The sequence below is a fragment of the Sandarakinorhabdus limnophila DSM 17366 genome (assembly GCF_000420765.1).
Classification (GTDB): domain Bacteria; phylum Pseudomonadota; class Alphaproteobacteria; order Sphingomonadales; family Sphingomonadaceae; genus Sandarakinorhabdus; species Sandarakinorhabdus limnophila.
The window spans coordinates 173,015-226,512 of the sequence record NZ_ATVO01000007.1 but is presented as its reverse complement, the minus strand read 5'-3'; the positions used below and the strand labels follow the sequence as shown (position 1 = coordinate 226,512).

The following is a 53,498-nucleotide window of genomic DNA, read 5'->3' as shown; positions in this document are numbered from 1 at the left end:
CAGCAATAGTGGTAAAGATGCCCGAGTTTGCAACCGTAACCGCGCCGCCCGCCGTCACCGCAGCATTGACCGTCAAGCCTGTGCCCGTGAACGCAAGGGCACCCGTCAGCGAGGTCGCGCCATTAATGGTCGTGAGGCCAGTACCCGCGCTTTGCGCCAGGCTAGCAGCCTTAAAGGCTGCGCCAATGGTGACATCCTTCGCCGAAACCAGCGTCACAGCGCCCAAGGCGCCCGTGTCAGAACCGGTGTAAGCTGCACCACCAACAATGCCAGCAAAGCTCACATCGCCCGTGCCCGCCGTAATCGTCAAGGTCGCAGGGGTCGCTACAAGAGCTGCAGCCGAGTTCAACGTCGAACCAAAGCTGACGGCCCCGTTGCTAGTTGTCAGAACAGTTGCAGCGCCTAGGGTCAGAGCATCAACGTAGCTCTGAGCGCCACTGGTGATCACAGTCCCGCCGTTAAACAGCGCCGTGCCACCGCCATCAACCTTAAGCGAAGCAAGCGCTACTGTGCTTCCGATGGCGCCCGTAAAAGTCTTCGCGCCACTGCCGGTGACCGTCAGTGCGCCAGCGGTAACGCCGCCATCGATTGTCTGACCGAAGGAAATGTCCGTGCCGGTCAGTATGGTGGAGGCGCCCACGGTTACGACATCGGCATAACTCTGCGCGCCACTGGTGGTTACGCCGCTGCCGTTCAACAGCGCGGTGCCGCCGCCATTGACCGTCAAAGAAGCAAGCGCAGTTGTACCGCCAACGGCCCCCGCAAAGGTCGTCGCACCGCTGCCGGTCACCGTAAGCGCACGCTTAGTCAATGCCGCATCACTGTCGATCATCTGACCGAAGGAAATATTGGTACCGACTAAAACTGCATCGGCATTAAGGACCAGCGATCCGTTGTAGCCTTGCGCACCAGTTGTATCGATGTCACCGCCGACGAAGACGGTGCCGCTGTTGCTAGCCGACAGCGAGGCAGCCTTAACGCTCGAGCCGAAGGTCGTCGCGCCAGTGCTCACGAGGGTCAGCGACCCGAGGCGCGTAGTCCCGCCAACCGCACCAGTCAGCGTCACGTTGCCACTGCCGGTGCTAATAGTCAGGTTCTTGGCGCCATTTACCGTGCCGGAAAACAGCACTGTACCATTGTCGGTTGTAGACAGAGCTGTGGCGTTGCCGAGCGTCGCGTTGCCGGTATATGTCTGCCCGCCGCGGGTCGTGATCACGCCGGTATTGATTAGCGTGGTGCCCGTCACGGTGAGCGCCTGCAGGCCGGTGATGTTGTCGAGTGTATCGCTTGCGTTACCCAGCACAGCATTGCCAGTGATCGTCAGGGCGAAATTGCCGCCGCCGCTGACGGTGCCACCCGTGGTAATCTGCGTGCCTGTGAGGTTGATATTGGCTCCGACATTCAGCGCAGTATTATACACTTGGGTTGTCGCGGTAGTCACATTTGCTAGTAGCGTGGCCGAGCCGGCAGGCAGGGTCGATGCGGCGTTGATTGCAAACGAACCTACCTGGATGGTGTCGGTAGCACTGGCCAGGCCGGTCGTATTAACGCCAAGCGCGCCAAGCATGGCCAGCGAACCAACCTTGGTGCTGAAGGTGACGTTTCCGGTTCCAGAGCCGAGCGTCAGGGATGCTGGCGTAGCGCTGCCATCGCCGTCGAGCAGGCCGACAAAATTGATGTTGCCGTTAGCCGAACCCATCGCAACATTGCCAGTAACAACCACAGGCGTAGCAAAACTGATATTGCTGGCCGTGGTGGTAATGTCCCCGGCGATACGGCTCGATCCAGCACCGGTCTGGCTTAAACCACCAGCCGCGATCAGGTCGCCATCGGCGCTGGTAGTAAACGTTCCGGCATTGACTACAGTCATCGCAGCGGTACTTGAAAGCGGACCATTAATGGTCAGCTCGTTGCCGGTAAATAAGAATGCTCCGCTGAGGGTAGTTGTCCCCGAGAACAGCGACGTTCCGGTTCCTGCCGATTGCACAAAGCCTGCCGCGGCCACATTTCCAGAGAAGGTGACATTGTTGGCCGAAGACACCGCCAAGCTATTAAGCGCGGCGGTCGTGCCCACGTTGCCGCCAAAACTGATACTGCCAGTGCCGGCCGTCATGCTGAGATTACGCGCTGCGCTATCACTGTTCAACGTGCTGCCGAAAGTGATCGAGCCGTTGCCGACGCCGGTTGTGATCGTCCGGTCTGAATTGGTGAGCACAACTGGCCCTGTGAAGCTCACATTTCCGCCCGAAGTCGCACTCGTGCCTTGATCAACGCCAGCATTTATATTGCCTGCCATGCGGATAAGGGCGCCCTGGAGCGAGACATTGCCAGCCGCAGCGCCTGCCCCCTTGCTGGTCAGCGCACCAGATGTAAGGGTGCCGCCAGCAACCAACGAGATTGAGTTACCCGTGGCGCTGCTCGCTGCTGTATCGCCAGCAGAAGTTACGGCGCCCGTTGTCAGGGCCCCGGTCGTCTGGATGGAGATTGCGCCGCCTGCTTTATAGGCACCCGACGCGTAAGTAACATCGCCCGCCGTCGAAATGTCGGCTGACGAGGAACCGAGGCTGGCGAGATTGACCGCGGTAAAGCTGCCGCCGCGCGTCGAAATATTTTCAAGGACAGTTGCGGCCCCAGTTGCCAAAAGCGTGATATTGCCACCGCTCGTTGCAAGCCCAGTCCAGCCCAGATTTGCTGCCGTACCGCCATTGATGGCGAAGGCGTTTGAGCTGGCAAACTTAAACTCTTCGCCAGTACCCAAAACTCGAGCGGACAGGCGACTAATGTTATTGCCGGTGTCAAGCAGGGTTACAGCGAGCCCGGCATCGACCAGAAGACCGCCCGCATTAATGGCGTTTGTTCCAGAGCCATTGGCTTGGAGCACCTGGCCAGCGCTAGCGATTAACTTGACCGTCCCGTCAATGCCCGCAGCCCCAGAGCCGTCTGCCGCGCCTGCACGCGCACCAATCGCGCCGGAAACGGTTAAAGAGCTGCCGGATGCTGTGAGCGTAATGTTGCCGGCATTGCCGCCCTGCCCGTCACTGCTCGCAGCCGCGCTCGCGCCTGTCGTGATGATATTGCCCACAACAAGGTTTCCAGCACTCCCGGTGCCGGTGGTGGTCAGTGTGACAACGCCGGATGTTACGACGTTGGACGAACTACGCGTATCGATCGTCGTGCTGCTAGCGTTAATGCTTGGCGCGGTAATGGTGATGAGCGCGCCACCCGTGGTGATGCCGGTCGGGTTTACCGCGCCAATCGTAAGTGCAGTGTTGGTCGTCAGGACGACCGCACCCGTTGCCGACGACGCGAAGGTTGAGATCTGGTTCAGCGGTGCGCTCTGCGCGTTGGCCAAGTTTAGCGTGAACCTGCCTGCCCCGCTAAGGCCAAGCTTTGAAACAATGATGGCGCCGGTCTGCGTGACAGCATCGCCAGCCAACAGGACCGCGGATGCGCCCGTCTGCAATGAGCCAACAATAAAGCCGTTTGTGTCGCTTACCCGAACAGCCCCGCCCGTACCGGTTGTGGTATTTTCAGTGGCCGTGCTGCCTGCGGCGGCGGTGTCGGCTGCGTTGCGTACCGACACATTGAGCGTGCCTATATCATTGCTGGCATTCGTCAGGATGACGCCGGCACCAGCATTGGAAAGCGTCTTTATCGTCAGATTGGTTGCTTCGACCAAACCGCTGCCGAGCACATTTGTGGCGTCGGTATCAATAACACCGCCCGACGTGAGCGTCACAGTGCCTGCCGACTGGATCTGGCTGACAGACATCCCGTTGGTGTCAAAATAGCTGATTGCACCGCTGCCGGCCGCTGTATCGGCCGCATTGCGCGACAAGAGCTTAACATACGCCGCGTTATTCGACATGTTCGCGAGCGAAATAGAGCCGTTGTTGCGGGTCTTAACGCTTAGGGCGTTGACCGAGATGGAAGAGCCAAGGCCAACCTGTTGGACCTGACCAACGGCGCTGACGGTCAACACGCCGGAGCTCGTCATGTTGGAAAGGTCAACCGTGCCGCCCGATGTGACGTTTATCGCACCCGTGCCGGCCTCGTAATAGAAGTATTGACCCATCACGAGGCCGCCAGTCCCGCTGGCTGTGACATTGATGCTACCCGCAGAGCCAGTCCGCAGATAGAGAATGTCATTGAGTGAACCCGTGGAGTGCGTGACCGTAGCGCCAGAAACAGTCATGTTCCCGCTTGTCGAAAGCACGCTCTTCGACAGGATTACTTCTTTGTCGGCATTAACTGTAACCGCACCCGAGCCGGTGGTAATGGTCTGGTTGACCTGAACTGTCCCGTTGGAGCCGGTGACGAAATTGCCGATTAGCGTGACGTTGCCCGTTGTCGTGGTCAGCGTCCCCGGCGTCGTTAGGTTGCCGTCCTTTGACTGGAAGTAAATATTTCCAGAGGTCGTTGTCAGATTTTCTGGCGTCAGCACAAGCTGCGTGCCCGCAATAGCGGTGATTGACGTGGTGACAGCGAGCTTTCCGGTCAACGAGTTCAGGCTCAGGCCGTTAATGTCACCGATAGAGGCTGCTGCGCCTGTAGCCGTGAGCGTCACCTGCCCCGTAAAATCGTTGAGCATGCTTGACAGGTCAATGCTGCCCGTTCCGCCCGTAACTTGCGCGGTCGTGGCAAAGACTTTGGATGCAGAGGTCTGGCTTACGCCAATGCCCTTCAGGACCAGGTCAACCCCCGCGGCATTCACCGTGGTTCCGACTAGACGCAGTTCGCCATCGGTGGTTTCGATCTGCGAGCCGGCGCCGGCGGTGACGTTTCCTATGAGGGTAAGGCCGGCCGCGGCGCCGCCCGCGCCGCCTTTGTCCGAAATGGTCAGCGCGCCCGTGGTGGTAAACGCACCCAGATTGTCGACACGGGTGTTGGTGGCAACGACACTGCCTGCATTGCCGTATAGCGTTGCCGCCGAGATGATGCCCGTGCCCGCGCTCTGCGTCACCGCGCCAGAAAGCGCGCCGCCGCTTACGCCCAAAGATACGCCGCCAGCTACAGCGCTGACAATGTTAAGCGTTGCGTTGGCGGCGCTACGCAAGACGATTGCAGACTCTGAATTGCTGTCCGTCGTGATAGTGCCGCCAAGCGTAATGGCATTCGTACCACCACCGCCACTGACGGTGATCGTTCCACCCATGGTAGAGACGCCACTGCCATCAGCATTGATGCTTGATCCGGAGGATTGGCTAATCGTTTCCCCTCCGAGAAAGATGTCGCCGCTTGCCGTTATGTTGTGCGTGCCAATTACAAGGGTGCCCACAGCGCCCGTGCTCTTCGCGGTTGCGATGCGAATGCCGCCCGTGCTCGTCTGCGCACCCGCAATGGTGAGGCCGCCCGTCGTGTCGGCAATGTCGAGGTCATACTGCGTGCCCTCGACGTTGGTGACGTTGGACAGGTTCAGGGTGTCGATCTTGTTCTGGTTCGCCAGCACGACCGACCCGCCGACGGCGGTAGTCACCGTCCCGATGTTCAGTAACGCCGTTTGAATGACCGAATTCTGTGCCTGCGTGACATTGCCAGTGATCGCAAAGCTGTTATCGCCGAGGATAAGGCCGCCCGCCGTCGTGACATTCGGCAGCATCAGCGCGGTGGTCCCGCGCACCGTGATCGCGGTCGATGTTGTGTTAGCCGTTGCCAACGTACCAGATAGGGTGATCGCGCCAGCCGCTGTGCCGTCACTACCCGTCAGCAAGATGGTACCACCGTTGGTGCCATTGCTCGGCGTAGTACCGTTGAGGGAGCCGGTTGCACTAATGGTGCCGCCGCTCTGAGTGATGCCACGGCCAGACAGGACAATGTTGCTGCCCGCCGTGGCAAGTTCGCCCGCTGAAACCCCAAAGCCGGCAAGGTTAAGCGCACCGTTGACAGCCGTCAGCGTAATTGCGCCGTCAGACGTCTTGATGTCACCCGATAGCAGAAGGCCAGCCACATTGCGGAAGGTAAAGGTTGCAGGCGTGGCTGCGATGCCTGTCGCGACATAGAAGGGACCAACTGAGGCGACGTTGTTGTTGTTGTTGAAAGTCACCGACGCACGCGCGGCTGGAGCCGTGGCCGCTCCGCCGGCCGCACCGGCGGCGCTTTGCCCCGAAACAGCGCCCGTTGACGTCAGCACCGAAGCACCGGATTGAGTTATGGCCTTGCTTGCATGGAACTGAATGCCGCCCGTGCCCGACGTGATATTGCCACTCAGCGTAAGGTCATATGTGCTGCTCGCAGCGACAAGGTTGACGCCCTTGCCAGCTGTGATCGCCACGCCACCTTGCGCGCCAGAAGCAGTAATAAGACCGGCTGCGTTATTGGAGAAGGCGCCCCCTGCATGAAACGTGACCGTTCCAGCCGTCGCGGTCGACGTGACCGCCCCGTTGATGTTCATCGCCTGGCCGTTGAACGTTGTCGGATTCTGATAAAAGAGGCCACTGGTCAGCAAGATATTGCCGCCAGAGGTCATTGCGCCTGTCAGCGTAAGGGTGCCGTATGCCGCCCCGGTGATGGTGCCGCCAGCGTTGATAGCCGCGCCAAGGGTCATGTTTCGAAAGTTTTGCGCTACAGTCGACTGGTTCTTTCCGCTTTCCAGCGTCACGGACCCGGTTGCGGTGACCGTCCCGAGGCCGGAGTTATCAAGATGGCCCCAGCTCTGTACGAAAGCATTCCCTGTCGCGGAAATTGCTCCCTGAACGCTCAGCGTATTGGTATTACCGCCTTCTGCCGCCTGTAAAGTTATGTCCTTGGAGGCCGCAGTGGTCGTCACACTGCCGGTGTTGGCGACTGTGAGGCCAGTGTTAGCCTTTATGAAGACCGTACCGGTTGTTGACGTCACCGCGCCGGCAATTGAGATGCCCTGCGATGTCGTTGTCATCGTAACATTGCCAGCCGCCGTCACCGAACCTGTCGAACTCACGGTCTGCGTGTTGTTGCTCATCAGGGTAAGGGCACCCGTTGTCGAGGCGAGCGCACCTGAAACGGTAAGTGTGTTATCCGTCCGAAGACTTAAAGCACCGCCGGCGGTCAAATTCGTAACGGAAGTAAAGCTGCTGCCTGACCGGTCCAGCGTGATCGACCCGCCAACTTTGCCAGTAAGCGCCACCACGTCGACATCGTTCTGCTGGGTGACGTTACCGGCAACATTTTCTGTCGCCCAACCAACGGCCACGGTGGAGGCTGCACCAGCGCCCGCCGAAACAGCGGTCACAGTCGCAAAATATTTGCTGCCCGATGCCGCAGCAGCATTCGCGCCCGTAATCGTTTCGGTCAAGGCACGGCCAAACATGTCGGTGCCGGTCACAGTAAAGGTGCGCGCGCTATCATCCGCGGCGCTCGTGATGACAATGCGGTTGCCTGTTGATGATGTCGCCACGTTGCTGGCGGCCGCGCTGCCATTGATCGTGACCGCACCGCCTGCATCGGCGACAGCCTGGCTTGCAGAAACCGCTGTCGTAACCGCATCAGAGCCGAATTGCAGCGAACCGAAAGTGACCTGGTAACCCAGCTGAACGTTATTAGAATTCTGAATTAAATAAGTATTGGAATTACTTGAGGACTGCTGCGTGCCGCCCGAAAATGTAATGTTTCCGCCTCGGGCGCGGAGTATGAGATTTCCTGCCAACGAATTTATGTTGCCATCGGATGTTATGGAAGATCCTTCCAGCACAACCGTGTTGCCATTTGTATTGGAGGCGACGTTCAACGAACCCTGCGTCGCGATTCTAATGGCATTACTGGTCGTGCCCTCATCGAGCCGACCAGACTTGTTCAGATTGTTACCTTCTGTGTCGGCATCGAAGAGTGAGAATGACCCATATCGCACGACGCGGTCAATTTGACGGAACTCATTATTCGGATTGGTCAGCGTGATGTTGCCGGTGGTTCCATCGCGCGCCCTGAGCGTAACCTGGCCGACCTTTAAGGCCGTTCCAGAATTCTGAGAGACGCTACCCCCGAACCAGTTCCAAAAACTGTGCCCCGTGCTTGGAACGTTATAATGTGAGTCGTCGCCGATAACGAGCCCGCCGCGCGAAGCTAAAGTGCCCGCCGTGACATTTCCAAGAATAGTACTAGATCCGCCGCCGTGAATTAAAACCGACGAAGCCGACGTATTGCCGGCAAATATGTTGCCTTTTAAATCAATAATACCGCGGTTGTTCGCATTGTTATAGTCATATCCATAGATAATAACTTGATTTGTTGACGTAACATTTGATGAGACGCCTTGAGTAACCCCGAGACCGGTTAGCGTCACATTACCCGCGGTCGACGTAATATTGAAATTGCCGAGAATAAGGGCGCCATTACCAGTTGCGATATCGATCGTCGTTGCCGTCACATTGCCCGTCAGCGCCATACCCGCCGTGTGGCCCACAGCTCTCACGGTCAGACTGCTGCCCACATCGAAATCACCGAGCGTGTCAATTTTGTTGGCTGTCGAGGTGATAGAAATCGAGCTTGCAGACGATATGCTCAAATTGGCGATATCTATTTTATCTGTCTGGATAAAGACATCAGCCTGAGAAAACGCACCCGAAATTTTGTCGGATGCCGCAAGCCCGACAGAGACATTCGCCGCTGTCGCATTTGTGGCCACAACGCTGTTAATCGTCTTGTAGGTCTTGGTCGACGTCACGCTGCCGGCAGAGGTGCCAGACACGGTTTCAGACTGCGCATTACCGCTAGCATCGGTGCCGGTGATGACAAAACTGTTGGTCGTCTCATCGCCTGTAAATTTTAATTTCAGCGCCTGGCTCGTCCGCAGGCGCAGTCCGCTGTGCAGCAATGTCAAAGACCCGCCGGCGCTAACGCTTTGCGCGGGCGCAACGGCGACGTCGGAGTCGACAATGCCCACCTGAAGGGTGCCGAGGCCCAGAGTGCCGTTATTGATGTTAACGGTAGAGAGATTGACCGCGCCAGCATCGGTGATGAGAACCGCCGGCGTGCCATTTGTATCGGCATTGGTCGTCGACAGGAGCGCATATTGCGTGATGGTATTACCACCGCCAAACATCCGGATCTTACCTGACCCGGCATTGTAAACGCTGGTAGACTGATTGGACTGGTTATCAATGCCGCCAAGGCCCGTGAGCGTGATCGCCCCGTTGGAGGTCAGGATGCTGCTGTTGTTTTGCGTCGCCGACAGCAGCCCCTTGGTTGAAATCGTCACTGCCCCGCCAGCGGTCGTCGTTGTGCCGCTGATCGTCAGTTGCGTAGTGGCGCCTGTTGCCGACACCGACACTGGCGCGCCGCTCTGCGTAAGCGTCACGTTCATGTTGACGGACAGGGCCGAGCCAGAACTTGAAGAGAGCTGGTAGCCGCTTGCGCCGCTATAAAATTGGACGGCGCTGCCATTTGTTGCGAGGGCCATCGATCCGCTGCCGCCCAACGACACAAGGCTCTTGGCCGAGATGCTGCCTGCGAAACTCAGGTTGCTGACGCTGGAGAGGGAGATGTCGCCAAGTGCGGTCGCGCTGCCCGACGTGCCGCCGCCAATGGTGCTGACGATCGTAACAGCGCCACCCGAACCACTGGCTGTGTTAAAGCTCAGATTGTTGAATTCGCCTGTCCTGCTGAAGAGCGTCGAATTGAGGCTGATCGCCCCGGTGCCGCGCGTGAACGTGACGGGCGCATGCAATTCCGTATTGATCGGGCTGGCGACGCCATTGTTGAGCGTGAACTCGCCGTTTCCGCCGCTGGTATCGATAACAACCGGCGTATTATCGGCCTGCGTTAATACATTCCCGATGTTAAGCTTGGATGTCGTCGCGATGCGGACACCCGTTGTCCGGCCGCCGATGCTGGTGGTGCCGTCTGTTTTAAGGTTTGCAAGAATATCAGTTGTGACTGCCGAAGTTACATCCAGTGAGTAGAGCGCAGCAGTCTGGCCAACCCCACCGCCGAGGCGTACGTTACCTGCACCCGCCCGAAGGGTCAGCGCCTTCAGCGCCGACGCGGATTCCGAGTCCACTGTCCCGAGAAGGAAGATGTAACCGGTCGTCGCGCCCGTATCGATTGTGACGTGCTCGCTGAGCGTAACGCGGCCACTTGCCGTGATGTTGCCGCCAAGGCCCTGCGCCGCGACGCTGGTGCCGCTGAACTCACCGCCAATGGCGGTCAGGTTACCGCGCAGGATGGTCCGGTTGGCGCCAGTCGTGCTCAACGTAATCGAAGCAGAGTTACCGCCGTTGTCGAGCCCGGTGCCACCGGCGCCAGGCGTGTCGTCGCGCTGCGGTTGGCCACCCGATGTCGTAATGGCGCCGACCGAAACGTTGCCGCCCGAGGAGCTGATGTTCACTGTCGCCGCGTTACTACCATCGGCCACGTCGTTCGCCGCGCCGGTGGTCGTAACGTTGTTCAGCGTAACCCCGGCTGCACCAGCGACAGTAACCGAACCCGAAGTCGTGCCTGTGTTCGCAATGGCCGTAGTGGTTATGTTCGCACCAGCGGCCGCAGTGACGGCTCCACTGGTTGACGTGATGCTAACATTGCCGCCCTGGGTAACAATTGACGTAGCAATATTCACAGCAGTTGCTGAAATCGATACCAGACCGCTGGCCTGGCCGGCGTCGCCACCCTGCCCCGTAATTGCCTGCGCACTCACGCCGAGCGTAATGGCATTCGCCGCGCTGGTTAGCGTAATAGCTCCGCCGCCCGTCACCGTGCTGAACATGGTGTCGCGGGTAATGTTGTTGATCCGGATAAAGCCGGGCTTATCAGCAGAAAGCGTCACGTTGCCGGCGACCGAAAAGGCGCCAGTCAAATCAATGTTGCCGTCAGAGCCTACGGAACTAGTAATTGACGCCGAACCTTGCGAAGTAAAGGCCGAAGTGCTGGTGACGCTCCCCGCCACTTCGATGGTCGCGCCACCCGTACCGGCAGTGATCGCTTTGAGTTCGGTATTGCCAGTGCCCTTCAGATTGATCGATCCACTACTCCCAGAAGTGGCGGTGACCCCTGAAGAGAAGATATTGGACGCATTTGAAGCAGCGACATTACTGTTGGTGGCCGACGTGGTCAGCGTCGCAAGCGTCTTGGATTCAACATACCCGCTGAGCGCAATGCCACTTACAGCACTGACGGTTAGCCCCTTGGAAAGCAGGCGGATATTGTTGGCCGCGTTGAGCGACACCGAACCCGAGGCCGTTGCGCTTGAGCCATCCGCCGTTCGGCCAGCTTCAAGCGTTAGGGCGCCGGACAGAGCCAGAATATTGGCATTGATGACCACATTGTTTGCGGCCCGCAGCGTCAGGTCATTGGAGGTGACCCAGCTGATATCGCTGGCGACCGTGATGTTTCCGCTCTCTTCGCCGGTTGATCCAGTGGTCACAACGACATTGCTGGTTTCAAGTAGGCTTCGTATCGTTGAGACGGTGAGGATGGATCCGGTGGCCGAGGCGTTAGTGCCTGTTACACCCGTGTCCGTACCAGTCGCCTGGATCGTCAGATCATAGGGATCCAGAAGCAGCGTGCCCGTCTCGCCCGCAGCAGCTCGCAGATCGACTGAGCCAGTGAAATCGAGCCATTGCTTGCCGGAAACTTCTGCAAAGCCGCCATTCCCGCCGGCCACGCCACCACGCGCGGAAATATTGCCCGCGTAGCGCGTTGCCTTGTCCGACCACACGACCACCTTGCCGCCGTCACCGGCGTTCAATGCGTCGGCAGAGATTGAAGCACCCGCTGCAACCACTGTGGTGCGGGCATTAAGAAGGCCTGCGTCTGCCCCCTGGAAGCCGCCACCAATGTTGATCGCGCCGCCACCGGAACGGCCGGACGCGTCGATTTTGGCGGTATCAGCGATGACCAAATCGCCACCGGTGATGTCGATCTGCCCACCAAGTCCGGACAGGTTCTGTACGGAAACAGAACCACTTGCTTCAACGCGGCCGGTGATGCCGCCTTCAATCTTGACCGAAGCTGCCTCAATTTGACCGCCGGCGACAATCCGGTTGGTTCGGCCATTGCCGGAAACGACGATCGCCTGAGCCTGCTGCAGCTTTGAAGCGATGGCGCTGTCCACCAGCCTGCGTTCGGATGACAAGGTCATGATAACCCGCCCATCCTGGGCTGCAATCATGCCACGGTTTTCAACCAGCTGATCAACCACAGCGGCATCAACCTGCACCGACACGAGGCTGTTGCCGGCCAAATCAAGCGTCAGCACATCGCCGCCTGCAAGCGCGACTGTGCCCATGCGGGCCGAAATGAGACCCTCGTTGCGCACGGTTGACGCCAGCAACGCGGCATAGCCGGTTACAACAATCTCACCTTCATTGGTAACGGCAGCTTCAGAGCCATTCTTCTTGAAGACGTAGCGACCGGCGTTGAAATCATCATCCGACAATGAAAGCGTGCTGGCGACAATTCCGGCCGCATTGATACGGCTGGTAGCGCCAAACAACACACCATTCGGGTTGAGCAGGAAAATCTGCCCGTTCGATGTCAACGAACCAAAAATCTTGCTGGGGTCATCGCCAACGACCCGGTTCAGCGTAATCGACGCGCTGTCGGGCAATGTGAATTTTACGCTCGAACCGGCAGAAATATCAAACGACTGCCAATTGACCACGGCCTTGTGGGTCGATTGAACGATGTTCATCGCCGATCCGGTCTGCGAAATAACCGCCCCGCCAGACGCAACGACCCCGCCCGAGGGCAAGTTTTGTGCCGCAACAGGGGAAACCAGGATGAGCGAAAGCGCGCTATTGGCCAGGAACGCTCGCTTCAGCCCGAACGCCCGAGCGGGCGCCGGGTTCTCTACAAAATTCGATTGCAGCATATTTTTCTCAAAAATCAGAATGCCACCCTGGCGCTGATCCACGCCTTTGTTCTGTCATTGAAAGAGGCCGGCGAGTTTATCGGGTGCGCAACCGACGCATCGATCAGCAACACCCGCGCAACTTGCAAAGCTGCCCCGACACCAACGCCCTGCAGCAGGCTCGGGCGGTTTGCCGCGACGCCGTACACTTTGCCAAAATCGTAAAAGGCCGAAACTCTGAGCACCGGCGCGAACCGATGCTCGAACGTGGCGCGACCAACCACACCAGAACGTCCCGAGACGTCATCATCATTGCTGGCGGCCATGACACCGTTCGAACCATTGACCATCAGGAATTGCGATGGGTCGAGCTTGTTTGAGCCTATCTGTCCGGTGATGCGCAGGGACAACGCATCGCGCATTGTCAGTTGTTGGCGACGCTGAAGATAGGCTGAAACCCGACCAAAGCCGCCATCGCGACTGGCTTGACCGGCCACAAGGCTTACGCCAAGCGCGGAACTGCCGCCGGCAAGAAACGCATCGGCTTGGCTCACATCAAGCGCGATCGACCCGTAAGCCAGGGATCGGTTGTTGACCAATGTTTCCACTTGGTCCGAAAACCGGCGATAGCCCCCTTCGATACTCAATTGGACTGCGCGGTCGGACTGGAGCACCAAGGGGTAACGCAGACCCACAATTGCGGCCGCGCTGTTGCCTTTGATTGAAACCGGCGTTTTCAGGAGGTCGTAGTGCAGCCCCGACACTGCGAGGTTCGCCGAAAGTCCACTGGTGCCGATCGGCAGATTATAGGCGGCACGCCCATATTGCACTCCCGGCGAAGCGAGAGCCAACAGTGCCAGATCATCGCCAAACGCCACAATCGGATGCAAATTGGCACTCAGGAGCAACCGCTGCTGGCCAGAACGCGCCGACCCGGCGTTATCGATCACCGCACTGAAGCTCTGATCCTGACGAAGCTCGGATAACACCACAACAGAAGATGTGGCCTCCGCCGACCCTGCACGCAGAAGCGTGCGAATCGAGCCGCCCGGCAATTGGTTGACCAGAAGAGTGCCGCGCTCGATCCTGCGCAAGTCCAAAGGGTCGCCCTGCTTTAGCCCTGCCCCGACATAGGCGCGCACGCGATCGTCATGCCCGCCGGCTGCCGAAGGATCGATTTCAATACGATCAAGCCGACTTTCCACAACCTGGATCCGCACGATCCCGTTCAACACATCCTGCGTGGGAAGGACCACGCGGGCAAAAAAGCCGCGCTCCTGATAGAGCTTCCCGACCAAATCCGCGGCATAGTTGAGTTCAGCCAGAGTAAGCTCCTGGCCCACAAAACGCTGAAGCGGCGCAGCAAGATCAGCGGCCTTCAGAAGGCTGTTCCCTTCAAAGACAAAACTCTGGACGCCGACCTTTGCGCCCGAGGCCTGTTGAGGCTCGGCGACGGTGATCGCCTTGCGCGGCTTCACCGCCCGCTTCGGTATAGCAGGCGGCTCAACCTGGCGGAGCACCTGTGCGCCGGCATCATTGGGCTGTGTTTGCGCAAAGGCTGCTGATGCTCCTGCGAGCATCAGCAGCCCACCCGAAACAGCCACGGATAATTTATCCAATATCGTACGCACAGGCAGACCTTTCAACGAATACATTCAATCAGTTAGCGGGAACTTCGTCACGCTTCAGGCCGCCTTGGTCTGACGTGTATAGATTTCTGTAATGAGCCCCAACGACGCCTGATGAAGATGGATCAACCCCAGCGCTCCGCTCTCGTTGAGTTCAGCCAGAATCTGCGGTGAAACAGCCTTCAACTTCGCTTCGGTAACCATCTTGAAGCCACGGTAGACAGAGGACTGTCCGTCCCCGTCACGCTTCACAGTGAATTCGCCGTCCGACAGCAGGTCATGCTTTTCCAGCATCTCAACAAATGCGGCGGTCTGCCGGCTGGCAATTTCGAATTGCTCGCAGAAATTCAGGATCGATTTGCACCGATCAGATGGCTCTTCCCCCGAGAACAAGGCGTCGCCCTCGTCAAAGGTGCCAACCAAATTCGATGTGGGGTCAAAGCACAGAGAAAGATCATCACCCTTCGGATCCAGCCGAGCCAGCAGGAACGGGTAACGACGCACATAGGCGGGAATATAAAGGCTTGGCTCAAATCCGCCCTCAGCGTCGAGGAACGCATTCACACCTTCGTTCAACCCCATCAAAGCCAAAGGAAAAGGCTTTTCTGATGCGGAGAAAATGATCGGGTAGCTGCGCTGCGCCTTTACGAATTCATCGGTCATCAGCGGAACCGCATGCTGCTTAATCAACCAAGACGCCTTGTCCGTTGTGCGAGCACGCGAGGCGGCATGGACGTTCGAGTTCAGCGCCACCAGCTGCTTGTAGAACAGCGGGAGAGCCTGGATTTCCTGTTTCTTTAATATATCCACCGAATGACCAACCTTAAAAAATGGAACAGTTATGATAAAAAGTTAACTGAGAGTAAATTTTAACACTACATAACTTAAAGATAACTATTAAAACTTGGCACTCAAAGGAATTATCTTTTATGAGACGTTCATTTTGCCGTCAAGAGCTATTTGGCACTTGACAGTGTCAAATTTTTTCGAAAAAATTGCGTATTATAGGTTAATATGTGGCGTATTCCAAACAGCAGCAGTTAGCGGCCAAACCGAACATTGGAGTATATCCAAAAATTGACGGTGTTGGCGGCTCGCATCAGAAGATTTTAAAGGAAAATGTCAGCTTTATACGTAACAATTTACTTTAATTTACGCGAGAAGCATCTTGCCCAGTCCATTTCATCAGAAGATCAATGGGCATCATAAGCGCGCCTCAGAGACGCGTCGTCGGATCGTCCATGCTGCGATCGAGCTTATGCGTGAGGAAAACATAAATCCCACGGCTGAAGAAATTGCAGTGCGCGCCAACATCGGTCGACGTTCGGTGTTCCGCCACTTCAAAAACATGGAAGGGCTTATTCAATTAATTACCCTCGAACTCGCGAAGCCGCTAGCGATTGTCCCGACCGCCCTCAAAAGCAGCGATTGGCAAGGCCAAATATACGAGATTATGAACCGACGGCTGGCTATGTTTGAGCTGTTTATGCCTTTCCAACGTGCATCAGAGGCGCATCGACACTCATCGCCCACCCTGCAGGCCATTTACGAGGCCTATATTTCATCCATGCGTTCACGGCTCACCCGTGCCCTGCCCCCTGAGATATCAAATCAGCAGCCATTGTTGGAAGCAATCGATGTCGCGCTGAGCCTTGAAGCCTGGCAAACCCTTCGCGTGAAGCAGAAGCTCTCTGTGGCGAATTCTAGTGCCGTTGTTGAGACGCTTTTGTCGCACCTCCTGTCCCCGTACCCTAATGGCCCCTGCGTGCCACCGGATGTCGCGGGCGGATGAATATGCGGCGTAAGGATCTGACCGGCCCCCACCGATTGGTCCACGTTGATTGTTAGTGCATAGCCACCTGAGGGTCCCCCGGTTTTGTATCCGCGCATAATGTCAGTTTCCGGCCTTCATCTGCCGGGGTTAACCCCGGCAGATTGACGTGCACCCCTGAATTGGCGCCATTTTTGAGTAGAGTCCGTTTCTCGAGGATCGGTGGCGATGCTGCCGGTGCGGATGGTATTACAATAGGCCATTGCCCCCGCGCTCGTGGCGGTGATGTCGCATATAATGCGGAACTTGTGAGACGCCGGCACCAGCAATTCGTAACGCGTATAGGCGCTGTCGTCGGTTTGAACGGGTGCAGTACGTGCCGGTCCCGCAACGATCACCGCCAGAAGAATGACCGCCCTTGCTGCTGCATGCTGGAAGCCCGGCCGTGGTAATGCGTGCATGGTCTTGCCCCCCTGGCGCTGGTTGCGCCCTGTTGTAACGCTAGCTGGCCAGCGCCAGTTCCGTCGCTTCGGCAATGGCGCGCTTGGCGTCGAGCTCCGTCGCTTCGCTGGCGCCGCCAATCAGCTTCGACTTCATTCCCCGCGCCACCAGTGCATCATACAGCGCCCTTTCCGGCTCCTGTCCGGCGCAGATGATCACCGTGTCCACCTCGAACAGGCGCGGTTCACCATTTACGAGGGCGTGCAGGCCGTCATCATCGATCTTCAGATAGGTAACCCCGCCCATCATCTTCACGCCGCGCCGCACCAGGCTGAGCCGATGGGTCCAGCCGGTGGTACGGCCCAGCGACTTGCCAGGCGCGCCGTCGCGGCGTTGAAGGATCACCACCTCGCGGTCGGCCTTTTCAATCTGCGGCACCAGCCCGGTCACACCGCCGCGCGGGTGGTTGACGAAATCGACGCCCCATTCGCGGCAAAAGGTCGGGATATCCACGGCCGCAGAGGGGCCGGCATGGATAATCAGCGTCGCCACATCGAAACCGATGCCGCCCGCCCCCATGATCGCCACGGTGCGCCCGATCGGTTTGCGGCCCAGAATCGCGTCAATATAAGGCACGGCCTTGGGGTGATCGATGCCGGGAATATTGGGCGTGCGCGGACGGATGCCGGTGGCGACGATCACCTCGTCATGGCCGGCCGACGCCAGCATGTCAGCATCCACACGGGTATTGAGTTTCAGCGAAATGCCCAGCTTTTCGATCATCCGACTGAAATAGCGCAGCGTTTCGTGGAACTCCTCCTTGCCCGGCACCCGCTTGGCCAGGTTGAACTGGCCGCCGATTTCCGCTCCGGCATCATAGATCGTCAGCTTGTGGCCGCGCTGGGCCGCTTCCACGGCAAAGGCCAGCCCCGCCGGCCCGGCGCCAACCACGCCCAGATCGCGCGGTGTGGCGGCAGGCACCACCTGCATCAGCGTTTCATTGCAGGCGCGCGGATTGACCAGGCACGAGGTGAGCTTGCCCGTGAACGTGTGATCAAGGCAGGCCTGGTTGCAGGCGATGCAGGTGTTGATCTCGTCCTCGCGGCCTTCGAACGCCTTGTTGACCAGATCGGCATCAGCCAGCATCGGCCGCGCCATCGATACGAGATCGGCATGGCCGGCGGCCAGCACCTGCTCCGCCACATCCGGCATGTTGATGCGGTTCGACGTGATCATCGGCACGCGCACATGCTTCCTGATGCGCCCCGTCACTTCGGCAAAGGCGGCACGCGGCACCATGGTGGCGATGGTCGGCACCTGGGCCTCGTGCCAGGTGAAGTGCGTGCTGATGATGGTCGCGCCGGCAGCCTCCACGGCTTGCGCCAGCTGGATCACCTCCTCGCCCGACATGCCGCCTTCCAGCATGTCCATGGCCGGGATGCGGAAGATCAGGATGAAATCATTGCCCACGGCGGCCCGCGTGCGGCGGATCACCTCGACGGGGAAGCGCATGCGGTTCTCGAAACTGCCGCCCCATTCATCAGTGCGGGTGTTGGTCTTTTCGACCAGGAAGGTGGAGAGGAGATAGCCAGCCGAGCCGATGATCTCGACGCCATCATAGCCCGCCGCCTTCGCCTGCGCGGCGCAATTGGCGAAGTCATTGAGCTGCTTCTCGATCCCGTCCGCATCCAGCTCATTGGGCACGAAACGGCCGATGCGGGATCGGATGGCCGATGGCGCCACGCACGCCGCCGTGCCGGCGAGCGGCCCAGCGTGGAGGATCTGCATGACGATCTTCACATCCGGCGCAGCGGCGTGAACAGCCTTGGTCACGATGCTGTGCTGCGCCGCTTCCTCTGGCGTCGAAAGCTTGCCGCCACCGCCGGCTTCATGATTGGGCGCGATGCCGCCGGTGATGATCATGCCCACTCCGCCGCGCGCCCGTTCGGCAAAGAAGGCCGCCATGCGCTCGAACCCGCCTTCGATATCCTCAAGGCCGGTGTGCATCGATCCCATCAGAATGCGATTCTTGAGGCTGGTGAAGCCCAGGTCGAGCGGGGAGAAGGTGAGTGGGTATTTTGCGTGAGCCATGACAATGAGGCTATCAGTGGGCGGTGGGGGCGTCACCCTTGCCAGTAATCACAGGGCGCGCATGGGGCGGAGCCGCCGCGACTGCTGGAGCGCCCAAGGAGGGAAACAAGTGCGCGGCAAAGCCGCGCTGTCGGACGGCGCTCGCGGCGCTGCGATTTGGTGCCCCTGGCCGGACTCGAACCAGCACGGATTTCTCCACTCGATTTTGAGTCGAGCGCGTCTACCAATTTCACCACAGGGGCATTGCCGGGCCGGTTAGCGCATGGCGCGGGCAAGAGCAACAGGGCGGACCAATTGGCTGCGCCCGGCGCGCACGCAAAAAAATGAGGCTTTCGCGCAACACTATTGTGCCCCCTTGTCACAGCGCAACACAATTGGGCGATTCTGCCCTTTTCGCGGCGTAACATTTTCGCCATGAGGCGGTCTTTCAATCGCTACGGGGGGCTCTCATGCGTTCATTCATCCTTGCCGGGGCATCCGCCCTGGCCATTGCCGCGTCGCCGGCTTTCGCCGCTGAAGACCAAGAAACCAAGTTCGCTAAGGGCGCCGCTGAAGAAACCGCCGCTGAAATGATGGTGGTCACAGGTTCGCGCATCGCGCGTGAAAATATCGATGCCACCGTGCCGATCACTTCGCTGAGCGCGGCCGAATTGCTGCAGAACGGCAGTGTGAACGTTGGTGATCGTCTTGCCCTGCTGCCGCAGTTCCGCCCGACCTTCACCAGCCAGAACAGCGGCCGCTTCATCGGCACCGCCGGCCTGTCGATCCTCGATCTGCGCGGCCTGGGCACCAACCGCACGCTGGTGCTGCAGAACGGCCTGCGCCACGTCACCTCGCAGCCGGGCGCTGCCACGGTTGATGTCTCCACCATCCCGGTTGACCTCATCGAGCGCGTTGACATCGTCACCGGCGGTAACTCGTCGGTTTATGGTTCGGATGCCATCGGCGGTGTCGTCAACTTCGTGCTGAAGCGCGATTTCGAAGGCATCATGGGCCGTGCCCAAGCCGGCATCTCGTCGCGTGGCGATTCGGCCCAGTATCTGGCCACCATCACCGCCGGCAAGAATTTCGCCGACGGTCGTGGCAACATCGCCCTGTCGCTGGAATACAACAAGAGCGATCCGCTGTTCTTTGCCGACCGCCCGGAAACCGGAGCTCTTAATGGTCGTTCGCAGTTCCAATTGGTGCAGGACACAGCCACCTCAGGTCCGAACAGAACCGCGGAACCGGCGGCAGGTGACGGCGTCTTCGACACCCAGTTCATCAGCAACATCAAAAATATCGGCATTTCGACCGGTGGTGCTTACACTTCGATCTGCCAGGGTGCCACCGGCGCACGCGCCACGCTGAACTGCGGCGGCGTGTTCAACTCGCTCGGCACCTCACAGTTCGGCAACGTATTCGTGTTCGATTCGGCCGGCAATCTGGTCCGCAACGTCGTGGATCGCGATTTCCGTCCGTTCGGCTCGGGCAATGGCCAGGGCGGCCTTGGTTCGACCCTGCGTGAAACCGGTCTGATGCAGATCGGCAACACGCGTTATGCTGCCAACCTTATTGGCAGCTTCGAAGTGTCGGATGCGTTCCGCCCCTATTTCGAAGCAAAGTGGGTGCGCACCGAATCCCTGCAGGAAGGCCAGCCGACCTTCTCGTCGGGCGCGCTGAACCCGACCTTCTCGATCAACAACCCGTTCCTCACCGCCCAGGCGCGTGATCTGTTGGTCACCAGCTTGGCACCTGGCGCTACCGGGTTCTCCACCACCCGTTTCAACATCGATTTCGGTGGCCGTGGTGAAAACCACAGCCGTGAGCTGTTCCGCGCTGTCGTTGGCACACAGGGCAGCTTCATGGACACCTGGAGCTACAACGTCGCCTTCAACTACGGTCGGGTTGAAACCTTCTATCAAACCCGCGGTAACGTTCACTTGGCCCGTTTCACCAACGCGGTGACCGCGGTGCGCAATACAGCCGGCACAATCGTCTGCTCGATCAATAACGATGCCAGCACGACCAACGATGATCCGGCCTGCCGTCCGCTCAACCTGTTCGGCCTTGGCGCGCCCAAGGCCGATGCGCTGGCCTACATCGGCCACACCTCGAGCCGCAAGCAGTGGTCCGAACAATTCAATGCCATCGCCACCGTTACCGGCGATTCAGCCAAGCTGTTCGAATTGCCCGGCGGTCCGGTTGGCTTCTCGGTCGGCGGCGAATGGCGCCAGGAGCGCAGCTTCTCGGCGTTTGACGATGTGACCCGCGCCGGCCAGACCTTCCTGAACTCTATTGCCAACTTCAACCCGCCGCGTCTGGACGTGTGGGAAGCCTTTGGCGAAGTCCGCCTGCCGATCCTGAAGGACGTGCCGTTCTTCAAGGAACTGACAGTTGAAGCCGCCAGCCGGGTTTCGAACTATTCAAGCGGGAATACCGGCACTGTTTATTCGTACAATGCTGGCGGTGTTTGGCGGCCTGTGGAAGATGTGCGTTTCCGCGCCAACTATGGCCGCGCCATCCGCGCCCCTACGCAGAGCGATCTGTTCGCTTCGCAGTCGCAGACCTTCCTCAATGGTCTGTCAGATCCCTGCGGTCAGCAGAACATAAACAGCAACCCGAACCGCGTTGCCAACTGCCGCGCGGGCGGTGTGCCGGCCACTCAGACCTTCGTGGGTGTGACCGAGCCGTTCACCAACCGCCCGGCCTCGGGCATCTCGGGCCTGTCTGGCGGCAACCCGCAATTGTTCGCTGAAAACTCGGACAGCTGGACGGTGGGCATGGTCTATACCCCGACTTACCTGCCGGGCTTCGTAGCCAGCGTTGACTTCTATCGCATTAGCCTTACCGATGCGATCAACACGGTGGGCGCGCAGACCGTCATCAACCAGTGCTATGACGATCCGGGCGGCATCAACAACGCCTTCTGCTCTGCGATCTTCCGCAACCCTAATGGCACCTTCCGTGGCCAGTCCAACGTGCTTCATGCCGGTCAGACGGTGGCCATCGCCACCACCGGCCAGTCGTTCATCCAGGGTCCGTTCAACTTTGCCCGTCAGCTGACCAAGGGCATAGACTTTGACGCCGCCTACACCCACAAATTCGGAGAAGACTGGCGCCTGAACGTGCGAGCCCTGGTGTCTCTGCTACTGAAGCGGCACGTCTTCACCTCGATCACTGAGCCGGACCGCCTGACCCGCGAGCACGGAACACTGGGCAACCCGGAACTCAACGGCCAGTTGAACGTGACCGTGGGCTACAAGGGCTTCGACCTGCTCTACAGCTTCCGTTACCTGAGCAAGCAAACCCTCAACAGCTGGGGCGCTCAGAACGAGGAACAGGGCCGTCCGCCGACGAACCTCGACGCCACGCCACTGGTCTATTATCCGGCGATCACCTATTCGGACGTGCGTTTCACGGCCAAGGTGTACAAGGGTATCTCGGCCTACGTGGGTGTGGACAACATCTTCGACCAACTGCCGCCGCTGGACCTGATCCTGGGCGACGGCGCCGGCTCGGCGATCTACACCAACACCGGCCGTTTCTTCTACGGCGGTGTTCAGGTGAAGTTCTGATCGCCTGATCAACCAAAACTGAGCGGGGGGCCGGTGGCAACATCGGCCCCCTTCTCTTTTTGACAATCCGGCGGCCCGGCCGCATGGGATGCGCCATGCGACCACCCCGCAAACCAACCGGCGGCAAACGCCCGGCCAGCCCCTCCGGCCCCAAAACGGGTCGGCGTGCGCCTGCCCGCTCTGGCACCCGCTCTGGCCCCCGCACTGACCAACGTCCGCCTGGCGCCCCGCCGCTGTCGCGCCGTGACCAACGCGCTGCGGGCTGGAGCGATCGCCGCGAGCGAGCCGAAACCGACGAGCGCCCGCCACGTGGCGACCGCACACAGCGTGACGATCGCTCGCCGCGGCCGGCCCGTTCCGAACGTCCGGCCCGCGCAGAGCGCAGCGAGCGCCCGCAGCGCAGCGGCCGCCCGGACCGGACCGAACGCCCGCAACGCGCTGAGCGCCCTGACCGGGCCGACGGCCCACAACGCGGCGAAGGCCCACCCAGAGGTGCACGGCCAGACCTGCGCGACCGTCCGGCCCGGACCGAACGCCCGCAACGCGCTGAACGCCCTGACCGGGCCGAAGGCCCTCAACGCAGCGAAGGCCCACCCAGGGGTGCACGGCCAGACCTGCGCGACCGTCCGGCCCGGTCCGCCTCTGGCCCCGGCAAGCCGGCGCCGCGCGCCGATCAACCGCGCGTCACGCGGGCCCCGGCGCCCGTGCGGCAAACCGAAGTAGCGGCGCAGCGCATCGCCAAGGCGCTGGCCCGCGCCGGCGTTGGTTCGCGCCGCGATATCGAACGCATGATCGCCGAAGGCCGCATTGCCATCGATGGCGAAGTGCTCACCTCGCCGGCGCTCAACATCACCAATCTCGCTAAAGTTACCGTGGATGGCGAACCCGTGGCCGGCATCGCGCCCGCCAAGCTCTATCGCTTCCACAAGCCTGCCGGTTTCTTGACCGCCGCGCGCGATCCCGCCGGACGGCCGACGATCATGGATATACTGCCCCCCGGCCTGCCGCGCGTCTTCCCCGTTGGCCGGCTCGACATGAACACCGAAGGCCTGCTGCTGCTCACCACCGATGGCGAACTGAAGCGCGCGCTCGAACTGCCGTCTTCCGGCGTGCCGCGTGTCTATCGCGTGCGTGCCTTTGGTGAAGTCACCCAAGCCGCGCTGGAAAGCCTGGCTGATGGCGTCACGATCGATGGCGTTCACTACGGCTCGATCCTGGCCGATATCGAGCGCAAGACCGGCCATAATCTCTGGCTGATCGTCACGATCCGCGAAGGCAAGAACCGCGAAGTGCGCCGCGTGCTCGAACATGTCGGGCTGCAGGTGAACCGGCTGATCCGCGTTGCCTATGGCCCGATCGGCCTGGATGATCTGCCGCCGCGCATGGCCGATGAAATCCCCGATTCCGATGTGGCCCTGCTTAAAGCGATGCTGAAGGCCACAAAGCCGGAGCCACGCTGATGCGCGTGATCTCTGGCAAATGGCGGGGCCGCGCCCTGAAAGCCCCCGCCGGCGAATCGACCAGGCCGACCAGCGACCGCGCCCGCGAAGCAATCTTTTCGATGTTGACCAGCCGGCTCGGCACCTTTGAAGACCTGGACGTGCTCGACCTGTTCGCCGGCACCGGCGCACTGGGGATCGAAGCGCTGTCGCGCGGCGCCGGCACGGCCTGCTTCATCGATAATGACGCCGCCGCCGTGAAGGCCATCCGCGCCAATCTCGCCGCGCTGGGCGCCACCGGCGATGTGCGGCAAAGCCCGGTTGCCAGCATCGGCGGCGCCCCGCGCGCGCATCACTTGGTGTTCCTTGATCCGCCCTATGGCCTTGGCCTTGCCGATCCGGCGCTGGCGCACCTGTGGGAACGCGGCTGGATCGCGCCGGGCGCGCTGGTCAGTGTCGAGACGGCCGCAGCCGATCCCCTCACCTGCGATTGGGAACGCGTCGTTGAACGACGCTTCGGCAAGGCGCTGGTGCGCCTGCTGCGCGCACCCGTCTGATTAATCTGCCCGATCTCGTGCGCGGGGATAGGTGCCAATAATCTTCACCCAGTTGGTGAAGAAGGTCAGTTCCTCCAGCGCCCGTGCCACCGGCGGTTCCAGCGGGGATCCATCGATCTCTGCATAGAACTCCGCCTGAGAAAACTTGCCGTCGCGCAGGTATGATTCCAGCTTCGTCATGTTCACGCCATTGGTGGCAAAGCCGCCCAGCGCCTTGAACAGCGCCGCCGGCACCGAACGCACCTCGAAATTGAAACTGGTCATCGCTGGCAGCCCCAGCGGCGGCACCACGGGCTCCCGGCTCAACACCACGAAACGCGTGGTGTTATGATCTTCATCCTCCACGCCTTCGGCCAGGATATTCAACCCATAAAGCTCACCCGCCAGCCGGCTGGCAATCGCACCCACACGGGCATCGCCTTCGCCCGCCACGGCAGCTGCCCCGGCCGCCGTATCAAAAAACTGCACCGGCGCGATGCCCCACGCCCGCAAATGGCGGCGTACCTGGCCCAGTGCCTGAGGATGGCTCTTCACCTCCCGCAGCGCCGCCTTGTCGCCCAGCCCCAGCAGGCAATGGCGCACCCGCACGAAATGCTCGCCATTGATGAACAGGCCGGATTCAGGCAGCAGGAAGTGGATATCGGCCACCCGGCCATGCAGGCTGTTTTCAATCGGTATCATCGCCACGCCGGCGCGGCCGGACTGCACGGCTTCTATGGCATCTTCAAAGCTGGCGCAGGGCAAGGGCAGCCGATCCGGGAACGCTTCCCGCACCGCCTGGTGGCTGTAAGCACCGGGCGCCCCCTGAAACGCCACAGCCTGTTCCGGCGCCGCGGCCGCTGCCGCCGCCATGCGATCAACCAGTATCTGGGCCAGGTGCGGATAGCTGCTCGTCATGTCCGTTCGTTATGATAGTGCGCTGCAACAAGCAAATGCTTGCGAGGCGGCGCGCAATTGCCTAATCGCTGCATCAGGAAGGCGCAGGCCGGGTTCATCCCGTGGGCAGCCGCGCGCACATTGGAGCTTCGACGTGGACAGCTTTGAGTGGAACAAGATTTTCGGTGGCGTGCTGGCAGGACTGGTGGCCGTGCTCGGCGTGTCGATCACCAGCGACATGATGTTTGCTCGCCACCTGCCTGAAAAGCCTGGCTATGAAGTGGCCGGCGCCGAAGAAGCCCCGGCCGCAGGCGCTGCCGCCGCCGAAGCCGAAAAGCCGGCCGCTTTCTATCTGGCCAGCGCCGATGTCGCCAAGGGCGAAGCCGTGTTCAAGAAATGCGCCGCCTGCCACAACGTCGATCCCGGCGGCGCCAACGGCACCGGCCCGGCCCTGCATGGCGTTGTCGGCCGCCCGATCGCTTCCGCCGGCGGCTTCAGCTATTCCGATGCCCTGTCAGGTATGAAGGGCAAGAATTGGGATTGGGACAATCTGTGGGGCTGGCTGAAGAGCCCGAAGGCCTTCATGGCCGGCAACAAGATGAGCTTTGCCGGTATCACCAAGCCGGAAGACCGCGCCGCCGTCATCGCCTATCTGAACTCCAAGAGCGCCAGCCCGCTGCCGCTGCCCGCCGCCCCGGCCGAAGAAGCCCCGGCTGCGGAAGAAGCGGCGCCTGCTGTGGAAGAAGCGGCTCCGGTTGCCGACGCGGCCGCCAAGTAAGCGCCTTCACTTGAAATTAGGGGCGGTGGCCGGGATCGGCTGCCGCCCCTTTTTCATGCGTGCTGGTGAGAGAGGTGGGCCTGCGCGCCGGATCAAGTCCGGGGTGACACAGTTATGGTTGCAGACCCTGCCCCGTTGCCTTTCGGCCGCTCATTTCCCAAAGTTGGCCCGCCAACAGACCCATATTTCCTGGCCCAGTGGAAAGGCTCGCCGTCGGGACTTGAGCCATTAATTTGTCCCAATCGCATCCAAATCCGCCCCGGCGCGTTCTCCTGCTGTCAATCAGAACAACAGAAAGAACCCCTATGACGGTGATCGGCTATGGCACACTCGGCGCGCAGCAGAAGCTTCAGCCAGTCAGCTTCGACCGCGAGCCGCTTCAGGCTGGCGAGATCGAGATCGACATCACATTCTGCGGGGTCTGCCATTCCGATATCCACCAATGCGCTGATGATTGGGAGAACACGGTCTGGCCGTGCGTTCCGGGTCACGAAATCGTCGGCACCGTCGCCAGGATCGGGGATGGCGTGTCGAAATTCGCAATTGGCGACACGGTCGGCGTCGGTTGCATGGTCAACAGCTGCCAAGTGTGCGCTGCCTGCATCGCAGGTGAAGAACAATATTGCTCCGGGCCGAAAAGCGCCACCTTCACCTACAACGGCCCCAAGCTGCCGAACGGCTCCAACAGCTATGGCGGCTACAGCGACAGCATCACCGTGCGAGAGGAGTTCGTGGTCTCCATACCCGCTGTGATCGAACCCGCCAAAGCCGCGCCAATCCTGTGTGCCGGCGTGACCACCTATTCGCCGATGAAGCATTTCGGCCTCAAAAAGGGCCAGACGCTTGGCGTCGCCGGTATCGGTGGGCTCGGCCATATGGCCGTGCAGATCGGCAAGGCGATGGGAGGGACCGTGGTCGCGTTCACGAACTCGGCCGACAAGGTTGATGCCATAATGGCACTGGGCGCCCACAAGGTCGTGGTTATTGATGATGCCGCAGCAGTCGAGGCGGCCACCCAGTCGCTCGACATGATGATCGACACCATTCCCTATCCGCATGATCTTGCCGATTATCTGGGCTTCATGAAGCCGGGATCGACCTTGGTCGTCGTCGGCAACATGATGCAGTTCGAAGCCTTCAACCCGGGACCGCTGGTGTTCAACCGGATCAGCGTTGCCGGCTCGCTGATCGGCGGTGTTGCCGATACAAGGGAGGTGCTGGACCTGTGCGCCGAACACGGCATCGGGCCCGAAATAAGGATGATCGATATTGCTGACATCAACGATGCGTTCGACCGCATCAAGAACAACGACGTGCGCTTTCGTCATGTCATCGACATGGCGTCACTCAAGGCGGAGCGTCAGGCGAGCGGGCCCGACCGCATGTACCTGGAAGCGCCGGCGCGCGGGGACGTGGTCAACCGCAAGCCGGCATAAGGCAGATGGGGCGGGAGGGCCGAGCGCCCTCCCCGCTTCTCTTACAGCCCGTAATGCGCCTTCACGATGTCCCAGCCTTCTTCCGCCGTTTCGACGAAGTGGAACAGCTTCAGGTCATCCGGTGCGATCACGCCTTCTTCGGCCAGGGCTTCGAAATTCACCACACGGTTCCAGAATTCGCGGCCATAAAGCAGGATCGGCAGCGGGGTGACCTTGCCGGTTTGGACCAGGGTGAGCAGTTCGAAAAATTCATCGAAGGTGCCGAAACCGCCGGGGAACACCGCCACCGCCTTGGCGCGCATCAGGAAGTGCATCTTGCGCAGCGCGAAATAGTGGAACTGGAACGACAGACCCGGCGTCACATAGGGATTGGGCACCTGTTCGTGCGGCAGCACGATGTTCATGCCCAATGATGGCGCGCCGCTTTCCCAGGCGCCGCGGTTGGCGGCTTCCATGATCGAAGGGCCACCGCCCGAGCAGACCGTGAAGCAGCGCTCTCCGTCCTTGCAGAAAGTGGAGACCTTCACGGCCAACTCGCGGGCCACATCGTAATATTGGGCGTTGCGAGCCAGGCGCGCAGCGACGGCCTTGCGTTCCGGGGTTTCGGCTGCGGCGATCAGCGCCGGGGCTTCTTCCGGTGACGGGATGCGAGCCGATCCGTAAAACACGAACGTGCTGTGGATATCGGCTTCGGCAAGCAACACTTCCGGTTTCATCAGTTCCAATTGGAAGCGCACCGGACGCAAATCCTCGCGCAGCATGAAATCATTGTCCTGAAAGGCCAGTCTATAGGCGGGATGCTCTGTTTGCGGCACAGCGGTGGGCGTGTTGCCCAACTTCGCATCTTCTTCGGCGGTCGGGAAAATACTTTGTGGCACACTAGGGGGAACCGGCGGGCTTATCATCATCTTCTTTCTTCACAAAACGGATGAGGCCCATAGGGCAGCCGGCCGGGCTTGTCACGCCTGTTCGTTGAGGCCCAGCGCTGCGGTGGCTTCGACCACGCTGTTGGTGCGCCACGCCATGTCGTTTTGCAGATGGGCGTGGGTGGGAATGTGAAACAGGCCGAGATCGAGGCCCTTCAGACACAATTCGGCGGCGCGTTCGGGCATAATGATGCCCATGTCTGCCGGCCAGCGCGCGGGATCGTCGCCCAGCCCCGGCGCCGTCATACCCGTATAAACCCCGCCGGGCAGCAGCACATGCACATCCAGCGGCTTGCCGGCGTTGCGGCTTTCGGTAGCCAGCCATTCGGCCAGGATCAGCACGCCATGTTTGGACGCCGCATAAAGGCCGATGCCGTTGTTCTGCACCGACGGCGGCAGCGACAGGCTGTTTTCCGAACCGGTGATGACGATCCGCGCGCGCCAGCCGCCGGCTTCCGCCGCCGTGCACAGCGCCTGCGCCAAGCGCGTTGGCCCCAGCATGTTGATTTCCCACAGCCGCGCCAGGCCGGCATCATCCAGATCGGCCTTCAACAGCCGCCGCCGATAACCGATGCCGGCATTGGCGAACACCGCATCCAGCCGGCCATGGCGAGCAACGAGTTGCGCCACGGCGGCCGGACCGGCCGCACCATCGGCCAGATCGAGCACCAGCGCCTCACCGCCGCAAAGCGCCGCCGTTTCGGCGACGCCTTCCGCATTGATATCGGCCGCCGTCACCAGCGCCCCCCGCTGCACCAACTGCACCGCCAGCGCCCGCCCGATGCCGCTGGCCGCGCCGGTGATCAGCACGCGTTGCCCGGTCCAGTCGATCATCCCCAGTTTCCTCTTTGCGGTTGGATTGACGAGACGCCATCGCCGGTGCGAGGTCAATGCCCGGCCGACACGAGGGAGAATGCATGATCGACCGCCGCATGCTCATCACCGGCCTGCCGCTCCTTGCCGCCGCCGCGCCGGACCGCTTCGCCGCCCTGCGCCGCGCCATCACGGCTGTAGAGCGCAGCGCTGGCGGCCCCATCGGCATATCGCTACTCGACACCCACACCGGCGAACGTTTCGGCCACCGCGCCGATGATCGCTTTCCCTTGTGCTCCACCTTCAAGCTGCTGCTCGCTGCCCGGTTGCTGCATGGGGCGGACAAGGGCCAATGGGCGATGACCGAACGCCTGCCGGTGACCAAGGCGGATATGCTGTTCAACGCGCCGTTCACCGAAAAGCGCATCGGCGGCACGGCCAGCCTGCTGGAACTGGCCCAGGCGATGGCCGTGCTATCCGACAATCCCGCCGCCAATATCGCGTTGGCGAAGGTGGGCGGCCCGGCGGCGCTCACGGCCTGGTTGCGGTCCATCGCCGATCAGACCACCCGGATCGACCGCAACGAGCCTGAAATGAACAACGAAACTCCCGGCGACCCGCGCGACACCACCACGCCCGCCGCCATGCTGGCCACGTCCCGCGCGTTGGTGGAAGGCCGCATCCTGTCTCCGGCGGCGCGCCGCACATTGTTCGGCTGGATGCAGGCCAGCAAGACCGCCGACACCATGATCCGCGCAGCGTTGCCGCCAGGCTGGCAGGAAGCCAACAAGACTGGCGCCGGCAGTTGGCGGGCGCGCAACATCGTTTCGGTGATCACCCCACCCGGTCGCAAGCCGATCTGGGTCGCCGCCTATCTGTTCGCGGCCAGATCCGAACTGGCCGAACGCAACCGCCAGTTCGTGCCGCTGGGCCGCGCCATCGTCGAGTCGGTGAACTAGGGCGGGGCCTGCGCGCCCATGGTAAATCCGAAACCGCTTGACCCCACGGCCCAAACCCCTATCTCCGGCGGCGGGCCACGCCGTCCCAACGCGGCGCGCGCTCTCTGTGAGGAGAGAACATGACTGCCAAACCGACCGCACTTCCGGCGCGCCCCCACTTTTCGTCCGGTCCCTGCGCCAAGCGCCCGGGATGGAGCCCCCAAAATCTTGCGATCGAATCGCTCGGCCGCTCGCACCGGTCCAAGCTCGGCAAGGCGCGCCTGAAGCACGCCATCGATCTGACCCGCAAGCTGCTCGGCATCCCCGACACGCACCGCATCGGCATCGTGCCGGCCAGCGACACCGGTGCCTATGAACTGGCGATGTGGACGATGCTCGGCGCCCGTCCGGTCACGGCCTTCGCTTGGGAAAGCTTCGGCGAAGGCTGGGTCACCGATGCTGCCAAGCAGCTCAAGCTCAACCCCACCATTATCACCGCGCCCTACGGCGAACTGCCCGACCTGGCCGCTGTCGATTTCAGCACCGACGTGCTGTTCACCGCCAACGGCACCACGTCCGGCGTGCGCGTCCCCAATTATGATTGGGTGCCGGCCAATCGCGAGGGCCTGACCTTCGCCGACGCCACCTCCGCCGTGTTCGCGCAGGATGTCGATTGGGACAAGGTCGATGTGCTCACCTACTCGTGGCAGAAGGTGCTGGGCGGCGAAGGCGGCCACGGCATGCTCATCCTCGGCCCGCGCGCCGTTGAGCGGCTGGAAAGCTACACCCCGGCATGGCCGCTGCCCAAGATCTTCCGCCTCATCTCCAAGGGCAAGCTGACCGAAGGCATCTTCGTCGGCGAAACGATCAACACGCCCTCCATGCTGGCTGTCGAAGATTATATCGATGCGCTGGAATGGGCCGATGGCCTTGGCGGTCTTGATGCGTTGAAGGCCCGCGCCAACGCCAACGCTGCCGCGCTCGACGCCTGGGTGCAGTCGCGGCCGTGGGTTGAACATCTCGCCAAGGATGCCGCCTCGCGGTCCAACACGTCGGTGTGCCTCGTCCTGCCCGGCCTAACAGAAGAGCAGGTGAAGGCGATCGTGTCGCTCCTCGAAAAGGAGAAGGCCGCCTATGACATCGGCGCCTATCGCGACGCCCCGGCCGGCCTTCGCATCTGGTGCGGCGCCACCGTCGACACCGCTGACGTGGTCGCGCTGACCCACTGGCTCGACTGGGCCCACGCCGAGGTGACGGCGGCCTGAGCGGCTGCCGTCCCTTCCGCCCCCTTCCCGGCCCCGACGCCGGACACCTATTCCCGGAGCAACACCCATGCCCAAAGTCCTCATTTCCGATCAGATGTCCCCCAAGGCCGCCGAGATCTTCCGCGCTCGCGGCATCGAAGTGGACGAAATCACCGGCCTGTCAAAAGACGAGCTGATCAAGATCATCGGCAATTATGATGGCCTCGCCATCCGTTCCTCCACCAAGGTCACCAAGGAGGTGCTCGCCGCCGCCACCAATCTGAAGGTGGTGGGCCGCGCCGGCATCGGGGTGGACAATGTCGATATCCCGGCCGCTTCCGCGCTCGGCGTCGTCGTCATGAACACGCCGTTCGGCAACTCGATCACCACCGCCGAACACGCCATCGCCCTGATGTTTGCGCTGGCCCGCCAGCTGCCCGAAGCTGACGCCTCCACCCAGGCCGGCAAGTGGGAAAAGAACCGCTTCATGGGCGTCGAAGTGACGGCAAAAACGCTGGGCCTGATCGGCGCCGGCAACATCGGCAGCATCGTCGCTGATCGTGCATTGGGCCTGAAGATGAAGGTGATCGCCTTCGATCCGTTCCTCACCCCGGAACGCGCCGAGCACATGGGCGTGACCAAGGTGACGCTCGATGAACTGCTGACCGGTGCCGATTTCATCAGCCTGCACACGCCGCTGACTGATAGCACCCGCAACATCCTGTCCCGCGAAAATCTGCTGAAGTGCAAGCCGGGCATCCGCATCGTCAATTGCGCGCGCGGCGGCCTGATCGACGAAGTGGCGCTGAAGGAACTGCTCGACAGCGGTCATATCGCCGGCGCCGCGCTCGATGTGTTCCTGGAAGAACCGGCCAAGGCCTCGCCGCTGTTCGGCACGCCCAACTTCGTCTCCACCCCGCACCTTGGTGCATCGACCGACGAAGCCCAGGTGAATGTCGCCATCCAGGTGGCGGAACAGCTCAGCGATTTCCTGCTCACTGGCGGCGTCACCAACGCGCTCAACATGCCGTCACTGTCGGCCGAAGAGGCCCCACGCCTCAAGCCCTACATGGCGCTGGCCGAACGGCTGGGCAGCCTGGTGGGCCAGCTCGACAACGAAGGCATCAAGTCAGTGCGTGTTGAAGTGGAAGGTGCGGCTGCCCAGCTGAACCTGAAGCCGATCACGGCGGCCGTGCTGGCCGGCCTGATGCGCACGCACAGCGACACGGTCAACATGGTCAACGCGCCTTACTTGGCTCGCGAACGCGAGATCGAGATTGCCGAAGTGCGCCACGACCGCGAAACCGATTATCACACGCTGCTGCGCGTGACGGTGATGACCGCCAGCGGTCCGCGCACCGTCGCGGGCACCCTGTTCGGCAACAGCAAGCCGCGCCTCACCGAGATTTTCGGCATCACCGTCGAAGCCGATCTCGCCGGCGACATGCTCTACATCGTCAACGAGGACAAGCCGGGCTTCATCGGCCGCCTGGGCACCGCGCTGGGCGGCAGCGACGTGAACATCGGCACCTTCCACCTTGGCCGCCGCGATGCCGGTGACGAGGCCGTGCTGCTGCTCTCCGTCGACAACGCCATCCCCAACGCGCTGCTCACCACCATCCGCGCCCTGCCCGGCGTGAAGGTGGCCAGCGCCCTGCGCTTCGTGTGATGGCTGGCGGGGAGGAAGCGCTTGCTGCCCTCCCCGCTTGCCGCTAACCGCCTCCCCATGACAAGTTTCGGCCTCCTCCCCGAAGGGTTGCGCGATCGGCTGCCGCCGCAAGCCCAAGCCCTAGCCAGCCTGGTGCGCACCCTCACCGATGTGTGCGCCGCCCATGGTTATGAACGGGTGGCGCCGCCGCTGATCGAATATGAAGCCAGCCTGGCCAGTGGCAGCAGCCGCGAACGCCTGCGCTTCACCGATCCGGTCAGCCAGATGACGCTGGCGCTGCGTTCCGACATCACCGGCCAGGTTGGCCGCATCGCCGTCACCCGCCTTGCCGGGCAGGCGCGTCCGCTGCGGCTGATGTATGCCGGGCAAGTGGCGCGCGTGCGCGGTGATCAGCTTTCGCCCGAACGCGAGCGCACCCAGGCTGGCGCCGAACTGATCGGCAGCGACAGCCCGGCCGCCGCCGCCGAGGTGCTGGCCGTCGCCGTGGAGGCGCTGACCGCCACGGGCCTCACCGGGCTTTCGGTCGATCTCACCATGCCAACGCTGGTTGCCGATCTCGCTGCTGCCGGCTGGTCGTTGGGCCGTGCGTCGCTCAGCGACGTGCAGGCCTGGCTGGACGGCAAGGATGTCGGCGCCCTGCGCGCCGCCGGTGCCGATCAATATGTGCCGCTGATCGCCGCTGCTGGCCCGGTACACAGTGCACTGGCGGCGCTGAAGCAGCTTGATCTGCCCAATGCTGTGCTGGCGCGACTGGATGCGATTGCCGCGCTGGCTGATGGCCTGAACGGCGTCTCCGTGACACTCGACCCCACCGAGCGCCACGGCTTTGAATATCAGACTTGGCTGGGCTTCTCATTGTTCGGCGCCGGCCTGATGGCCGAAGTCGGCCGCGGCGGCGCCTACACGGTCGCGCATGGCGATGGCCGGCAGGAGGCTGCGATCGGCTTCTCGCTCTATGTCGATGGGCTGGTTGATCTTGGTCTGGGCCAGGAAGCCCGCACCCGCGTGTTGCTGCCCGTCGGCACCTCGGCCGATATCGGGGCCGAATTGCGCCAGCAGGGCTGGATCACGGTGGCGGCGCTGGAAGCGGGTGCAGAGGCCAAGGCCCTGAATTGCAGCCACATATTTGCCGACGGCGCGGTGCGGCCCGCATGAGCTGGGCGCTGCGTTTCGCGGTCAACCGCGCCGAAGCAGAAACCCTGCCCGACCTGTTCGAGTTGATGGAGGAACCACCAACGCTCAATGTCGAGGAGCCCGACCCGTCCAAACCCGATAACTGGGTGTTGACCGCCTATTTCGCTGACGAACCGGATGCCGCGTCGGTCGATCTGGTCATCGGCCTGTTCCCGTCTGCCGCCAACCCAATGCTGGAAGACCTGCCCGAAGCCGACTGGACGACCATGTCGCAGCGCGACCTGGTGCCGGTGCGGGCCGGGCGCTTCATCATCCACACCGCCGATCACGCCGATGCGGTGCGCATCGGCGATTGGGCCTTCCGCATCGAAGCAGGCCTGGCCTTCGGCACCGGCCAGCACGCCACCACGCATGGCTGCATGGCGGCGATAGCGCGCCTGAAAGAAATCCGTGATTTCCGGAACATCGCCGATATCGGCACCGGCACCGGTGTGCTGGCCATGGCGGCCCTGCAGGCCAATCGCAGCGCACGGGCCATTGCCAGCGACATCGATCCAATCGCCATCGACGTGGCGGCGGAAAATCTGGCGCTGAACCATTTTGTCGCAGGAACATGTGCCGGGCGCATGGCTCTGGCGGTTTGCCCAGGGCTTGCTGCCCCGGCGCTGCGCAATCGGGCGCCCTATGATCTGGTGCTGGCCAACATATTGGCGCCGCCGCTGATCGCGCTGGCGCGGGACATGGCGCGGGTGATCGCGCCCGGCGGCGTGCTGGTGATGGCGGGGCTTCTCCACCACCAGCAACGCGCCGTCGCCAACGCCTATCGCCGGCACGGGTTGGTGCCGGCGTGGCCGATGGACCGCAGGGCGGAATGGCCCTGCCTGGTTCTGACGAAGAAAGAGGTGCAAGCCTAAAGGCTTGCGCCTGTTCAACGCGCCTTAGAGCGCGTGGAACAGACGGGCTTCGACCGCAGCGGGCGTCAGCATGATGCGACGCTTGCGGATCGGCAGGGGGCGGACCGGGGCCAAGACTTCGGCAACCGGAACAGCGCGCACCTGCGGTTCAAATTCAGTCGATACGACTTTCATTGGTACGCTCCTGTTGATGAGCCGGGCCAATTCCCGGCTGACAAGAGCTGTAATAAGACTGTCACACGCCTTTGTGCAGTGCAGCAGATCGGGCATCAGCCATGCCCTGAACGCATGGATTACATCTAGTCAGGACTCAGTTTGCGCCTGCGCCACCAGCGCCAGCCAGCCATCTTCATCAACCACCTGGATTCCAAGCGCTTGCGCCTTGGCGAGCTTTGATCCCGCCCCCGGCCCGGCGACGAGCAGGCTGGTTTTTGCCGACACGCTGCCCGACGTCTTGGCGCCGAGCAGTTCAGCCTGGGCCTCGGCTTCCTCGCGGGTGCATTTCTCCAGCGCGCCGGTGAAAACGATGGTCTTGCCCGAAAGCCCGGTCTGTTTCACCTCCGGCAGCGGCTGCGGCGATACTTCAGCCAGCAGGGCGGCCAGCGTGTCACGATTGTGCGGTTCGGCGAGGAAATCGATCAGGGCTTCGGCGACAATGGCGCCGATGCCGTTGACCGCCGTCAGCCGAATGACCGCATCCTCGCCTGTTGCTGCGTCCTGCACCGCCTCGGCCGAACGGAAGGCCCGGGCCAGATCGCGCGCCGTCACCTCGCCAACATGGCGGATGCCGAGCGCGAACAGGAAGCGATCGAGGCTAACGCTGCGCCGCTCGTCGATGGCGGCGAGCAGTTTGTCGACACTCTTTTCCTTGAAACCGGGCAGCGCCAACAGCGCCTCGCGCCTGTCGCGCAGCCGGAACAGCGAGACCGGCCCTTCGATCAGCCCCTCGTTGGCGAACAATTCTAGCCGCTCGGTGCCCAGTCCTTCGATGTCGAAGGCATTGCGCGACACGAAGTGCCGCAGTCGCTCGTGCCGCTGCGCCGGGCAGGTCAGCCCACCGGTGCAGCGTTTCACAGCGCCATCCTCTTCGCGCACCGCCGTGGAACCGCAGGCCGGGCAATGATCGGGGAAGACGAACGGCGCACCGCGCGGTGCATCTGACGTCACAACCCCAAGCACCTGCGGGATCACGTCTCCGGCGCGCTGCACCTGCACCCGGTCCCCTACCCGCACGTCCAGCCGGGCGATCTCGTCCTCGTTGTGCAGCGTGGCATTGGTGACGACGACGCCTCCCACGGTCACCGGCGCCAGCCGCGCGACGGGCGTGAGCGCGCCGGTGCGGCCAACCTGGATGTCGATCGCTTCCAGCAGGGTTTCGGCCTTTTCCGCCGGGAATTTGTGCGCCACGGCCCAACGCGGCGAGCGCGCCACCTGGCCCAGCCGCTCCTGCCAGTCCAACCGCTCCACCTTGTAAACAACACCGTCGATATCGAAGGGCAGATCAGCCCGCCGGCGCTCCAGATCGACGGTGAAGGCGAGGCATTGCTCCATCGTGGCATCGCCCACCGCCAGACTGCCGGTGTCGAAACCCCAGCTTGCAATCGCCGCCGTCACTTCGCTCTGGGTGGCGCCCGGCGTCGCACTCATCTCGCCCCAGCCGTGGACGATGAAGGCCAGCGGCCGGCTGGCGCTGATCGCCGGATCAAGCTGGCGCAGCGAGCCGGCGGCCGCATTGCGCGGATTGGCGAAGATCTTGGCGCCAGCCTCAGCTTGCCGCGCGTTCAACGCGGCAAACCCGGCCTTGGACATGTAGATTTCGCCGCGCACCTCCGCCACCGCTGGCGCGCCGTCCGGCAGCGTGTGCGCCAGCCCGGTGACATGGGCGAGATTGGCCGTCACCTCCTCCCCCACCGCACCGTCACCGCGCGTCGCGCCGTGCACCAGCCGGCCATTTTCAAACCGCATTGCGCAAGACAGCCCGTCGATCTTGGCTTCGGCGCGCAGGCGCACGTCCGCATCGTCGGGCAAGTTCAGGAAGCGCTTCACCCGTGCCACGAACTCGCGGGCTTCCTCATTGCTGAACACATTATCCAGGCTCAGCATCGGCTTTGAATGGGTAATCTTGGCAAAGCCCGCCGCCGGCTTCGATCCCACCCGGAAACTGGGCGAATCGCTGCGCACCAGGTGCGGAAACGCCGCTTCGATGGCGGCATTGCGCTGCACCAGCACATCGTAATCCGCGTCCGAAATCTTGGGCGCGTCCTTCTGGTAATAGGCCTCGCTGTGGTGGGCGATGGCTTCGGCCAGCCGCGCCAGTTCGGCAGCAGCATCGGGCTCGGTAACGGGCAGCGTGTCGGTCATGTGTGCTGCCATATCACGCAAAAAGGGCGGGAGAAGCCCCCCGCCCTTTCGCAACTCAAACGTGCTCAGCGTTCATCCGCAGAACCCAGTACTCCGTCGGCTTCAGCGCCGCTTACAGCTCGACGCCCCAAATCGAGAGCCGAACAGCGCTCAGCACCGGTAAGGCCGCCACCGAGCCGCTACCCGCACGCGCCTAGAAATCGCGGAGACCGCTGTAGAACACGGTGCCCGACAGGTAAACGCAGTCTTCAGGGAACCTGCCCCTGGCGCCGCTCTCCTGAGAACGGGACATTTTTCGCTACCGCCCCTTGAACATTACACGAGTGTAATTATTATCAGATACAGCCGGCACCGGTTGCGCGCTCAATCCCCCCAGGACCTGCTCGCCGCCGGGTCGCGAGTGCCTCCCCACCTTGGGCGCCCGCGACAGCCGGCACAGGTGGGGCGTCGTTCATGCGTATCCTTGCCCAAGCGCTGGCCAGCCTCATCGGTGCCGCGAAATGCCCGACGAACATCAGCGCGTCTTCCGCCTGAACGGCCAATCGGTGATGCCGCCGGCCCACAGGGCCCACCAGACGATCACCGGCTGGGCCAGCAAACGCGGCACGTGATAGCCCATGCCGGCCACTTGTCCGCCCAGAGCAATGCCTTCCACTGCGTGCTTGATGTTGGCCGGGAATACGCACACTGCATAGGCCGCAAGGCCCCATGCCGCCGCGACACGCAGGCGCGGGATCATCAGGCCGATGGCGCCGGCAATTTCCGCCACGCCGGTGGCCAACACCACTTCGCGCGGAAACGGCACGAATTCGGGCATGATCGGTAGAAAGCCTTCCGGGCTTTTCAGATGGACATAGCCCACAAAGCCATAGGCCAGCGCCAGAACCAGCCGCACCAGCCAGCGAACAAGGCCCTCAGGTTTCACCGGCCATCCGCATCCCGGGCCAGCGCCGACGCCAGATCAGCATCACGCTGCAACCGGCTGTCGCCCATGGTCTGCAACATCAGCACCACGCCGAACTGGCGCACACTATCGGCCATGAACAGGGTGCCGGCGGCCCCGCCCCAGCCAAAGGCATCGGCCGTGCTGCCGGCCCAGCCGGCCCGGCTCAGGCCAGCGCCCTGGCGGGTATCAAACAGGGTCACCCGCCCGCCGGCACCAAAGCCGTGCTGATTGTCGAAAAACACGCCGGGCGGCATGAGGTTGCTGGTTGCCAGGCGCGCCGTGCCCCGCGGCAGGATGGTGCGGCCTTCATATTCGCCTTCGTTCAGGACCATCTGGGCAAATTTCGCATAATCCCGCGCCGATCCCACCATCCCGCCGCCGCCCGACAGCAGGCGCGGCCGCGTGGTGAAGCCATCCTTTTCCAGCACCGAGATCGGAATCGGTTTCTCCAGCACCTTGGTGGTACCGGGCGCGGTCCACAGATAATTGGCTGCCAGACGCGTCTTGTCCTTCGCCCAGAAACCGGTGTCCTTCATGCCCAGGGGCCCCAGGATCTGCTGCTCCAGCACCTTGTCAAAGCTCATGCCGGTCAGCCGTTCCAGCAGCGCGCCGGCAACATCGAGACTGATCGAATATTTCCACGCCGTGCCGGGATCGAGCGCCAGCGGCAGGCCAGCCAAGGATTGTGCCATCACCTGCAAATCGGGCAGCGCGCCGTCGCCGGGCTGCAGGAAGGCCGGCACGCTGCCGGGCTGGATGCCCAGCCGCTTGTATTCCTTTTCCAGCGGGCCGTTGCCGTTGATCGTATAGGAAAAACCCGCCGTGTGGGTGAGCAGGTGACGCACGGTGATCGGGCGGGCCGCCGGGCGCGATTCGAGGCCCTTGTCGGGACCGACGAGCACCTTCATGTCGCGAAATTCCGGCATGATGTCGGCGATCGGCTGATCCAACTTCAATTCGCCGGTGGCCACGCGCTGCATGATGGCCATCGCCGTGATCGGCTTGGACATCGAATAGATCCGCCATAGCGTATCGGGCGTGGCCTTCTCGTTGCCGCCAAAGGCCGTCACCCCGGCCGAGACGAACACCGGCTTGTGCTTGCCTGGCTCCACCAGCGCCACCACGGCGCCGGGCACCGCGCCCTTGGCGACATAGGCATCGATCAGCGACTGTACCGCATCATGCCTCAGCGGGGCCTGGCGACGCAGCGGCAGTTGCGCGGCCGCTGGCCCAGCGGCCGCCAGAGCGATAGCCGAAAGCAGTTGGCGACGATCAAAAGCAACCATGGATCAAACTCCTTCTAACAGCCGGGCCGCCTGCGCGCGGGCTTCGGGGGTAACATCGGCGCCCGACAACATGCGGGCAATTTCTTCCTGGCGCTCGGTCGGCGCCAGCTGGGCAAGGCTGGTGCGAGTGCTGCCGTCTTCCACCGATTTTTCGATCCGCCACTGGCTGTGGCCACGCGCCGCCACCTGCGGGCTGTGGGTGACAACCAGCACCTGCGCCTCGCCGGCCAGCCGCGCCAGCCGGTCACCAATGGCCGATGCCACCGCGCCGCCAACGCCGCGATCAATCTCGTCGAAAATCATGGTGCCGGCGCTGCCGGTGCTGGCCAGCGCCACCTTCAGCGCTAGGATGAAGCGCGAAAGTTCCCCGCCCGAAGCAATCTTGATCAGCGGGGCGAAATCGGCGCCGGGGTTGGTGGCGATCTCATATTCCACCCGTTCCTGCCCCTCCGGCCCCCACTCGCTCTGCGGCAGAGGGGTGATGCGGGTGCGGAAGCGCGCGGCGTCGAGCTTCAGCGGCTTGAGTTCGGCCGCGACCGCCGCATCCAGTCGGGAGGCGGCGGCAACCCGGGCCTTGCTCAGGGCAGCGGCCGCGCTTGCATAGGCCGCCTCGGCCTTCACCACCGCTGCATCCAGCGCCGCCAGCCCTTCCTCGCCCGCCACCAGCGCGGCTGCGCGCGCCTTCAGTTCCGCCGCCAGCACTGGCAGCGCCTCGGCCGTCACCTTATGCTTGCGGGCCAGACCGCGCAGTTCAAACAGCCGGCTTTCCACCTGCTCCAGCCGCGCCGGATCGGCATCCAGCGCGTGAACAGCTTCGGCCAGCTTTGTCTCCGCCTCGCCAGCCTCCACCAGCGCTCGGTCCAGCGCCTCGAGCGCAGCGGTAAGCAGCGAATGCTCACCCGAAATCCGGTCGAGCCGGCGGGCGCCCTGCGCCAAGGTGGTGCTACCCTGCCCAAACAGTTCCGAGATCGTCGCCAGGTCGTCGGTCAGCCGCGCGCCCTTCTGCATGGCGGCGCGAGCGAGCGCGAGTTCTTCCTCCTCGCCTGGCTGCATGTCCAGCGCGTCCAGTTCGGCCACGGCATGCTCCAGCCACTCGCGATCACGTTGGTCAGCAGCCAATTTCGCGCGTGCGCCAGCCGCCGCCGCCCGCGCCGCCCGTGCCGCCTCCCAATTGTCACGAGCCGCCAGCAGATGGTCACCAAGACCCGCAAACTGATCCAGCAGCGCCCGATGCCCCTTCGGGCTCAACAGCCCGCGTTCGTCATGCTGGCCGTGGATTTCCACCAGTGCCGCGCCCAATTCGCGCAGCAGCGTCGCCGAAACCGGCTGATCATTCACGAACGCCCGGCTGCCGCCATCGGCCTTCAATTGGCGGCGCAGGATGATGGCGCCATCGGCCTCCAGCTCGTTTTCCGCCAGCAGCGCGCGAGCCGGATGACCTGCGCCCACATCAAATTCTGCCACCACCCGCGCCGTATCGCTGCCAGCCCGCACCAGCCCCGCATCGGCACGGCTGCCCAGCACGAGCCCCAGCGCATCAAGCAGGATGGATTTGCCCGCCCCTGTCTCGCCCGTAAGCACAACAAGGCCCGGCGCGAACTCGATGGCCAACGCCTCGATCAGCACGACATTCTGGATGGCAAGCGCGGTCAACACGGCGCTGTGTTAGCCCATCCCACTACGCGGGCGCGAGAGGCATTTTCACAGGCCCGCAACATCCCCTCATGCCATTCCTGCTTGCACTTCAGGCAGAATCGAATATAGCCGCCTCCTTCGCCGTTAATCCGGGGCATCTGGCCCGGCCTTTTGCTGTGGCCGTTGGCATTCAGGACGCACCGGGTTGGGGCACTAACGACCGCTTTCAGATTGATGGATACAGGTGCCTCATGGCCGTTCCCAAGCGCAAGACCTCGCCTTCCCGCCGCAACATGCGTCGCAGCCATCACGCGCTGACCGCGACCCAGTTCCAGGAATGCCCGAACTGCGGTGAGCTCAAGCTACCGCACAACCTGTGCGGGGCCTGCGGCTTCTACAACGGCCGCGAAGTCGTCGCCGTCGAAGCCTGACTTGGTGCCCGGCAGGCTGGCCCGGTTTCCTATGACAGGCACGCCAAACCGGGATCCGGTCATTGCGCTTGATGTGATGAGCGGCGAGGCCGGCGCCGCCGAAGCCGTTGCTGCGGCTGATATTGCTGCCGAACGCTATCCGCGCCTTTCCTTCTTGCTGTTCGGCCACCAGCCGGTGATCGCTGCTGAACTGGCGCGCTGGCCGCGCCTCGCCGCGCGCGCTGAAGTCATCCACAGCGAAGATGTTGTCGCCATGAGCGACAAGCCCAGCCAAGCCCTGCGCCGGGCCCGCACCACATCAATGGGCATGGCCATCGATGCCGTGAAACAGGGCAAGGCCAATGCCGCCGTTTCGGCCGGCAACACTGGCGCCCTGATGGCGATGTCGCTGTTCTCGCTGCGCACCATGCCGGGCATTGATCGCCCGGCCCTGGCGGCGGTGCTGCCCACGCTGAAATCCGAATCGGTGATGCTCGATCTGGGCGCCAACACCGAATGCGATGTCACCAACCTCGTGCAGTTTGCTGTGATGGGCGCGGCGTTTGCACGCACCGTGCTGGGGCTGGAACGCCCCAAGGTCGCCCTGCTCAACATCGGCGAGGAAGAATTGAAGGGCACCGGCGAGATCCGCGCTGCCGCGACCGTGCTGAAAGGCGCGCGCCTGCCGATGCAGTTCCTCGGCTTTGTCGAAGGGGACAAGATCGGTTCCGGCGATGTCGATGTGGTGGTCACCGATGGCTTCTCCGGCAACATTGCCTTGAAGACGGCCGAAGGCACCAGTCGTCTGGTCACCGGCCTGCTCGGCAATGCCTTTCGCTCGTCGATCTGGGGCAAGCTGGGCTATTTCATCGCCCGCGGCGCGCTCGAATCGCTGCGTGCCCATCTCGATCCTAACGCCCACAATGGCGCGGTGTTCCTGGGCCTCAACGGCATCGTGGTCAAAAGCCACGGCAGCGCCAATGCCCGGGGCCTCGCCAATGCCATCGGCGTGGCACATGATCTGGTGACCGACGACGTCAACCGCCGCATTCGCGACGATCTCGCCGGCGTTAACATGGCGCTGGCGACCACCCTGGAGCCCGACGCGGCATGAGCAAGCGCCGTTCCGTCATTATCGGCACCGGCAGCTATCTGCCGCAAACCGTGCTGAGCAACACGGATCTGGCCGCCCGGCTCGACACGTCGGATGAATGGATCATCGAGCGCACTGGCATCCGCCGTCGCCATATTGCGGCTCCGGGCGAGTTCACGTCTGACCTTGCCGTCGCCGCCGCACAGCGCGCGCTGGAAGCCGCCGGCAAGTCCCCGGCCGACATTGATCTGATCATTGTCGCCACCGCCACGCCGGATCAAACCTTTCCCGCCGTCGCCACCGTGGTGCAGCACAAGCTGGGCATGATACACGGCGTCGCGTTTGATGTGGCTGCGGTGTGTTCGGGTTTCCTCTATGCCCTCACCGTGGCGGATTCTCTGCTGGCCACTGGTGGCCACAATCGCGCGCTGGTGATCGGCGCCGAAACCTTCAGCCACATCCTTGATTGGGACGACCGCACCACCGCCGTGCTGTTCGGCGATGGCGCGGGCGCCATCGTGCTGGAAGCGCAGGCGCAGCCCGGCGACAATGCCAGTGATCGCGGCGTCATCGCCTGCCGCCTACACAGCGACGGGCGCTACAACGATCTGCTCTATGTTGATGGCGGACCGGGTTCAACCGGCACCACCGGCAAGCTGCGGATGAAGGGCAAGGAAGTTTTCCGCCACGCCGTCACCAATCTTTCCAGCGTGATGGGCGAAGTTCTTGAGGCGGCATCTCTGCAAGCCAGCGATGTCGCATGGGTGGTGCCGCACCAGGCCAATCTGCGCATCCTGGAAGCCACCGCGAAGAAGCTGAACATTTCACCCGATCAGGTGGTGGTGACGGTCGACAGCCACGCCAACACGTCGGCCGCTTCGGTGCCGCTGGCGTTGGACACAGCCGTGCGCGATGGCCGCATCCAGCCCGGCGATTTGCTGCTGCTGGAAGCCATGGGCGGCGGCTTCACCTGGGGTGCCGCGGCCGTCCGCTGGTAGCCGGATCGCCCCCGAAATCGGGGGTGCGACAATAGGTATAGCGAATCGCGAAAAATCGCGTAAAATCACGCAATAACAGGGTACGTTTGCCGTTTTGCCTCACCAATCGGGTCAATCGCTGCTGGGCAGGCAGCAAAATGGGGGGAAGTCGTGGCCACCACAGCAGCAGGAAGCGTCACACGTGCCGATCTGGCCGACGCGGTTCATCGTGAAATTGGCCTGTCGCGCACCGAATCGGCGCAACTGGTCGAACAGGTTCTGGATCGCATCAGCGATGCCCTGATTGCCGGCGGCAACATCAAGATTTCGAGTTTCGGCAGTTTCGTGTTGCGAAGCAAGGGCTTGCGCGTTGGCCGCAATCCCAAGACCGGGGTCGAAGTGCCAATCGAGCCGCGCACCGTGTTGACCTTCCGGCCCAGCCAGCTGCTGCGCGAAGCGATCAACAAGTAAGCGAGAAGGCGGAACGTGACTGAAAAATCCGATACAGCGTTCCGCACCATTTCCGAAGCTGCCGAAGAGATCGGCGTTCCGGCGCATGTGCTGCGCTTTTGGGAAACCCGCTTTTCTATGCTGCAGCCTCTGAAGCGCGCCGGCGGGCGCCGCTACTACCGCCCGGTGGACATGAGTTTGCTGCGCCAGATCAAGGCGTTGCTGCACGATGATGGCATGACCATCCGCGGCGCGCAGCTGGCCCTGGCCGGAAAGGGTGCAGCGGCGAAAGAGCCGGCGTCTCCTGCCACGATGCCCGCTGCCAGCAGGCCAGGTCCGGATCGCCAGGCCCTGATCGCCATTCGCAATCGCCTCGCCGCCGCGTTGGCGGCCTGATCCGCACATGCGCTGCATCGCCCTGTTCAGCGTGAAGGGCGGGGTGGGCAAGACTGCGCTGGCCGTCAACCTGGCCCATGCTGCGGCTACGCTTTCGGGTCGGCGCACCCTGCTGTGGGATCTGGACGCTCAGGGTGCTGCCAGCTGGCTGCTGAAGGTAGAACCGCGCGCCGGTGCCAAGGCCCGCAAGGGCCTCGCCGAAGCCGATCTCGCCGATCTGGTGCAGCCGACCGCCTTCCCCAATCTCGATGTGCTGGCCGCTGATCGCTCGCTGCGCCGGCTGGAGGCCGATCTTGCCACGGAAGGTGAAAAGCGGCTGAAAAAAGCGCTGAAATCACTGGAAGATCGCTATGATCGCATCATCCTTGATTGCCCGCCTGGTCTCACTGAATTGGCCGATCAACTGTTCCGCGCGGCCGATCTCATCGTGGTGCCGCTGATCCCCTCGCCGCTCTCCACGCGGGCGCTGGAGCAGTTGACGCAACACCTCGCTGCTGAAATGAAATCACCGCCGCCGGTGATGCCAGCGTTTTCCATGGCCGATCGCCGCAAGGGCCTGCACCGTGAGGCACTGGCCGCGCATCCCGAATGGCCGGTGATCCCCTATGCCGCCGCCGTCGAAGCCATGACCGCTACGCGCCAGCCCCTGCTCGCTGGCCGCAGCAGCCCGGCCGCCACCGCCATCGCTGGATTGTGGACCGATGTGGAGCGGCGGCTGACCGCCTAGACGGTCAGGCTCATGCCCCGATAGATGCGGCTCCGATAACGGCTGTCCTCCGCATCCGGCAGCGGTGCCCCGGCCAGCAGCACGGCACGGGCAAAGCGGCGCACCTCTTCCTCATGCTCGGCCGCGTTCTTTGGCTCTTCGGATCGCACGCGGCGGGTGAGGTTGATCTGATTTACAGCCACTTCGTGCACTAGCCGCTCATTCTCCACGGCAATAGTTGCCGTAAAGGCGTGCAGCGTCGTCTTGACGAAATTGGCCAGCGCAAACGCACCCTTGGCCCCCTCGCCCATCGGCACATCGGGCGAAACCAGCACCAGCTGGCATTCGTCGAACAGCGACACCTTTCGGGCGATGCGGAAATGGTGGGTGAGATTATGTTCCACCACGTCGGCAAAGCCATCGCCATCTAGCGGATTGTCCGCATCAAACAGTTGATCGGGCAAGGCCTTCAAAGGCGTCGAAACGATGGTGGTGGGATGGCCCCACGTCGCCAGCGCTGCATCAAGCGCCGTTTCAATCTCGCCGTCGATGAGCAGCGATTCGACCCGGTCGGCACCGCTACCGATATGGCCCTTGATGGCTGTCGCCCCGGCGGCACTCGCGGTGATCAGGACCACACGCGCCACGTCGCAATTGAGGAAGCCCTGTGCGGCGGCACCCAGATAATCGGCGAGATGCTCGCCCACCAGCCACACCGTCTTCCCACCCATCTGGGCCAGTCGTTCGGCCTTGGGGCTGCCGAACAATTCGCGTTCGGTGGCCGAGCGTTCGACGTTGAGGCCGCCCGACGGCATGAAGGTTTCACCCGAAACGGCGCGATCGGCGAGGAAGAACACCGTGGCCTGCGCCACTTCCGTCTCCGTCGGCATCTTGCCGAGGTGGAGCTGGGAAAGCACGCCGCCGCGCACCTTGGCGGCTTCGCGGCCGATCTGGGCGACGGGCAGCCACGGCATGTCATCGGGCGGCACGCGCAGCAGCCAGTCGCTCTCATCACGGCTCTGCCAGTCGGTGCCGATCAGCCAGCCGCCCAGCCGCAGCCGCTTCAGCAGCTTGGCCGCCAGCACGGGCGTGAGGATGAAACGATCCCAGCAGCAGCTTTCATCGCCTTCACGGGCGCAGGCCAGCGCCAGATCCCGCAGCGGCTGCGGGTTGGACTTGTCGTGGCTCAGTTGCACCGAATCGTTGCGCGACAGGCGGAACAGGATTTGCGCCACCGAACCGCCCGCGCGCACCGATTTGATCACGGCGGAGTGGACGGCGTTCAGCCGCTTGTTCTCCAGAATCAGCCGGCCGCGCCGTTCGAACAGGCCGGGCTTGCCGCCCAAGCCAGCGAGGCGATCCCCGTCCACCGGGCCAGGCGCGATGGCGTTGATCTGGATTTCCGGCCCGAGGTGGCGGGCCATGGATTCGACCATGGCCCGCTGTCCGGATTTGGACACGGCATAATCGGTGCGGTTCGGGTAAGATACCGCCAGATACTTCTCGCCACCGAAATAGCTGGAAACATTGAGGATATAGCCCGATCCCTGCTTGCGCATCATCGGCACAACCATATGCATCAGGGCATAGTTGGAGATGAGATTGGCAAACTGGGTATGGCGGAAATTCTCCACCCCCATGTCCACCGCCATCTCCTCCGCGCCCGACACACCGGCATTGTTGATCAGATAATCGATGCGGCCAAAGGCGCGCACGGTCTCGTCAACCGCGTGCTTCAGCGATTTCATGTCGGCCACATCGATACCGGCCAGGGTGAGCACTCGGCGTTCCACGCCGGCAAAACCGATATCCTGCAATTCGCCCACAATGCGTTCACGCGCAGCATCCAGTTCGGATTCGCGGCGGGCCACCATCATCACCTTGGCACCGGCCAAGGCCAGCAGACGCGCCAGTGCGCCGCCGATGCCGGCCGAACCGCCGGTGATCAGCGCCACCTTGCCCAAATGCAGCCCGGTGATGTTTTCCGCCGTACCGGCCAGCGCACGGCGGGCTCCGGTGGCCTTGGTGATGCTGGCCGGGATGTACAGGTTGATCGGCTCGATCTGGCGGCCTCCCAGCAGCAGGCGGGCGGCGTGGCCGGCGGCGAAATCGCGGTTCTCCGGCTCATTGTTGCCAAAGCGCACGATCTGGTTGCCCCACACCGGGCGGGGCGTCTTGCCCTGCGTGGCGGCCACCCGCGCCTCGTCGCGCCACACGCGAAGCAGTTCCTCGATGGCAGCACGGCCCACATCGGCCCAACCGTTGCCGGCGCCATCGTCGGGATTGGTGATGAACAGCACGCGCGGATCGCCAGGTAGATCCTGGCCCTGCTGCCAATAGCGATCGAGCGTACGCGCCACCGCAATGGCGCCTTCCAGTTCATCATCGACAAAGCGTTCCACCGCCGCATCGCTGGCTTCGTTCAGCGCCCCGTGGAAATAGCCCGGGCCGCGCGTTGGCAGGATGATGGCGCCATCGATGGCTGCTACGTGCGCGGTGAAGCGCGCCAGTTCGGCATCCATCGCCATGTGATCATGGCGCGGGAAGCGCACTGCTTTCACGCCGGCCGGCAGCCGCTCGGCGGCATCATCCAGCGCCGCCTGGGCATGGAAACCGAGCAACACCTTTGAGCCTTGGGCGGCGAACAGCCCGGCCATGGCCAGCGCGTCGTCCAACTGGTTGCCGGCACTGATCAAGATGCCGTGGCCATCACCATCAATGGCGCGCAGATCGGGCCGGTGCAGAAACTCGCTCTTTGATTCAAGCGGCACGGCCATGCCGTGGGTCACTTCGAAATCATGAGCGGCAAAGGCGGCGCTCTCATCGCTGCCCAGGAACACGCAGGTGTTGGCGATATCGGCCGGCGTCGGGAAGGTCTTGGCCTTGGCGTCCTCGCCCACGCTGCGTTCCAGCGCCATCAGGTTGAAGAAGTGGTTGGCGGTGCTGCCGGCGTCGTCGCCCTTCAGCTTGTCCATGGCGGCAAAAACGGTGCGGATGCGTTCGGAAGCAATCGGGCCGGGATAGAGCTGGTTCACGCGAATCCCGCGGGTGCCGAGTTCACGCGCAATGCCCTTTGAAAGGATGTTCAGCGCGGCCTTGGGCACCGTGTAGGCAGCACGGCCGAAATAATCGGTGCGGCTGAAGATGGTGGAGACATTAATGATGCTGCCGCCTTCGCCCATTGCTGAAGCGGCGGCACGCACCAGATTCCAGGCCACCACCATGATGTTGCGGGCAGCATCGCCCACCGTCTCGCTGTCGGGCGTGCCTTCCAGTTCTTCGGGCAGCAGCGGCAGATCGCCCAGCACCTGTTTCGGCCCGGCCGAACCGGCGTTGTTGACCAGCACATCGATGCGGCCGTGGCGGGCGACGACGTCGGCAATGCCGGCGCGCACGGATTCGATGTTGGCGCCGTCCATCGTCACGATGCTGGCGGTGCCGCCGACATCGGCAACAGCGGCATCCAGCGCGGCCTGCGTGCGCGCGGCATCTCGGCCGCTCATCACCACGGTGGCCCCTTCGGCCAGATAGCGCCGCACGATACTGCCGCCCAGATTGCCGGCGGCCCCGGTGATCAGCGCCACCTTGCCGGCAAGGCGGCCCTGCGTTTCGGTCTTGCCCATCGCGTTCATTCCCCCTGCCCCTTCAACGACGCCCAAGCCTCGTAGAGTTCATCCTTGCCGCGCAGCCCCATCGCCGGCAGCGCGTGGTTGACGATGTAAGTCGCCCCCGTGTGGCGGTTGTCCCACATGCTCTGGTGCGCTTCCGGCAGTCCTTCCCACGGCACCACCGTCGGCTCGGTCACGTCCAGGATGCCGGCCGCGATCATGTCGTTCATGCGGGTGACTTCGTAGGCGTTGCACAAGTGTGTGCCGCGGATTTCCGCCATCGGCATCACGATCCGGCGCTGACGCGTCCATACCTGCGGCGCGTAGAAATTATACCGCTGCCCGGCCATGTCCTCGCAATAGACCACGCGGCCGGTGAACGGTTTCACCAGCGCCGTCGTCACGCCCAGCGTGTCCTGCCCGGCGCGTTCCAGCACGATATCCGGGTTGCCGCGCGGATTGTCCGGCGAACGCAGCAGCTTGCCCACCGCATTGCCGAAGGGCTTCAGCGTCTTGTCCTGGAACTGGCGCACGGCCTCGCGGAAATTCTCGATATCCTCGCGCGCCACCGGCAGGCGCGGCATGGTGTCGGGCCAATCGAAATTGGCGCCTTCACGCCGCTTGATGCCTTCAAGGGACACGACGCCCGCCACCGCATCTTCAAAGCCCAGCGACAGGATAAACTCGCGCTGGCCATCGGTGTTGGTGACAACCACGATGCGGCAACCCAGCCCGCGCGCCGCCTCGATCATCTCCAGGCCGGTCTCGTCCGCCAGCTGGGTGGTGCCGGGGCCATAGAAGATCAGCACGGCCTCGCCGCCACGCGCACCGGCGCGGGCCAACATGGAAACCGGATCGGAACCGCCCTTCTTGCCCATGAAGCTGAGGTGATAGCCCGACGACGCGCCATAGAAGGCCAGCACGCCGCCATCGCCCAGCAACTGGAAGCTGCGCGGGAAGGCGGTTTCACCGGCGTGGGACACGGCATAATCCGCCAGCTTGCCGCCATTCAGCGCCTTGTATTCCGCCACCAGCGCTTCGCCGGCCTGTTCCCACGCCGCCCAATCCGCCTTCGTGCCATCGGGCACCGAGGTGAACAGCGATTTGAAGCGCGGATCGGTGCGATCGAGCGCGCCCACGGCGCCCTTGGACATCACGAACTCGGCACGGGCCGGGCTGGAAACCAGGCCCGTCACGGCGAGCCCGCTGGCCTTGGCTGATTTCAGCGCATCAAGCCCGGTGCCGGTGGCCGAACCTTCGATAAAGATGGTCTTGCCGCCGATGATTTCCAGCGTGGTGTAGAGGCAGCGCCAGATGGTGCCGAGGTTGAGGATGTAGCTGCCGGCCTGTTCCAGCGTCAGATCGCCGGGGACCGGGTGCAGCTGCGGCGCCTGCACGGTGAGGAACTGGGCATGGCTGCCCGATTTCGTCTCGTACCCCTGGATGGAGAAATCGGCATACATCGGGTCACGCCCGGCCTGCGGGCTGAGCAGATCAGAGGTGCCGGAATAGACCGCCACCATATCACCCACCTTGAGCCGGCCCTGCCCGCGAACTTCGCTGCCCAGCGCGGCGACCAGCGCCAAACCGCCGGAACCCGTCAGCTGCACATCTTCCTCGTGATTGTCGAACGGGGAGACAGGAATGCCGGTCAAGGCCCAGATATCGTTGAAGTTCACTTCGCTGCTGAGCAGATAGACCAGCGCCTCGTTCGGCTCCGGCTGCGGCGTCGGCACGATCAACTGCTTCTCGTGGGTTTCCGGCGGACCGAACTGCGGCGCGCCGGTATCCGGGCTGCGGGCGATGCCGAAGCCATATTGATGGCCCGGAATCGGGGTGACGCCGGGGAAGAAGGGCGCGCCCACCGGCAGCAGGTCGCCGGCCGCTTCCAGCCGCTCTGCCTTGGCGTCGAACTCAGCTTCAATGTGCACGCCGTTACGGCGCACCGGCAACGGCGGCGCCTTCTTGTCCATGAACAGGCGGATGCCGGTCTTGCCGCCTTCGGGATCAACCACGGCTTCGCTGAACAATTCGGCTTCGCGAGCGAGGCCGGCGGCCATGCCCTGAGTCCAGCCGGTGCGGATCGCATCGATGGCGCGCTCACCGGCCTTGCCGCGGCCGGCCCAATCGAGCTGCTTCAGGATTCGCTGCACGAACGGATCGGCCAGCGCATGATCCAGATCGACATGGCCTTCATGTTGCCAGGCGCTCTTGGCAGCCTTGCGGCGTTCCGCCCAGGCGCGGCCCAGATGGCTGGTGTCACCGAGGCGCACGAATTCACGCACGGCGGCATGAGCGAGGCTGAGCGCATCATTGGCACCATCGGCGATGGCATCGATGGCGCCCATGTCCAGCGCATCCGCCGCTTCGACGCTGCGTCCACCGAGGATCAGATCAAGCGCATCCAGCATCCCTTCCGGCCCACGCCGATCGGTGAGCAGACGCGGCAGCCGCTGGGTACCGCCATAGCCCGGCAGCAGGCGCAGGCGGATTTCTGGCTGGCCGAAACGGGCGTGGCTTTCAGCGACGCGATAATGGCAGGCCAGCGCGAATTCCATGCCGCCGCCCAGCGCCACGCCCTGAATGGCCGCGACGCAGGGCTTGCCCATCTGCTCGATCTTGCCGAACGCCAGCTGGGCGTTGGCCGGCAGCACGCGGGCTTCTTCAACCGTGTGGATTTCTTCCAGGAACTGGCGGATGTCAGCGCCCGCCACGAAGCTGGCGGTACCGTCACCGGTGAACACCACGGCGGCCACATCATCGCGGCGCGACAGATGCTCGACGACGATCACCAGTTCGTCGATGGCGCGTTCGTTGAGCGCGTTCACCGGCGGGTTGGTGATGAACACCGTGGCCACCTTCTTGCCGGGCGCGACCGTGTTGTACTGGATGCGGAAATAGCGATAGCGATCGAAGATATCCTGATCTTCGGACAGGCGCTGCTTGCGCTCCCAGGCGCTGATGACGCGCTTGAGCTCGTCCAAGCTCTCCGGGTTCTTCAGCGTGGTGACGTCACCAATCGGCGTGCCTTCCACCAGCGCGCGCACCATGCGGCGCATGTATTTGCCGCTGCGGGTTTCGGGGAACTGGGAGACGACCAGGAAATCGCCCGGCACGGCGACCGCGCCCTTTTCAGTGCGCACAAGGTCGGAAAGCCGGCGTTCGTCATCGCGGGTGATGATCTGGCCGGGGGCTGGCGTGATGAAGGCGAGCGGCGTCAGCCCCTTCTCGCGGTGCGGCGCGCCGACCACGAGCACGTTGCCGACCGGGCTTTCCGGATTGAGCGCCTTGTCGCGCAGGATGGCGCCTTCGATTTCCTCGGTGCCCATGCGGTGACCAGACACGTTGATCACGTCATCCGAACGGCCATGCAGCGAGAAGCCGTCATCATCGCCCTGCACGGCGAAATCGCCCTGGGTATAGGCCCACACGCCCTGCCAGCGGCTCCAGTAACCATCGCGCCAGCGCACCGAGTCACCGGCCCAGCCGGAGGCGACGGCGCCATTTTCGACGCGGAAATTCTCGGAATCGCCCCATACGGTGCGGGCGAGATAGGGATAGGGCGCGGCGATGATGATCTCGCCCTTCTCGCCGCGGCCAGCCTTGCGCCAGGTGACGCCATCGCTTCCGTCGCGGTTCAACAGCACGCGGGCTTGTCTGTCGCCGGCTTCGTCTTCCACCCACACATCGCCCACGATCCACGGCAGCGGGAAGGTGCGGGCATCCGCGGCCAGCGGGAAATCGCCGTTGCCATAGAAATGCGTCCAGGCGATGCCGCCATGCTCGGTCGCCCAATAGCTGTTGATGTACTGCGGCGTGATATTCTCCATGCCGAACGCCTGCACCGGCGGCGAGCAGGGCTCTGCGCAGAAGGTGGCGACGCGCAAGCCGCTGAGGTCGTAGGCCTGGATGTCCTTCAGATTCTGCGGATCGGTCATCACCGCCTTCAGGAAGGTGACACCGGCCTTGAAGATGGTGACGCCGTGATTCTCGATCATGGCGGCAAAGCGGCCGGCGTGCGGGAACACCGGCGAGCCTTCGGCCAGCACGGTGGTGACGCGGCTCAGCAGCGCGGCGGCGATCATGTAGCTCTGGCCGGTGATCCAGCCCGGATCGGCGACAACGAAGATGGTATCACCGGGGCGGGCGTCGAAGGCCACTTTCATGGTCTCCATGATGCCGCTGGCATAGCCGCCGTGGACGTGGACGACGCCCTTGGGCTTGCCGGTGGAACCCGAGGTGTAGATGAAGAACAGCGGATATTCGGCATCCACCGGAAGCGGCTTCGACGCCTTCCAGAGGGCCGCCACGAACGCCTGATCGTCGAGCGCATGCAATGCCGCTTCATCGGGCAAGCCGGCCGCAGCGAGGATGTCGGCCAGCGCGGCGTTGGTGAGATCATGGCCCCACACATCGCGATCACGCCAGACGATATCGGGCACATGGGCATGATTGGCAACGATCACCGCATCGACGCGCGGCGGGGTGGAGACCAGTGTTTCGGCGATGGCGATGCGGATGCGGGCGGACTGCGCGGCATCAACCAGGCCTTCCTTACCCAGTTCGGCCAGCGCCCGGCCCAGGCCGCGCATCACGTCACCGCGCTCGACGGTAACTTCGCCCTTGAGCGCCGCCGTTACGATGCCGGCCATGGCGGTGCG

General features: G+C 62.8%; 33 protein-coding genes and 1 tRNA gene (1 of these 34 cut by a window edge). 18 read left to right on the top strand and 16 right to left on the bottom strand.

Annotation, left to right across the window (positions count from 1 at the left end; genetic code table 11):
* The 3 genes from G566_RS0110570 to G566_RS0110560 all read right to left on the bottom strand — a co-directional run.
* The coding region (locus G566_RS0110570; RefSeq protein ID WP_022680641.1) for a filamentous hemagglutinin N-terminal domain-containing protein at positions 1–12,820 on the bottom strand (12,820 nt) is incomplete at its 3' end.
* On the bottom strand, positions 12,793–14,412 hold the full coding sequence (locus tag G566_RS0110565; RefSeq protein ID WP_084706851.1) for a ShlB/FhaC/HecB family hemolysin secretion/activation protein: 1,620 nt from the start codon (positions 14,410–14,412) through the stop codon (positions 12,793–12,795). The genes G566_RS0110565 and G566_RS0110570, both read right to left, overlap by 28 nt.
* A 30-nt stretch (positions 14,413–14,442) precedes the next feature.
* A complete protein-coding gene (locus G566_RS0110560) occupies positions 14,443–15,195 on the bottom strand; it encodes a SapC family protein (protein ID WP_022680639.1) in 753 nt (250 codons plus the stop codon).
* A 358-nt stretch (positions 15,196–15,553) separates the two neighbouring features.
* On the opposite strand from G566_RS0110560, the gene G566_RS0110555 reads away from it, so the two are divergent.
* A complete protein-coding gene (locus G566_RS0110555; protein ID WP_156874502.1) occupies positions 15,554–16,177 on the top strand; it encodes a TetR/AcrR family transcriptional regulator in 624 nt (207 codons plus the stop codon).
* Between the two features lie 116 nt (positions 16,178–16,293).
* On the opposite strand, the gene G566_RS15455 is transcribed toward G566_RS0110555, so the two are convergent.
* The 3 genes from G566_RS15455 to G566_RS0110545 form a co-directional block, all read right to left on the bottom strand.
* Positions 16,294–16,617, bottom strand: coding sequence for a hypothetical protein (locus G566_RS15455; RefSeq protein WP_156874501.1), 324 nt, complete (start codon positions 16,615–16,617; stop codon positions 16,294–16,296).
* A gap of 40 nt (positions 16,618–16,657) precedes the next feature.
* Positions 16,658–18,688 carry an NADPH-dependent 2,4-dienoyl-CoA reductase gene (locus G566_RS0110550; protein WP_022680637.1) on the bottom strand — a complete coding sequence of 677 codons (2,031 nt, stop codon included), beginning with the start codon at positions 18,686–18,688 and terminating at the stop codon, positions 16,658–16,660.
* Between the two features lie 157 nt (positions 18,689–18,845).
* Positions 18,846–18,930 (bottom strand) — tRNA-Leu (locus tag G566_RS0110545).
* Between the two features lie 207 nt (positions 18,931–19,137).
* Between G566_RS0110545 and G566_RS0110540 the strand changes: the two genes are divergently transcribed.
* From G566_RS0110540 to rsmD, 4 genes are all read left to right on the top strand, one after another.
* Positions 19,138–22,245, top strand: coding sequence for a TonB-dependent receptor domain-containing protein (locus G566_RS0110540; RefSeq protein WP_022680636.1), 3,108 nt, complete (start codon positions 19,138–19,140; stop codon positions 22,243–22,245).
* Between the two features lie 243 nt (positions 22,246–22,488).
* A complete protein-coding gene (locus tag G566_RS15450; protein ID WP_156874500.1) occupies positions 22,489–22,968 on the top strand; it encodes a hypothetical protein in 480 nt (159 codons plus the stop codon).
* Positions 22,950–23,705 carry a pseudouridine synthase gene (locus G566_RS0110530; RefSeq protein WP_029131546.1) on the top strand — a complete coding sequence of 252 codons (756 nt, stop codon included), beginning with the start codon at positions 22,950–22,952 and terminating at the stop codon, positions 23,703–23,705. Before G566_RS15450 ends, G566_RS0110530 begins: the two co-directional genes overlap by 19 nt.
* A complete protein-coding gene (gene rsmD, locus G566_RS0110525) occupies positions 23,705–24,241 on the top strand; it encodes a 16S rRNA (guanine(966)-N(2))-methyltransferase RsmD (RefSeq protein WP_022680634.1) in 537 nt (178 codons plus the stop codon). Before G566_RS0110530 ends, rsmD begins: the two co-directional genes overlap by 1 nt.
* Here the strand turns inward: rsmD and G566_RS0110520 are convergent, their stop codons facing one another.
* A complete protein-coding gene (locus tag G566_RS0110520; protein WP_022680633.1) occupies positions 24,242–25,138 on the bottom strand; it encodes a prephenate dehydratase in 897 nt (298 codons plus the stop codon). It abuts the gene before it with no gap.
* A gap of 133 nt (positions 25,139–25,271) precedes the next feature.
* Here G566_RS0110520 and G566_RS0110515 point away from each other — a divergent pair, with 133 nt between their 5' ends.
* Both G566_RS0110515 and G566_RS0110510 read left to right on the top strand, forming a co-directional pair.
* Complete coding sequence (locus G566_RS0110515; RefSeq protein ID WP_029131545.1) at positions 25,272–25,895, top strand: c-type cytochrome; 624 nt, start codon at positions 25,272–25,274, stop codon at positions 25,893–25,895.
* A 233-nt stretch (positions 25,896–26,128) separates the two neighbouring features.
* A complete protein-coding gene (locus G566_RS0110510; protein ID WP_243442441.1) occupies positions 26,129–27,331 on the top strand; it encodes an NAD(P)-dependent alcohol dehydrogenase in 1,203 nt (400 codons plus the stop codon).
* A gap of 41 nt (positions 27,332–27,372) precedes the next feature.
* Here the strand turns inward: G566_RS0110510 and G566_RS0110505 are convergent, their stop codons facing one another.
* Both G566_RS0110505 and G566_RS0110500 read right to left on the bottom strand, forming a co-directional pair.
* Complete coding sequence (locus tag G566_RS0110505; protein WP_029131544.1) at positions 27,373–28,239, bottom strand: LOG family protein; 867 nt, start codon at positions 28,237–28,239, stop codon at positions 27,373–27,375.
* 51 nt (positions 28,240–28,290) lie between these two features.
* Positions 28,291–29,091: an SDR family NAD(P)-dependent oxidoreductase gene (locus tag G566_RS0110500; protein ID WP_022680630.1), complete on the bottom strand. Its 801-nt coding sequence runs from the start codon at positions 29,089–29,091 to the stop codon at positions 28,291–28,293.
* An 83-nt stretch (positions 29,092–29,174) separates the two neighbouring features.
* Here G566_RS0110500 and bla point away from each other — a divergent pair, with 83 nt between their 5' ends.
* From bla to G566_RS14180, 5 genes are all read left to right on the top strand, one after another.
* Complete coding sequence (bla, locus tag G566_RS0110495) at positions 29,175–30,029, top strand: class A beta-lactamase (protein WP_022680629.1); 855 nt, start codon at positions 29,175–29,177, stop codon at positions 30,027–30,029.
* Between the two features lie 119 nt (positions 30,030–30,148).
* Positions 30,149–31,273, top strand: coding sequence for a phosphoserine transaminase (locus tag G566_RS0110490; protein ID WP_022680628.1), 1,125 nt, complete (start codon positions 30,149–30,151; stop codon positions 31,271–31,273).
* A 67-nt stretch (positions 31,274–31,340) separates the two neighbouring features.
* Positions 31,341–32,921, top strand: coding sequence for a phosphoglycerate dehydrogenase (gene serA / locus G566_RS0110485; RefSeq protein WP_022680627.1), 1,581 nt, complete (start codon positions 31,341–31,343; stop codon positions 32,919–32,921).
* Between the two features lie 57 nt (positions 32,922–32,978).
* Positions 32,979–34,076 (top strand): ATP phosphoribosyltransferase regulatory subunit, encoded by a 1,098-nt coding sequence (locus tag G566_RS0110480; RefSeq protein ID WP_022680626.1) that lies wholly within the window; start codon positions 32,979–32,981, stop codon positions 34,074–34,076.
* Positions 34,073–34,969: a 50S ribosomal protein L11 methyltransferase gene (locus G566_RS14180; RefSeq protein ID WP_022680625.1), complete on the top strand. Its 897-nt coding sequence runs from the start codon at positions 34,073–34,075 to the stop codon at positions 34,967–34,969. The genes G566_RS0110480 and G566_RS14180 overlap by 4 nt, the downstream gene beginning before the upstream one ends.
* Before the next feature lie 24 nt (positions 34,970–34,993).
* Here the strand turns inward: G566_RS14180 and G566_RS15445 are convergent, their stop codons facing one another.
* From G566_RS15445 to recN, 5 genes are all read right to left on the bottom strand, one after another.
* The gene (locus G566_RS15445; RefSeq protein ID WP_156874499.1) at positions 34,994–35,239 is read right to left on the bottom strand and encodes a hypothetical protein; all 246 of its coding nucleotides are present in this window, start codon (positions 35,237–35,239) and stop codon (positions 34,994–34,996) included.
* Positions 35,240–35,272: 33 nt separating this feature from the next.
* Positions 35,273–37,330 carry an NAD-dependent DNA ligase LigA gene (ligA, locus tag G566_RS0110465; protein ID WP_022680623.1) on the bottom strand — a complete coding sequence of 686 codons (2,058 nt, stop codon included), beginning with the start codon at positions 37,328–37,330 and terminating at the stop codon, positions 35,273–35,275.
* 514 nt (positions 37,331–37,844) lie between these two features.
* Complete coding sequence (locus tag G566_RS0110460) at positions 37,845–38,255, bottom strand: DoxX family protein (RefSeq protein WP_022680622.1); 411 nt, start codon at positions 38,253–38,255, stop codon at positions 37,845–37,847.
* On the bottom strand, positions 38,252–39,562 hold the full coding sequence (locus tag G566_RS14175; protein ID WP_022680621.1) for a serine hydrolase domain-containing protein: 1,311 nt from the start codon (positions 39,560–39,562) through the stop codon (positions 38,252–38,254). The genes G566_RS0110460 and G566_RS14175 overlap by 4 nt, the downstream gene beginning before the upstream one ends.
* Before the next feature lie 3 nt (positions 39,563–39,565).
* Positions 39,566–41,218, bottom strand: a complete 1,653-nt coding sequence (gene recN / locus G566_RS0110450; protein ID WP_022680620.1) for a DNA repair protein RecN — start codon at positions 41,216–41,218, stop codon at positions 39,566–39,568.
* A 230-nt stretch (positions 41,219–41,448) separates the two neighbouring features.
* Here recN and rpmF point away from each other — a divergent pair, with 230 nt between their 5' ends.
* The 6 genes from rpmF (at position 41,449) to G566_RS0110420 (ending at position 45,250) form a co-directional block, all read left to right on the top strand.
* Entirely contained in the window at positions 41,449–41,628 is a 180-nt protein-coding gene (rpmF, locus tag G566_RS0110445; RefSeq protein ID WP_022680619.1) for a 50S ribosomal protein L32, read from the top strand.
* A gap of 31 nt (positions 41,629–41,659) precedes the next feature.
* Positions 41,660–42,721, top strand: coding sequence for a phosphate acyltransferase PlsX (gene plsX, locus G566_RS0110440; RefSeq protein ID WP_022680618.1), 1,062 nt, complete (start codon positions 41,660–41,662; stop codon positions 42,719–42,721).
* Complete coding sequence (locus tag G566_RS0110435; protein WP_022680617.1) at positions 42,718–43,698, top strand: beta-ketoacyl-ACP synthase III; 981 nt, start codon at positions 42,718–42,720, stop codon at positions 43,696–43,698. Before plsX ends, G566_RS0110435 begins: the two co-directional genes overlap by 4 nt.
* A gap of 150 nt (positions 43,699–43,848) precedes the next feature.
* On the top strand, positions 43,849–44,148 hold the full coding sequence (locus G566_RS0110430) for an integration host factor subunit alpha (protein ID WP_022680616.1): 300 nt from the start codon (positions 43,849–43,851) through the stop codon (positions 44,146–44,148).
* 15 nt (positions 44,149–44,163) lie between these two features.
* Entirely contained in the window at positions 44,164–44,523 is a 360-nt protein-coding gene (locus G566_RS0110425; RefSeq protein ID WP_022680615.1) for a MerR family transcriptional regulator, read from the top strand.
* 7 nt (positions 44,524–44,530) lie between these two features.
* The gene (locus G566_RS0110420) at positions 44,531–45,250 is read left to right on the top strand and encodes a ParA family protein (protein WP_022680614.1); all 720 of its coding nucleotides are present in this window, start codon (positions 44,531–44,533) and stop codon (positions 45,248–45,250) included.
* Here the strand turns inward: G566_RS0110420 and G566_RS0110415 are convergent.
* A complete protein-coding gene (locus G566_RS0110415; protein ID WP_022680613.1) occupies positions 45,247–48,861 on the bottom strand; it encodes an SDR family NAD(P)-dependent oxidoreductase in 3,615 nt (1,204 codons plus the stop codon). The two genes, G566_RS0110420 and G566_RS0110415, sit on opposite strands and share 4 nt — an antisense overlap.
* Positions 48,858–53,498, bottom strand: the 3' portion of a protein-coding gene (locus G566_RS0110410) for an AMP-binding protein (RefSeq protein WP_029131543.1). It continues 849 nt past the right edge of the window; 4,641 of the gene's 5,490 nt are visible here — the last part of the coding sequence; its start codon lies off the right edge, out of view — the gene reads right to left on this strand; the stop codon is at positions 48,858–48,860. The genes G566_RS0110415 and G566_RS0110410 overlap by 4 nt, the downstream gene beginning before the upstream one ends.

Bases quoted from the DNA above. Each gene is read 5' to 3' on its own strand.
- G566_RS0110435 (WP_022680617.1), top strand. From the start codon at position 42,718: ATGAGCAAGCGCCGTTCCGTCATTATCGGCACCGGCAGCTATCTGCCG.
- G566_RS15445 (WP_156874499.1), bottom strand. From the start codon at position 35,239: ATGCCCGATCTGCTGCACTGCACAAAGGCGTGTGACAGTCTTATTACA.
- G566_RS0110490 (WP_022680628.1), top strand. From the start codon at position 30,149: ATGACTGCCAAACCGACCGCACTTCCGGCGCGCCCCCACTTTTCGTCC.
- serA (WP_022680627.1), top strand. From the start codon at position 31,341: ATGCCCAAAGTCCTCATTTCCGATCAGATGTCCCCCAAGGCCGCCGAG.
- G566_RS0110520 (WP_022680633.1), bottom strand. From the start codon at position 25,138: ATGACGAGCAGCTATCCGCACCTGGCCCAGATACTGGTTGATCGCATG.
- G566_RS0110415 (WP_022680613.1), bottom strand. From the start codon at position 48,861: ATGAACGCGATGGGCAAGACCGAAACGCAGGGCCGCCTTGCCGGCAAG.
- G566_RS14180 (WP_022680625.1), top strand. From the start codon at position 34,073: ATGAGCTGGGCGCTGCGTTTCGCGGTCAACCGCGCCGAAGCAGAAACC.
- G566_RS0110420 (WP_022680614.1), top strand. From the start codon at position 44,531: ATGCGCTGCATCGCCCTGTTCAGCGTGAAGGGCGGGGTGGGCAAGACT.
- G566_RS15455 (WP_156874501.1), bottom strand. From the start codon at position 16,617: ATGCACGCATTACCACGGCCGGGCTTCCAGCATGCAGCAGCAAGGGCG.
- ligA (WP_022680623.1), bottom strand. From the start codon at position 37,330: ATGACCGACACGCTGCCCGTTACCGAGCCCGATGCTGCTGCCGAACTG.
- G566_RS0110565 (WP_084706851.1), bottom strand. From the start codon at position 14,412: ATGTATTCGTTGAAAGGTCTGCCTGTGCGTACGATATTGGATAAATTA.
- G566_RS14175 (WP_022680621.1), bottom strand. From the start codon at position 39,562: ATGGTTGCTTTTGATCGTCGCCAACTGCTTTCGGCTATCGCTCTGGCG.
- G566_RS0110550 (WP_022680637.1), bottom strand. From the start codon at position 18,688: ATGGCTCACGCAAAATACCCACTCACCTTCTCCCCGCTCGACCTGGGC.
- G566_RS0110540 (WP_022680636.1), top strand. From the start codon at position 19,138: ATGCGTTCATTCATCCTTGCCGGGGCATCCGCCCTGGCCATTGCCGCG.
- rpmF (WP_022680619.1), top strand. From the start codon at position 41,449: ATGGCCGTTCCCAAGCGCAAGACCTCGCCTTCCCGCCGCAACATGCGT.
- rsmD (WP_022680634.1), top strand. From the start codon at position 23,705: ATGCGCGTGATCTCTGGCAAATGGCGGGGCCGCGCCCTGAAAGCCCCC.
- G566_RS0110480 (WP_022680626.1), top strand. From the start codon at position 32,979: ATGACAAGTTTCGGCCTCCTCCCCGAAGGGTTGCGCGATCGGCTGCCG.
- plsX (WP_022680618.1), top strand. From the start codon at position 41,660: ATGACAGGCACGCCAAACCGGGATCCGGTCATTGCGCTTGATGTGATG.
- G566_RS0110505 (WP_029131544.1), bottom strand. From the start codon at position 28,239: ATGATGATAAGCCCGCCGGTTCCCCCTAGTGTGCCACAAAGTATTTTC.
- bla (WP_022680629.1), top strand. From the start codon at position 29,175: ATGATCGACCGCCGCATGCTCATCACCGGCCTGCCGCTCCTTGCCGCC.
- G566_RS0110500 (WP_022680630.1), bottom strand. From the start codon at position 29,091: ATGATCGACTGGACCGGGCAACGCGTGCTGATCACCGGCGCGGCCAGC.